Source organism: Streptomyces sp. NPDC048606 (assembly GCF_040650855.1).
GTDB lineage: Bacteria > Actinomycetota > Actinomycetes > Streptomycetales > Streptomycetaceae > Streptomyces.
The window spans coordinates 1-57,671 of record NZ_JBEZIB010000044.1 but is presented as its reverse complement, the minus strand read 5'-3'; the positions used below and the strand labels follow the sequence as shown (position 1 = coordinate 57,671).

At 74.7% G+C, this 57,671-nt stretch carries 44 protein-coding genes and 2 pseudogenes (1 of these 46 running past the window's edge); 10 read left to right on the top strand and 36 right to left on the bottom strand.

The features are described 5' to 3' along the window. The 12 genes from AB0D01_RS34360 to AB0D01_RS34305 all read right to left on the bottom strand — a co-directional run. On the bottom strand, positions 1–6,939 hold part of the coding region annotated (locus AB0D01_RS34360) for an amino acid adenylation domain-containing protein (RefSeq protein ID WP_363062308.1) (this coding region is incomplete at its 3' end). The annotated region extends 1,959 nt beyond the left edge of the window; 6,939 of 8,898 annotated nt are visible. A gap of 212 nt (positions 6,940–7,151) precedes the next feature. Beyond that, positions 7,152–8,549, bottom strand: coding sequence for an enterobactin transporter EntS (gene entS / locus AB0D01_RS34355; protein WP_363062306.1), 1,398 nt, complete (start codon positions 8,547–8,549; stop codon positions 7,152–7,154). A gap of 33 nt (positions 8,550–8,582) precedes the next feature. Beyond that, the gene (locus AB0D01_RS34350) at positions 8,583–8,858 is read right to left on the bottom strand and encodes a phosphopantetheine-binding protein (RefSeq protein ID WP_363062304.1); all 276 of its coding nucleotides are present in this window, start codon (positions 8,856–8,858) and stop codon (positions 8,583–8,585) included. Between the two features lie 199 nt (positions 8,859–9,057). Then, positions 9,058–9,270, bottom strand: a complete 213-nt coding sequence (locus tag AB0D01_RS34345) for an MbtH family protein (protein ID WP_363062302.1) — start codon at positions 9,268–9,270, stop codon at positions 9,058–9,060. 98 nt (positions 9,271–9,368) lie between these two features. Further along, the gene (locus AB0D01_RS34340) at positions 9,369–12,224 is read right to left on the bottom strand and encodes a condensation domain-containing protein (RefSeq protein ID WP_363062300.1); all 2,856 of its coding nucleotides are present in this window, start codon (positions 12,222–12,224) and stop codon (positions 9,369–9,371) included. Positions 12,225–12,230: 6 nt separating this feature from the next. Further along, positions 12,231–13,631 carry a lysine N(6)-hydroxylase/L-ornithine N(5)-oxygenase family protein gene (locus tag AB0D01_RS34335; protein WP_363062298.1) on the bottom strand — a complete coding sequence of 467 codons (1,401 nt, stop codon included), beginning with the start codon at positions 13,629–13,631 and terminating at the stop codon, positions 12,231–12,233. 206 nt (positions 13,632–13,837) lie between these two features. Further along, positions 13,838–14,743, bottom strand: coding sequence for an acetylglutamate kinase (argB, locus tag AB0D01_RS34330; protein ID WP_363062296.1), 906 nt, complete (start codon positions 14,741–14,743; stop codon positions 13,838–13,840). Between the two features lie 25 nt (positions 14,744–14,768). After that, positions 14,769–15,401: an isochorismatase family protein gene (locus AB0D01_RS34325; protein WP_363062316.1), complete on the bottom strand. Its 633-nt coding sequence runs from the start codon at positions 15,399–15,401 to the stop codon at positions 14,769–14,771. A gap of 228 nt (positions 15,402–15,629) precedes the next feature. Further along, a complete protein-coding gene (locus tag AB0D01_RS34320; RefSeq protein WP_363062294.1) occupies positions 15,630–15,983 on the bottom strand; it encodes a UBP-type zinc finger domain-containing protein in 354 nt (117 codons plus the stop codon). Continuing rightward, on the bottom strand, positions 15,980–17,515 hold the full coding sequence (locus AB0D01_RS34315) for an ATP-binding protein (protein ID WP_363062292.1): 1,536 nt from the start codon (positions 17,513–17,515) through the stop codon (positions 15,980–15,982). The genes AB0D01_RS34320 and AB0D01_RS34315 overlap by 4 nt, the downstream gene beginning before the upstream one ends. Then, positions 17,512–19,188, bottom strand: coding sequence for an FAD-dependent oxidoreductase (locus tag AB0D01_RS34310; RefSeq protein WP_363062290.1), 1,677 nt, complete (start codon positions 19,186–19,188; stop codon positions 17,512–17,514). The genes AB0D01_RS34315 and AB0D01_RS34310 overlap by 4 nt, the downstream gene beginning before the upstream one ends. A gap of 197 nt (positions 19,189–19,385) precedes the next feature. Continuing rightward, complete coding sequence (locus AB0D01_RS34305) at positions 19,386–20,834, bottom strand: helix-turn-helix domain-containing protein (protein ID WP_363062289.1); 1,449 nt, start codon at positions 20,832–20,834, stop codon at positions 19,386–19,388. Positions 20,835–21,047: 213 nt separating this feature from the next. On the opposite strand from AB0D01_RS34305, the gene AB0D01_RS34300 reads away from it, so the two are divergent. Together AB0D01_RS34300 and AB0D01_RS34295 are read left to right on the top strand one after the other, a co-directional pair. Continuing rightward, positions 21,048–21,833, top strand: coding sequence for a DUF4232 domain-containing protein (locus tag AB0D01_RS34300; RefSeq protein ID WP_363062287.1), 786 nt, complete (start codon positions 21,048–21,050; stop codon positions 21,831–21,833). 100 nt (positions 21,834–21,933) lie between these two features. After that, positions 21,934–22,170: a hypothetical protein gene (locus AB0D01_RS34295; RefSeq protein ID WP_363062285.1), complete on the top strand. Its 237-nt coding sequence runs from the start codon at positions 21,934–21,936 to the stop codon at positions 22,168–22,170. Positions 22,171–22,225: 55 nt separating this feature from the next. On the opposite strand, the gene AB0D01_RS34290 is transcribed toward AB0D01_RS34295, so the two are convergent. Further along, positions 22,226–22,447, bottom strand: a complete 222-nt coding sequence (locus AB0D01_RS34290) for a hypothetical protein (RefSeq protein WP_363062283.1) — start codon at positions 22,445–22,447, stop codon at positions 22,226–22,228. Positions 22,448–22,603: 156 nt separating this feature from the next. On the opposite strand from AB0D01_RS34290, the pseudogene AB0D01_RS34285 reads away from it, so the two are divergent. After that, positions 22,604–22,732, top strand: a pseudogene (locus AB0D01_RS34285) (citrate/2-methylcitrate synthase); the annotation flags it as partial. Positions 22,733–22,773: 41 nt separating this feature from the next. Here AB0D01_RS34285 and AB0D01_RS34280 read toward each other — a convergent pair. The 5 genes from AB0D01_RS34280 to AB0D01_RS34260 all read right to left on the bottom strand — a co-directional run bounded on the left by AB0D01_RS34280 (position 22,774) and on the right by AB0D01_RS34260 (position 28,336). Continuing rightward, positions 22,774–23,529 (bottom strand): class I SAM-dependent methyltransferase, encoded by a 756-nt coding sequence (locus AB0D01_RS34280; RefSeq protein WP_363062314.1) that lies wholly within the window; start codon positions 23,527–23,529, stop codon positions 22,774–22,776. A 55-nt stretch (positions 23,530–23,584) separates the two neighbouring features. Beyond that, entirely contained in the window at positions 23,585–24,790 is a 1,206-nt protein-coding gene (locus AB0D01_RS34275; protein WP_363062312.1) for an aminotransferase class V-fold PLP-dependent enzyme, read from the bottom strand. 1 nt (position 24,791) lies between these two features. Beyond that, positions 24,792–26,108, bottom strand: coding sequence for a pyridoxal-phosphate dependent enzyme (locus AB0D01_RS34270; RefSeq protein ID WP_363062281.1), 1,317 nt, complete (start codon positions 26,106–26,108; stop codon positions 24,792–24,794). Then, positions 26,105–27,598 (bottom strand): Y4yA family PLP-dependent enzyme, encoded by a 1,494-nt coding sequence (locus tag AB0D01_RS34265; RefSeq protein WP_363062279.1) that lies wholly within the window; start codon positions 27,596–27,598, stop codon positions 26,105–26,107. The genes AB0D01_RS34270 and AB0D01_RS34265 overlap by 4 nt, the downstream gene beginning before the upstream one ends. Before the next feature lie 186 nt (positions 27,599–27,784). Then, entirely contained in the window at positions 27,785–28,336 is a 552-nt protein-coding gene (locus AB0D01_RS34260) for a GNAT family N-acetyltransferase (RefSeq protein WP_363062277.1), read from the bottom strand. Between the two features lie 278 nt (positions 28,337–28,614). On the opposite strand from AB0D01_RS34260, the gene AB0D01_RS34255 reads away from it, so the two are divergent. Further along, a complete protein-coding gene (locus AB0D01_RS34255; protein WP_363062275.1) occupies positions 28,615–29,352 on the top strand; it encodes a DJ-1/PfpI family protein in 738 nt (245 codons plus the stop codon). Between the two features lie 255 nt (positions 29,353–29,607). On the opposite strand, the gene lysA is transcribed toward AB0D01_RS34255, so the two are convergent. Further along, the gene (lysA, locus tag AB0D01_RS34250) at positions 29,608–30,942 is read right to left on the bottom strand and encodes a diaminopimelate decarboxylase (protein WP_363062273.1); all 1,335 of its coding nucleotides are present in this window, start codon (positions 30,940–30,942) and stop codon (positions 29,608–29,610) included. Positions 30,943–30,953: 11 nt separating this feature from the next. Beyond that, positions 30,954–31,292 (bottom strand): SAV_915 family protein, encoded by a 339-nt coding sequence (locus tag AB0D01_RS34245; RefSeq protein ID WP_363062271.1) that lies wholly within the window; start codon positions 31,290–31,292, stop codon positions 30,954–30,956. A 320-nt stretch (positions 31,293–31,612) separates the two neighbouring features. Here AB0D01_RS34245 and AB0D01_RS34240 point away from each other — a divergent pair, with 320 nt between their 5' ends. Continuing rightward, entirely contained in the window at positions 31,613–32,128 is a 516-nt protein-coding gene (locus tag AB0D01_RS34240) for a universal stress protein (protein ID WP_363062269.1), read from the top strand. Between the two features lie 34 nt (positions 32,129–32,162). On the opposite strand, the gene AB0D01_RS34235 is transcribed toward AB0D01_RS34240, so the two are convergent. From AB0D01_RS34235 to AB0D01_RS34200, 8 genes are all read right to left on the bottom strand, one after another. Beyond that, entirely contained in the window at positions 32,163–32,825 is a 663-nt protein-coding gene (locus tag AB0D01_RS34235; protein ID WP_363062267.1) for a spherulation-specific family 4 protein, read from the bottom strand. Continuing rightward, entirely contained in the window at positions 32,822–33,730 is a 909-nt protein-coding gene (locus tag AB0D01_RS34230) for an NAD-dependent epimerase/dehydratase (protein WP_363062265.1), read from the bottom strand. Before AB0D01_RS34230 ends, AB0D01_RS34235 begins: the two co-directional genes overlap by 4 nt. Before the next feature lie 7 nt (positions 33,731–33,737). Continuing rightward, the gene (locus tag AB0D01_RS34225; protein ID WP_363062263.1) at positions 33,738–34,451 is read right to left on the bottom strand and encodes a sugar phosphate nucleotidyltransferase; all 714 of its coding nucleotides are present in this window, start codon (positions 34,449–34,451) and stop codon (positions 33,738–33,740) included. A gap of 77 nt (positions 34,452–34,528) precedes the next feature. Further along, on the bottom strand, positions 34,529–35,530 hold the full coding sequence (locus AB0D01_RS34220; RefSeq protein WP_363062261.1) for a GDP-mannose 4,6-dehydratase: 1,002 nt from the start codon (positions 35,528–35,530) through the stop codon (positions 34,529–34,531). A 148-nt stretch (positions 35,531–35,678) separates the two neighbouring features. After that, a complete protein-coding gene (locus AB0D01_RS34215) occupies positions 35,679–37,088 on the bottom strand; it encodes a hypothetical protein (RefSeq protein ID WP_363062259.1) in 1,410 nt (469 codons plus the stop codon). Beyond that, positions 37,085–38,680 (bottom strand): GT4 family glycosyltransferase PelF, encoded by a 1,596-nt coding sequence (pelF, locus tag AB0D01_RS34210; protein WP_363062257.1) that lies wholly within the window; start codon positions 38,678–38,680, stop codon positions 37,085–37,087. Before pelF ends, AB0D01_RS34215 begins: the two co-directional genes overlap by 4 nt. An 86-nt stretch (positions 38,681–38,766) precedes the next feature. Next, complete coding sequence (locus AB0D01_RS34205) at positions 38,767–40,911, bottom strand: hypothetical protein (protein WP_363062255.1); 2,145 nt, start codon at positions 40,909–40,911, stop codon at positions 38,767–38,769. A gap of 401 nt (positions 40,912–41,312) precedes the next feature. After that, complete coding sequence (locus AB0D01_RS34200) at positions 41,313–41,837, bottom strand: hypothetical protein (protein ID WP_363062253.1); 525 nt, start codon at positions 41,835–41,837, stop codon at positions 41,313–41,315. Positions 41,838–42,360: 523 nt separating this feature from the next. On the opposite strand from AB0D01_RS34200, the gene AB0D01_RS34195 reads away from it, so the two are divergent. Next, on the top strand, positions 42,361–45,069 hold the full coding sequence (locus AB0D01_RS34195) for an AAA family ATPase (protein ID WP_363062251.1): 2,709 nt from the start codon (positions 42,361–42,363) through the stop codon (positions 45,067–45,069). Between the two features lie 127 nt (positions 45,070–45,196). After that, the gene (locus tag AB0D01_RS34190) at positions 45,197–46,201 is read left to right on the top strand and encodes a helix-turn-helix domain-containing protein (RefSeq protein ID WP_363062249.1); all 1,005 of its coding nucleotides are present in this window, start codon (positions 45,197–45,199) and stop codon (positions 46,199–46,201) included. A 33-nt stretch (positions 46,202–46,234) separates the two neighbouring features. Here AB0D01_RS34190 and AB0D01_RS34185 read toward each other — a convergent pair whose 3' ends face one another. From AB0D01_RS34185 to AB0D01_RS34150, 8 genes are all read right to left on the bottom strand, one after another. After that, complete coding sequence (locus AB0D01_RS34185) at positions 46,235–46,936, bottom strand: GPR1/FUN34/YaaH family transporter (protein ID WP_363062247.1); 702 nt, start codon at positions 46,934–46,936, stop codon at positions 46,235–46,237. A gap of 17 nt (positions 46,937–46,953) precedes the next feature. Further along, the gene (locus AB0D01_RS34180) at positions 46,954–48,828 is read right to left on the bottom strand and encodes an amidohydrolase (RefSeq protein ID WP_363062310.1); all 1,875 of its coding nucleotides are present in this window, start codon (positions 48,826–48,828) and stop codon (positions 46,954–46,956) included. A gap of 14 nt (positions 48,829–48,842) precedes the next feature. Then, a complete protein-coding gene (locus AB0D01_RS34175; RefSeq protein ID WP_363062245.1) occupies positions 48,843–49,832 on the bottom strand; it encodes an alpha/beta hydrolase in 990 nt (329 codons plus the stop codon). Positions 49,833–49,988: 156 nt separating this feature from the next. Beyond that, positions 49,989–50,819: an alpha/beta hydrolase gene (locus tag AB0D01_RS34170; RefSeq protein WP_363062244.1), complete on the bottom strand. Its 831-nt coding sequence runs from the start codon at positions 50,817–50,819 to the stop codon at positions 49,989–49,991. A 106-nt stretch (positions 50,820–50,925) separates the two neighbouring features. Next, positions 50,926–51,414 carry a DoxX family protein gene (locus tag AB0D01_RS34165; RefSeq protein ID WP_363062242.1) on the bottom strand — a complete coding sequence of 163 codons (489 nt, stop codon included), beginning with the start codon at positions 51,412–51,414 and terminating at the stop codon, positions 50,926–50,928. 5 nt (positions 51,415–51,419) lie between these two features. Beyond that, positions 51,420–52,082 carry a hydrolase gene (locus tag AB0D01_RS34160; protein ID WP_363062240.1) on the bottom strand — a complete coding sequence of 221 codons (663 nt, stop codon included), beginning with the start codon at positions 52,080–52,082 and terminating at the stop codon, positions 51,420–51,422. 175 nt (positions 52,083–52,257) lie between these two features. Next, positions 52,258–53,538, bottom strand: a complete 1,281-nt coding sequence (locus tag AB0D01_RS34155) for a cytochrome P450 (RefSeq protein ID WP_363062238.1) — start codon at positions 53,536–53,538, stop codon at positions 52,258–52,260. A 65-nt stretch (positions 53,539–53,603) separates the two neighbouring features. Further along, positions 53,604–54,014 carry a hypothetical protein gene (locus AB0D01_RS34150; RefSeq protein WP_363062236.1) on the bottom strand — a complete coding sequence of 137 codons (411 nt, stop codon included), beginning with the start codon at positions 54,012–54,014 and terminating at the stop codon, positions 53,604–53,606. A gap of 360 nt (positions 54,015–54,374) precedes the next feature. On the opposite strand from AB0D01_RS34150, the gene AB0D01_RS34145 reads away from it, so the two are divergent. The 3 genes and pseudogenes from AB0D01_RS34145 to AB0D01_RS34135 all read left to right on the top strand — a co-directional run. Next, a complete protein-coding gene (locus tag AB0D01_RS34145) occupies positions 54,375–55,787 on the top strand; it encodes a family 2B encapsulin nanocompartment shell protein (protein ID WP_363062234.1) in 1,413 nt (470 codons plus the stop codon). A gap of 116 nt (positions 55,788–55,903) precedes the next feature. Continuing rightward, positions 55,904–57,328, top strand: coding sequence for a family 2 encapsulin nanocompartment cargo protein terpene cyclase (locus AB0D01_RS34140; protein WP_363062232.1), 1,425 nt, complete (start codon positions 55,904–55,906; stop codon positions 57,326–57,328). 2 nt (positions 57,329–57,330) lie between these two features. Then, positions 57,331–57,671 (top strand): annotated as a pseudogene (locus AB0D01_RS34135) (SAM-dependent methyltransferase); the annotation flags it as partial.

Below are 57,671 nucleotides of genomic sequence, written 5' to 3'. Positions count from 1 at the left end.
CCCGGCCAGGGCCTCCCGCCAGTACCCGGACTGCCGGTGGGCGAGCGAGCCCTCCCGCCCCGGCTCGCCGAGCAGCTCGCGCTGCCACAGCGCGTAGTCGGCGTACTGCACCGGCAGCGGGGCGAAGTCCGGCGCACCGCCGGCCAGCCGGGCCGCGTAGGCCCGGCCCAGGTCGTCCAGCAGCGGGCCGGCCGACCACTCGTCGGTGGCGATGTGGTGCACCAGCAGGACCAGCGTCCAGCCCTGTGCGCCGGCGTCCAGCAGGGTCACCCGCAGTGGCGGCTCCGCCCCGAGGTCGAACGGCCGCCCCGCGGCCTCCTCCGTCCGCTCGGCCAGTTCCCCGGCCGGCACCCGGACCAGGTGGAAGGGCACCACGGCCGCCCCGGGCTCCAGCACCCGCTGGTACGGGCCGCTCGCGTCCTCGGCGAACGCGGTGCGCAGCGACTCGTGCCGGGCCACCACGTCCGCGACCGCCGCCCGCAGCGCGGCCGGGTCCACAGCGCCGCGCAGCCGCAGCACGTGCGGGATGTTGTAGGTCGCGTTGGGTCCCTCCAGGCGGTGCAGGAACCACAGTCGGGCCTGGGCGTACGACAGCGGCAGTCGCTCGGGCCGCGCGGCCGCCACCAGGGCCGGGCGCACGGTCGACCCGCGCCCGTCCACACGGGCCGCCAGGGCGGCGACCGTACGGGCCTCGAACACGTCCCGCACCGAGCAGTCGTCGCCGGCCGCGCGGAGGCGGGCCACCACCCGGGTGGCCAGCAGCGAGTGTCCGCCGAGCCGGAAGAAGTCGGCGTCGGCGCCGACGGACGCCAGCCCCAGGGCCTCCGCGAACACCGCGGCGACCCGTTCCTCGGCCGCACCGCGCGGCGCGCGGCCCACGAGCTCCTCGCCCGCCGCCGGGGCGGGCAGGGCCGCCCGGTCCAGCTTGCCGCTGATCGTCGTCGGCAGCTCCGCCAGGCCCACCACGGCCGCCGGGACCATGTGCTCCGGCAGCAGCGGCGCCAACCGCTCGCGGATCGCCGCCGGGTCGGCGGTGCCGGTCACGTAACCGACCAGCCGCGCGCCGCCGGCCACGTCCTCCCGTACCACCACCGCGGCCGCGGAGACCCCGGGCAGGGCGGACAACGCGGACTCCACCTCGCCGAGTTCCACGCGGAAGCCGCGGATCTTCACCTGGTCGTCGGAGCGGCCCAGGAACTCCAGCAGGCCGTCGGCCCGCCACCGGGCCAGGTCGCCCGTCCGGTACATGCGCTCGCCCGGCCCGCCGAACGGGTCGGCGACGAACCGCTCCGAGGTCAGCGCCGCGCGCCCCAGGTAGCCGCGGGCGTTCTGCGTTCCCGACAGGTACAGCTCACCGGGCACCCCGACGGGCAGCGGACGCAGCCGGGAGTCCAGGACGTGGGCCCGCGCGTTGTCCAGGGGCCGTCCCACGACCGGGGTGGGGCAGTCGCCCACCCGCGCGACGAGCGCGTCCACCGTGAACTCGGTCGGTCCGTAGTAGTTGACCACCTCGACGTCGGGCAGCTCCCGCAGTTCCGTCCACAGCGCGGCGGGCACCGCCTCGCCGCCCAGGAGGAACAGCGCCGGCCGCCACGGACCGGCCAGCAGACCGGCGTCGACCAGCCGGCGCCCGTACGAGGGCGTCACGTCCAGCGCGTCGATCTCCGCGGCGCGCACGTACGCCACGACCGCCTCGGCGTCGCGCCGTTCGAACTCGTCCAGCACGTGCAGCTCGTGGCCGGCGACCAGCCACAGCAACTGCTCCCAGGAGGAGTCGAAGGAGAAGGAGGCGGTGTGCAGGGCCCGCACCCGGCGGCCCGACCGCGCGGCGACGGGCAGGTACAGCTCCCGCTCGTGGTCGCGGAACAGGGCGGTCAGGCCGGCGTGCCGCAGCACCACGCCCTTCGGGCGTCCGGTGGAGCCCGAGGTGTAGATCACGTACGCGGCGTTCTCGGGGTCCACCGCCACGTCCGGCCCCGGCACGGCCGCGGCGAGCCGGGCCTCGGTCAGCGGATCGTCCAGGACCACCGCGGGGGTGCCCGGGACGAGGTCCGCCACCGCGCGGGTGGTCACCGCGCACACCGGGGAGGCGTCCTCCAGCATGAACGCCAGCCGCTCGGCGGGGTGGTCGAGGTCGAGCGGCAGGTAGGCGCCGCCCGCCTTGAGGACGGCGAGCACGGCCACCACGGCGTCGGCGGAACGCGGCACCGCGAGGGCCACCACGGAATCCGGACCGACGCCCTCGGCGACCAGTACGGCGGCCAGCCGGCCCGCCCGCTCCGCGAGCCCGGCGAAGGTCAGCCGGTCCTCGCCGGCCACGACGGCGACGGCGTCCGGGGTCAGGGCGGCCCGCTCCGCGAACACCTCGGCGACGTTCGCCGCCGGCACCGCGCGGTCCGTGGCGTTCCAACGGGCCATCATCGCCCGCTCGTCGGCGTCGCGCAGCTCCCAGGCCGATACCGGGCGCGAGGGATCGGCGACCGCCTCGGCCAGGGTCCGCAGCAGCCGGTCGGTGAAGGTCTCCACGGTCGCCCGGTCGAACAGGCCGGTGGAGTAGAAGACCTCCAGCTCCAGGTCCTCGCTGTGCGCCGCGTCGGCGAAGGTGATGTCCAGGTCGAACTTGGTCACCCCGGGGTCCACCCGGTCCACCCGCGTGGGCAGGCCGAAGAGGGTGCGGACGTCCTGGGTCACCGTGCTGTAGGAGACCATCGTCTGGAAGAGCGGGTGACGGGCGAGCGTGCGCTCCGGGTTGACGGCCTCCACCACCTGCTCGAAGGGGAGGTCGGCGTGGTCCAGGGCGGCCAGGTCGGCGCCGCGGACGCGCTCCAGCAGTTCACCGAAGGACGGGTCGCCGGACAGGTCGGTGCGCAGCACCAGCGTGTTGACGAAGAAGCCGACCAGATCGTCCAGGGCGCTGTCCGAACGACCGGCGACCGGGCTGCCGAGCACGATGTCCTCGCCGGCGCCGAGCCGGTGCAGCAGCGCGGCCACGGCGGCGTGCACCACCATGAACACACTGGTGCCGCTCTCCCGGGCCAGCCGCCGTACGCCGAGGGCCAGCTCGCGCGGGACCTCGCGGTACAGCAGGGCCCCGGCGTGCGCGGCCACCGCCGGACGCGGCCGGTCGGCGGTCAGTCCCGCCTCCTCGGGCAGCGCGGCGAGCGCCTCCCGCCAGTACGCGGCCTGCCGCGCGGCGAGGGAACCGGGCTCCTCCACGGCGCCCAGCAGGTCGCGCTGCCACAGCGCGAAGTCGGCGTACTGGACCGGGAGGGGGGCGAAGAGCGGTTCCTCGCCCGCGCACCGGGCCTCGTACGCCCGCTCCAGGTCGCGCAGGAACGGGCCCATGGACCACTCGTCGCTCGCGATGTGGTGCAGCAGGACCACGAGCGCGTCGCCACCGCCCTCGTGGTCGCGCAGCAGGGTGACGCGCAGCGGCGCCTCGGCCTTCAGGTCGAAGAGGTGCGCGAGGGCCGCCGTCACCGCCTCGTCGAGACGCCCGTCGGCCACCTCGACGACCCGCAGCCGCACCCCGGCCTCCGCCGGGTCGACCACGCGCTGGTACGGGACGCCGTCGTGCTCCCCGTACACCGTCCGCAGGGCCTCGTGGCGGGTGGCGACGTCGGCGAGCGCCGCGTCCAGGGCGCCCGCGTCGAGCGTTCCGTCGAAGCGCACCGCGAAGGGGATGTTGTAGGTGGTCGCGGGTCCCTCGACCTGGTCGAGGAACCACAACCGGCGCTGCGCGTACGACAGCGGCAGCGGATCGGGCCGTACGCCGGCCACGGGCGCCGTGCGGCCGGCGGACGTGCGTCCGGCGAGCCGGGCGGCGAGACCGGCGACGGTGCGGGCCTCGAACACGTCGCGGATGCCGCACTCGGCGCCGAGGGCGGTCCGCAGCCGGGCGATCACCCGGGCGGCCAGCAGGGAGTGTCCGCCCAGGGAGAAGAAGTCGTCGTCGCCGCCGACCGAGGCCAGCCCCAGCACCTCCGCGAAGACCCCCGCGACGATCTCCTCGTGGGCGCCGCGCGCGGCACGCCCGCCGCCGGAGAGACCGGAGAGGTCGGGGGCGGGCAGCGCGCGCCGGTCGACCTTGCCGTTCGCGGTCAGCGGGAAGGCGTCGAGCGCCACCACCGCCGACGGGACCATGTACTCCGGCAGCACCTCGGCCGCGGCCGCGCGCAGGGCCGCCGGCTCGGGGGCGGGGCCGTCGGCGGAGGGGGTGACGTAGCCGACCAGGGCGGGGAAGCCCGGCAGGTCCTCGCGGACCAGCACCACGGCCCGGCCCACGCCCGGCGCGGCCATGAGGGCCGCCTCGATCTCGCCGAGTTCGATGCGGAAGCCGCGCAGCTTGACCTGGTCGTCGACCCGGCCGAGGAACTCGATGCGGCCGTCCGCGCCGCGCCGGGCCAGGTCGCCCGTCCGGTACATGCGCTCGCCGGGCTCCCCGTGGGGGTCGGCGACGAACCGTTCGGAGGTCAGCGCCGGACGGCCCAGGTAGCCGCGGGCCAACTGGGACCCGCTCAGGTACAGCTCGCCGGGGCGGCCGGGGGCCACCGGGCGCAGGGCGGAGTCCAGGACGTAGGCGCGGGTGTTCCAGAACGGCAGGCCGATGTCCGGGACTCCCGTGTGCGCCGGGTCGAGGTCGGCGGAGGTGGCCCAGACGGTGACCTCGGTGGGGCCGTAGACGTTGGTGACGGACAGGGCGGTACGGGCCAGGCGCTCGGCGAGCGCGGCGGGCAGCGCCTCGCCGCCGACCAGGACGCGCGTGCCGTCCAGGGAGGTGGGGCGCCCGTCCTCCAGCAGCGCGTGCCACAGGGAAGGGGTGGCCTGCATGACGGCCGGCCGGTGCGCGTCGACGAGGGCGGCCAGCGCGGCCGGGTCGCGGACGGTGTCGCGGTCGGCGAGGACCACCGTCGCCCCGCACAGCAGCGGGGTGTGGATCTCCAGCGCGGCGATGTCGAAGGCGATGGTGGTGACGGCGACGAGCCGGTCGCCGGGCACGAGTTCGAGGACGTCGGCCTGCATGTGCAGGAAGTTGGCGAGCGCCGCGTGGCCGATCACCACGCCCTTGGGACGGCCGGTCGAGCCGGAGGTGTAGATCACGTAGGCCGGCTGGTCCGCGGCGGGCGGCGCGGGCGCCGGGGCGGCGGTGTCCACGTCGGCCAGCGCGGCCAGGGTGTCGGGGGCGTCCAGCACCACGACCTCCACGCCCGGTACGTCGGGGGCGAGCGCGGCCTGCTCCAGGGTGGTCAACACGCAGACGGGACGGGCGTCCTCGACCATGTACGCGAGTCGCTCGGCCGGGTAGTCCAGGTCCAGGGGGAGGTAGGCGCCGCCGGCCCGCCAGACCGCGAGCAGGGCCACCACCAGGTCGGCCGTACGGGGCAGGGCCAGTCCGACGATGCCCTCGGGGCCCACGCCGCGGTCGGCCAGCACCCGGGCGAGCCGGGCCGCCCGGTCGTCGAGGCCCGCGTAGTCGAGGGTGACCCCTCCGGCGACGACGGCGGGCAGCTCCGGGTGGCGGCGGGCCTGCGCGGCGAACGCCTCGACGACCGTGCCCGCGGGCAGGGCGTGCGCGGTCGCGTTCCCCGTGCGCAGGGCGCGCTCCAGGGCCTCGGGCTCCAGCAGGTCGTGCAGGCCGACGGGGGCCTGCGGTCCCGCCGCGGCGGCGGCGCGCAGGAAGCGGGCGAACTCGTGGCAGCGCGCGCCGAGCGAGTCGGCGTCGTAGGCCAGGGGGTTGCCGTCGAACTCGAACCGGATCCGTCCCTCGGCGGCGTCGTGGTAGACGCCCAGGGTGAGGTCCTCGACGGGGCCGGCGGCGACGTTGTGCACGGTGCCCGGGGAGCCGGCGAAGTCGAGGTCGTTGTCGAAGGCCTTGACGTTCACCATGGGGCCGAGCAGCCCCTGCGCCCGGCCGGACAGGCCCAGTTCGCGGCGGATGTCCTCGGCGCGGTAGCGCTGGTGGCGGCGCAGGTCCCGGATCCCGGCGGCGACCTCGCCGACCAGTTCCGCCAGTTCCGCCCCCGGGTGGACCGCCACGCGCAGCGGCAGCACGTTGACGACCATCGCCGGCACCTTGAGCGCGGCCGAACCGAGCCGGGCCATGGCCGGCAGCGAGAGGAGCACGTCCCGGGTGCCGGTGGCCCGGTGCAGGAAGGCCGCGAAGGCGGCCGTCATCACGTCGGCCCAACTGGCGCGCGCGGCGCGGGCGATGTCGAGCAGTCCGGTGGTCTCCTCCACGGAGAGGGTGGCCCCGTCGCGCAGGAAGGCGTGGGCGGCGGGGAGCGAGGCGCCGCTCAGCGGCTCCGGCTCCGGGCAGTCCGCCAGCCGCTCCAGCCAGTAGGCGCGGTCCGCCTCGAACCGCTCGGAGGAGCGGTACTCCCGCTCCTCGTCGGTCACCACGCTCAGCCCGCCGAAGGGGTTCGGCGCGGGCTGCTCGCCGGCGACCAGCGCGCTGTACACCTCGGCCGTACGGCGGGAGAGCAGGGAGAAGCCGAAGGCGTCGAGGGCGATGTGGTGGGCGCGCTGGTACCAGAGCGTGCGGTCCGGGCCGACCCGGTGCAGGGAGAAGACGTACAGCGGATCGCGCAGCGGGTCCACGGGGGTCGCCATGTCCCGGTGCATGAGGGAGAGCGCCACGCCGACCGGGTCCTCCTGGCCCGTGTGGTCGAGGGTCGCCACGATCGGGCCGGCGGCCGGGCCCGGCCACACCGTCTGGTACGGGACGCCGTCCGCGTCCTCGCCGAACCGGGTGGTCAGCGCCTCGGTCTCGGCGACGGTCCACCGCAGGGCGGTGACGAACAGGTCCGGGTCCAGCGCGCCGTTGATCTCGACGTACTGGCCCACGTTGTAGACCGGGGACTCGGGGTCGAGCCGCTGTCCGTACCAGACACCGGTCTGGGCCCCGGTGAGGGGCAGGCGCTGGGAGGGTCGGTCGCTCATGGGGATCGTGCTCCAGGGTTCGGCGACGGCAGGGCGTGTCGGCCTCGGGGCGGAAGGCCGGCGGGGCGGGCGGCCCGGAGGGCGGGCAGGCCGGGGGCCCGAGGGGCGGGATGCCTCGGGACGGGGGCGAGAGGGTGGTGCTCGGTGCTCGGTGCTCGGTGCTCGGTGCTCGGTGCTCGGTGCTCGGTGCTCGGGCCCCGAGCAGGCGGGGGTCAGCGCTCGGCGGGGCGGGGCGCGGGGTCCTCGGCGGGGTCGGAGGCGGTGCGGGGTGCGCCGGGGTGCTCGGCGTCGCGTTCGGCGGCCCCCGCGTCCCGGGTCCCGTCGCGGTCCCCGTCCCCGTCTCCCTGCCCGTCCTCGTCTTCGAGGGGCAGCGTGGCCCGGCGGAGGCCGGGTACGGCCACGGCCACGGCGACGGCCGCGACGGCGCAGACGGCGCCGTTCAACACGGCCGCTCCGGCCGGGCTGAACCAGCGTGCGACGGCGGCCACCTCGGCGTCCCCGACGACGCCGCCCGTGGTGCCCTGGGCGGTGATGACGCTGACGATGCGGCCGCGCAGCCGGTCCGGCGTGCTGTGCTGGACGAGGGCGTACTCCAGGATCTCGTACACCGTGCCGGCGGCTCCGCCGACGGCCAGCATCACGAAGGCGACGGCGACGTTGCCGCTGAGGCCGAAGCCGATGGTGGCGAGGCCCCCGGTGAAGGCGGCGGCGAGCAGCATCCGCCCGGGGCGGGCGGTGCGCGACAGCCACCCGCTGGTGGCCGACACCAGGACGGCGCCGACGGCCGGGGCGGTGTACAGCAGGCCCAGCATGACCTCGTCGCCGTGGAACTGACGGTCGACCATCTCGGGGAAGAGCACGACGGGGACGTTGAACACGGCGACGACGCCGCCGAGGAGCACGAGCCCGCCGACCACACGGTTGCGCAGCGCGTACTTGAACGCCACCAGCGGCGATCCGCTGTCCTTCCCGTAGTCCTCGTCCTCGTCGTCGTCCGCGCCGATGCCGGGGGGCAGCGGGCGGATGCGGGAGATGAGGAGGGTGGTGACGGCCGTGGTGACGGCTGCGAAGGAGTAGACGGGGCCGGGGCCCCAGGCGGCGAGCAGCAGGCCGCCGAGGAACGGGGCGCTGATGGAGCCGATCTCGCCGGTGAGGGAGATCAGGGCGCCGGCCGCGGGGAGTTGGTCGGGGCGGACCAGGGTCGGCGCGACGGCCATCAGCGCGGTCACGCTGACGCCCGTGGCGAGGCCGTCCCAGGCGACGCACACGTAGATCGCCCACAGGGAGGGATCGGGCAGCATGGCGTTCACGGCGAGGCCGGCGAAGGCCAGGGCGGCCGCGCCGCGCGCGCAGACGATGAGCCGCTTGCGGTCGGTGCGGTCGGCCATCACGCCGCCCCACAGCGATCCGAGGAGCACCGTCACGCTCATGATCATGCTGGTGACGGCCACATCGAACGTCGACCGGGTCATCGCGTAGACCTGTGCGGACAGCGCCACGGTGGCCATGCCGAGGCCGAAGAGGGAGACCACCCGCGCGGTGAAGATGGCCCGGAAGTCGGGGCTCGTGCGCAGGGGGTCGATGTCGATGAGGAGGTCACGCAGGGGCACGGGGGGCTCCGTTGACGGCAGGTGGGTCGCGGGTCAGGCGGTGGGGGACAGGAGCGCGGCCCATTCGCGCAGGGTCGGGCGCTCGGCGAGGTCGACGAAGCTGATCCGTGCGCCTTCGGCGCGCCATCTCTCCACGAGGGTCATCAGCCGTATGGAGTCGAGCCCCTGGTCGATGAGGTCTTCGTCCGGGGAGATGTCGGAGGGCTCCACGTAGAGGACCTCGGCCACGTCGTGGACGAGCCGGTCGAGGTCGAGGGACCCGGGGGTGAGCGGGAGGGCGGAGGGGCCTGAGGCGGCGGTGTCGGGCATGGGTGCTTCCTTCGTCCGGAAAGGCGTGGCGAGGATACTTAGGTAAGCCTAACCTAAGTTATTGATCACGGAAGCCGCCGGCGCCCCCGATTCCTCGTCGGGGAGGTCCCCGACGAGGCGGGAGCGGTGCGGGAGTTGCCGGGGCCGGTGACGATGCGCCGGCCCCGGTGTCGCGCGGGGCGCGCCGGCGGGCGCCGGATCAGCCCTGGGTGGCGATCAGGCTCGCGGGGCGCATGTCGGTCCAGTGGGCGTCGGTGTACGCGGCGCACCCGGCGCGGGTGTCCTCGCCGTGCGCGACGGTCCAGCCGGCCGGGACGGCGGCGAACGCGGGCCACAGGGAGTGCTGGTTCTCGGTGTTCACCAGCACGAAGTAGCGCGCGTCGTCGTCCTCGAAGGGGTTGGTGGTGGACATGGCTGATCTCCTTGGTGACGGGGTGGAACGGTGGTGGGGGATCGGTGGTTCGGTGAAGGCGCCCTCGGCGAGGACGCCTTCGGTGTGACGGGGGTGGTTCAGGAGCCGGCGTCGCCGGAGCGCGCGTCGCCTTCGGGCTCGGACGGGCGGGCCGACAGCGCGCGGACGGTGGCGGTGGCCTCCTCGGCCAGTTCCCGGGCCTCGGCGGCCCCGAAGAGCCGGTCCGACCAGCGCCAGCGCAGCGTGAGCGCGGTGCTCCCGTCCGGCATCGCCTCCGCGTACGCGGTGACCTCCAGCGGCCCCGTCAGGGGGAGCGGCGTGTCCGTGGGCTCCAGGGCCCGCCACTCGGAGGCGGGGGCGGGGCCCCAGCCCCCGGAGCCCGGGGCGGCCCGCAGCACGTTCCGGCGCCGGTAGCGGATCCCGCAGCGCGGCAGGTCCGCGAGGCGGCCCGCGGTCTGGGGGTTGAGGTGACGCAACTGGTCGAGCCCCCGGCCCCGGTCGGGGACCGCGGCCAGCTCGCGCACGACGCGCCCGTACGTCTCCCCGGGGCCGGTCGGCGCGGACGGGCCGCAGGCGTCGAGCGCGAGGCGCAGCAGGTGCGCGGAGGTGAGCCTGCCCGCCGTGCGCGGGGCCGCCTCCGGGCGGGGCAGCTCCAGGTCGACGAGCAGTCCGGTGCCGTCGTGCAGCCGGGGCCTGCCGTTCGCGAGCCGGGCCAGCGCCGTAAGGAGCAGGGCGTCGACGGCGTGTCCGTCGCCGGGTTCCGGACGGGATCCGGGCCCGGAGGGGGCCGGCGGCAGCGTCAGCAGGGTGGTCACGAGGTGGCCGCCCTCGGTGGCCGCCCAGGCCCTGCCGGCCGGAGCGGCGGCGAGCGTCCGCCAGTGCGGCAGCTCCCGTGCCCGGTCCGTGGACTGGGCCTCGGCGCTCAGTCGCGCCGCCCAGTCGACGAGGCCTCCGGCCGGGGCCATCCGGGCGTCGGCGGCGGCTTCCCCGTAGGCGAACTCCTCGTACAGCGGGACCAGTTCGTCGGTCAGGGCCTGCCAGGTGACATCGTCCACGGACAGCTCGTGCCCCAGCAACAGCAGGCGGCCCTCCTCGCGCGGACCGGCGTCGAACCAGACCGCGCGCAGCACGGTGGCCGTACGGGGATCCAGCGCCTCGGCGGCGGTCCGCGCCGCGGCCGCGACCAGGCGGTCGCGTTCCTCCCGCGGGCGCCCGGCGACGCCGATCCGGCGCAGGGTGGCGGGATCGGTGACCGCCGGGGCCGAGACGGCCGGTCGGATCTCCTGGGTCCACACCCCCTCGGTGCGGTGCAGCGCGAGCCGCAGCGCCGGATGCCGCCGGGCCAGGGCCGCGAGGGCCTGGCGCAGCGGAGCCGCCCGCAGCCCGGCGGGGACCCTCAGCAGCACCGACTCGTGCAGGCGCTCCACGGCGCAGCGCGCCTCGCGCAGCCGGTGCGCGGAGGGCAGCAGGGGCAGGGTGCCCGTCTCGGTGTCGTGTCCCGGTCCGCCGGGTCGGGTGCCCGTCGGGGCGCCGACCGCGCGAGGCACGGCGGACGCGTCCGGCGCACGGTGCGCGGACGGCGCGGCGGCGGGCCGGCGCAGTACCTCGCCGAGGGGACGGCCGGGTTCCCGGGCCAGGGCCACCAGGGCTCCCGCGCAGGCGTCGGCGTGCCGGGCCAGCGCATCCGCGTCGTACAGCGCCGGGTTCGCGTCGAAGTCCAGGCGCAGCCGTCCGTCGGGAAGCCCGGCCGCCGAGACGGACAGGTCGTCCACGGGCCCGGAGGCCAGGGTGACCACGTGCCCGCGGGTCCCGGCGAAGTCCAGCTCGGTCTCGAAGGGCCGCAGGTTGATCAGGGGGCCGGGGACGCGGGTGCCCGGCAGCGCCGGCCACAGGGCCTTGGCCAGTTCCTCGCCCCGGACCCGCTGGTGGCCGCGCAGGAAGGTCAGTTCGGCCGCCGCGCGGCCCAGCAGGGTGCGGAAGGTGTCCTCGGGCCCGACCGGGATCCGTGCCGGCAGGACGTTGACGGCCATCCCGGGCACGCGAAGGGTGCCGGGGGCGGTGCGGGCCGTGGCGAAGAGGGCGAGGGTGGCCTCCTTGGCCCCCGTCCGTTCGGTCAGGTGGACGGCGGTCGCGGCGACCACCGCCTCGCCCCAGGTCACCCCGGCCGTACGGGCGGCGGCGGAGACGGCCGCGCCGTCGGCGCGGCCGAGCACGACGGTCCGCCGCAGGGCGGTGTCGCCGGCGGGGGCCGTGCGGCCCGAGGGCCAGACGGGGTCCGGCAGGTCGGCGTAACGTTCCTGCCAGGCCGCCAGCTCGGTGGCGTGCGCGGCCGACGCGGCGTAGGCGCTCTCGGCGTCCGCGAGGACCGACACCGGGGCGAACGGCGACGGGGTCACCGGCGTGCGGCCGACCAGGGCCGTGTAGCGCTCGGCGATGCGCCGGCTGAGCAGGGCCACGCCGTAGCCGTCGACGACGAGCTGGTGGAAGTACTGCACGAGCAGGTGGTGCCGGGGTCCGGCGGTGACCAGCACCGCGCCCGCGAGATCGGGCACCGCGTCCGGCCGCACCGGGTCGACCAGCAGCTCCAGCCGGGGCGGGCAGGCGAGTTGGCGTCGTACGAGGTCCACGGCGGCGGCCACCGGATCGGCGGCTCCCGAGGTGTCCAGGCGGGGCAGCCTGCGCACCCCGGTCCGGGCCGGCGCCGGCGCCTGACGGTAGCGACCGGCCTCGCTGGTCACGCTGAAGCGCAGCCAGGGGGCCTCGTCGAAGGTCCGGCTGACGGCCTCGTCCAGGGCCTCGACGTCGAGCGGGCCCACCAGTTCGATGTACTGGCCGACGTTGTGGCCGGCGTACGAGGGGGCCGCGGTCTGCGCGGCGAGCACGTGGGCCTGGGCCGCGGTCAGGTTGACGGCGGGCGGCGCGGCGGGGGCCAGGGGGGTCTGCGTGGGGGACACCGGGGCTCAGCCCCGGTTCGCGGGGACGGCGGGCGCGGTGCCCGGAGCGGCGTCCGTCGGTCCGGTCCGCAACTCGTGTTCGGTCGCGCGCAGGAGCAGGGAGTCGCAGATCTCGCCCGAGCGCACCGCCAGCGTGGACAGCAGCGAGGAGGTGATGCCGTGCGTGTGCTCGGTCGCCGCGCCCTGGACGTAGACCCCGGCCCGCAGTCGGTCCGTGGTCTCCACCCGGTGGTCGCGACCGATGCGCAGGCGCCCCTGTCCGTCGGTGAGGCATTCCCCGGCCAGGTCCCCCAGCAGCTCCAGCGGGTCGGCCGGTCGGTAGCCGGTGGCGAGGACGATCGCGTCGCAGTCGAGGGTGGAGGTCCCGCCGCCGGTCAGTGAGCGCACGGTGGCCCGTACGCCGTGCTCCACGGGGGTGACGGAGACGAACTCGCAGGCGCCCGTGATCCGCAGCCGCTCCGTGCCGGTGATCTTCTCCTGGTAGGCGGTGCGGTACAGCTGCTCGATCAGGTCCCCGTCGACCACCGAGTAGTTGGTGTTCGCGTGGTAGCCGAGGAGCTGCTCCTTGACCTCCTGCGGCGCCCCGTAGAAGGTGTCCACCGCGGCCGGGTCGAAGATCCGGTTGGCGAAGGGGCTGTCGTCGGCCGGGCTGTACCCGTAGCGCCGGAAGACCGCGTGGACCTCGGAGTCGGGGAAGGTCCGGTGCAGGTAGTCGGCGGTCTCCGCCGCCGACTGGCCGGCCCCGACGACCACGAACCGGCGGTGTCGACGGTCCGTCAACTTCGGCGCGCGGAACAGCAGATCGCGGTTGTGCCAGACGCGGGCACCCGTCTCGACGCCGCGCGGGAGGCGGGGGACGAGGCCGGTGCCGATGACGACGTTGCGGGTGCGCAGGGTGGTGCCGCCGCCGTCCGCGTCCCGGGAGCGTACCTCCAGTTCGTCCACGGTGTCCGCGGCGCCGAGGGTCGGGGGCGCGGTGACGGACTCGACCTCGGCCCCGTAACGGACCTGGTCCCGGAAGGCGCTCGCGCACCAGCGGAAGTAGTCGTGGAACTCGATGCGGGTCGGGAAGAAGGTCTTGTGGTTGACGAAGTCCGCCAGCCTGCCGTGGTCCTGGAGGTAGTGCACGAAGCTGTACGGGCTACCGGGGTTGCGCATCGTGACGAGGTCCTTCAGGAAGGACACCTGCATGGTGGCGCCTTCGAGGAGCATTCCCCGGTGCCAGCCGAAGTCCTCCTGCCGCTCGACGAAGGTGGCGTGCACCGCTCCACCGGACGTGCGCTGGAGGTTGTGCTCCTCGACGGCTATCGCCAGCGCCAGGTTGGCAGGGCCGAAGCCGATGCCCACCAGGTCGCGGGTGCCGGGGACTCGGCTCCCCGGAGTGGTCTGCGCGTGTGGTGCGGACATGCCCATCCTTCCTCGGTCTCACCCATTTAGTTAGGTAAGGCTGGCCTAACATCACCCATTCGCGGGGTGCTGTCAAGCTGGGGCGTGTCGCCCGGACGTGGCTCGAACGCATCGTCAGTTCGCCCCTGACGTGGGCGATTGGAGAGGGCGTGACAAAAACCCCGGGGCCGGACGGCCGGTCGGGGTTCCTGTCTTCGAGGTGTCTTTCAGACGTGTCGTGAGGGCGCTGTGACGGCCGGTGCGTCGGGTACCACGACGGTCCCCGTGTGTTCGTCCGCGAACACCTCCAGCAGCAGGGCGTGCGGCACCCGGCCGTCGAGGACGTGCGCCATGCGCACGCCCGCGCGGACCGCGCGCAGGCAGCCCTCCATCTTGGGCGTCATCCCGCCCGTCAGCCCCGGCAGCATGGACTCCAACCGGCCGGCCGTCAGCCTCGGGATGACGTCGGTGCTGCGGGGCCAGTCCGCGTACAGACCCGCCACGTCCGTGAGCATGATGAGCTTCTCGGCGTCCAGCGCCTCGGCGAGCGCGGCCGCCGCCAGGTCGGCGTTGATGTTGTAGACCGCGTCGTCCCGCTCCCCGCGGGCGATCGGCGAGACCACCGGAATCCGGCCACTCTCCAGCAACGCGCGCAGGGTGTCGGGGCGGACCCGGACGATGTCACCCACCAGGCCGATGTCCACCTCCCGCCCGTCCACCCTCGCGGGCCGCCGCACGGCGGTCAGCGTACGGGCGTCCTCGCCGGTCATCCCGACCGCGAACGGTCCGTGCGCGTTGATGAGGTTGACCAGGTCCCGCTGGACCTGGCCGGCCAACACCATGCGCACCACCTCCATCACCTCGGGGGTGGTGACCCGCAGTCCCGCCGCGAACTCGACCTCCAGGGCCAACTTCCGCAGCATGGCGCTGATCTGGGGGCCGCCGCCGTGCACGACGACCGGCCGCAGTCCCGCGTACCGCAGGGACACCACGTCCTGGGCGAAGGCGCGTTTGAGCTCCTCGTCGACCATGGCGTTCCCGCCGAACTTGACCACGACGGTGCGCCCCTGGAACCGCTCCAGCCACGGAAGGGCCTCGATGACGGTCCGGGCCCGTACTCCCGCCCCGCTCACCGCGCGTACGTTCTGCTGGGGCTGCTCATCGGGCGTCGAGCTCCTTGATCAAAGTGGTGGTGGTCCGGACGACGGCGCCGCGCGCGGCCGACCACCGCAGGGCGAGTTCGTGTTCCTCGGCGGACAGGTCGGCCACCGCGTCGGCGACCACGAACGGCTGGATGTCGTTCATGAAGGCGTCCGCCGCGGTCAACAGCACCCCGGAGTGGGCGAAGAGGCCGCAGACGATCAACTGGTCCCGGTCGGCGGTCCGCAGGATCCTTCCGAGGTGGCTGCCCAGGAAGGCGTTGTGGCGGGTGTTCGTGACGAGGTGGTCGCCGCGCGCGGGGGCCAGGTTCGCGACGATGTGGCCGTCGCTGTCCGCCCCCGCGCCCGCCTCGGCGCCCTCGCCCGCGCCGGCCCCGATCGGCAGCCGGTCCGCGAGTCCGCGCCGGTGCGATCCGGGCGTGGGCTCGGTGCTGAAGACGACCGGGATGCCCAGTCGGCCCGCGGCCTTGCGCAGGCGGGCGATGTTGCCGACCAGCTCGCCGCGTGGCGAACTCCCGGGCGAGAAGGCCCGGATGAGATGGTTCTGCATGTTGTGAATGAGTAACGCGGCCCGCCCCGGGTCGACCCTCCAGGGTGCGACGGAGTGCGGGAGCGCGTCCTCGGTGGGCATCGGATATGGCTCGGCCATCGGAAGTCTCACTGCCGGCGTCCCCTCGGCAAGAGGCGGCAACGACCCGCCTCACTCTCGTTAGCTTAGCCTAACCTAAGTATCGCGGTTCGCGCTCGTGTTCGGTCACCGGACGCCGAAGAGGGCGCCCGGTGACGGGGGGGCGGGGGAGCGGGAGAGGGACGGAAGGGCGGGGCGTACGGCGTCAGGGGCTGCACGGGGCCGGAGCCGTCAGCGATGGAGCTGCTTCGTCCAGTCCTGCGGAACCCGGTCGGCCGGTCCCGGGGCCGGCTGGTCCTCCGGGTGCCCGCTCGGCGCGGCCAGCTCGGGGCCGGACTCGTACAGGGCGTTCGTGTCGTAGTTCCAGAACCACTCCTCGCCCGGCTCGTAGCTGCGCACCACGGGGTGCCCGGTGGCCTTCCAGTGGGCGGTGGCGTGCTGCGCCGGCGAGGAGTCGCAACAGCCGATGTGCCCGCACAGGGCGCAGCGCCGCAGGTGGAACCACCAGCCGCCGGCCGCGTCGCACGCGGCGCAGCCGGGACCGGCGGGCGGGACGCTCGGGTCGATTCCGTTGATCTCGCTCATGCGCGCTCCTCGGCGGTGTCGGGGGACCCGGTCGTGGTCGGGGCCCCGGGGGAGTTCTCCGGTGCGTCCTCGGCGGACGATTCGGCCTCGGACGGCTCGCCCTCCGGGGCGGTCAGGGGCAGCAGCACCTGGAAACGCGTGTCACCCGGCGCGGATTCGACCTGGAGGCTGCCGTGGTGCTTGTTGACGACGATCCGCCACGAGATGTCGAGCCCGAGCCCGGTCCCCTCGCCGACGGGCTTCGTGGTGAAGAAGGGGTCGAAGATGCGGCCGCGGATGTCCGCCGGGATCCCCGGCCCGGTGTCGCGGAACTCCACCAGCAGCCGGTCGCCCTCCCGCGCCGTGCGGACCGTCAGCGTGCCCTCGCGGCCGCTGCTCCCGATGGCGAAGACGGCGTTGTCGACGAGGTTGGTCCACACCTGGTTGAGCTCCGCCGGGTAGGCCGGCACCGGCGGCACGGAACGGTCGTACTCCTTGACCACCCGCACCCCGGGGCCGATCTTGCCGGACAGCATCAGCAGGGTGCTGTCGAGCAGCTCGTGGACGTCGACGACCCGGTGCGGGGCCCGGTCCAGCTGCGAGTACTGCTTCGCCGCGTCCACCAGATGGGAGATCCGCGTGGTGGAGTCGTCGATCTCGTCCATCAACAGCTCGGTCTCGACCGTGTAGTTCAGCCAGCCGATCGCCGACGGAAGGATCTCCTCGGCCACCGTCGCCGCGACCTGGTCCAGCCAGTCCGTGTCCAGTCCGGCCTGCACGAAGGTCGGCGCGATCCGCCAGCCCTCCGCGATGCCGTGGTCGTCGAGCCAGTCCGCGAGCTCGTCCTCCCGGTCGGCGGCCTCCAGCGGGCCGATCGCCGGAGCCTTCGCGACGCGCTCGACGGTGCGCTCCTGGATCTCGATGAGATCGGCGATCACCTCGCGCGAGTACTGCCCCTGGGAGATGTGGGCCAGCTTGTGCCGCATCTTGCCGACCCGTTCCCGCAGCGTCGCGGTCGCCCGTACGGCCGCCGCGGCCGGGTTGTTCAGCTCGTGGGTGAGGCCGGCGGACAACGAACCGAGCGCCAACAGCCGCTCGCGCTGCCCGATGGCCCGCTGGGTGTTCTTCGAGCCGAAGAACAGCCCCTCCAGCAGATGGGCGGCCATCGGGAACCACTCGCGCATGATGTCCGAGAAGGACTGGGCGGGCAGGACGAAGAACCGCGTCGGCTCGGTCACCCGCATCGAGTTCGTGTACGTCTGCGGTACCTGCTCGCCCAGGTAGGCCTGCATGGCTCCGGCGTACACGCCGCGCTGCGAGGTCCGGCTCACCTCGACGTCGTCCCCGCCGACCCGGCGCGACAGGACCACGGTGCCCTCGATCATCACGTAGAAGCACGTGGCCGGATCCCCCTCGGTGTACACCGGACCCGGCTCGAAGCGCTCCACCCGCCCCTCGCCGCACAAGCGACCCAGCTGTTCCGGGGAGAGCTTCTCGAACAGGAACAACGAGGCGATCTCCGCCGGGGCGCACGGCATGACCTGTCCGCTCATGACTGCTCCAGGTAGCGGTGGACGAGCATCACGGCCATGGCTCCCTCTCCGACGGCGGACGCGACGCGCTTCGCGGACTGGGCGCGCGCGTCACCCGCCACGAACACCCCGGGGATGTTGGTCTCCAGGTGGTAGGGCGGCCGGTCCAGCTCCCACTCGGCCGGCGGCCGACCGTCCGGCGTCAGGTCCGGGCCGGTCAGGATGAAACCGTGCTCGTCGCGCAGCACCGTCCCGTCGAGCCAGTCGGTGAGCGGGGCCGCGCCGATGAAGACGAACATCCACTGGCAGTCGACGCGCTCGGTCTCCCCGCTGTCCACGTCCCGCAGCGTCAGCCGTTCCAGGTGCCCGTCCCCGTGCGCCGACTCCACGACCGTCCGGGTGCGCACCGTGATGTTCGACGCCTCCTCGATCTGCTGGATCAGGTAGTACGACATCGAGGCCCGCAGGGACTCCCCGCGCACCAGCAGCGTCACCGACTTCGCGCCCCGGGCCAGGTACATCGCCGCCTGCCCGGCGGAGTTGGCGCCGCCCACGATGTACACGTCGTGCCCCTGGCAGGAGGCCGCCTCCGTGAGCGAGGAGCCGTAGTACACCCCGCAGCCCGTCAGGTCCTCGCAGCCCGGCGCCCGCAACTGCCGGTACGAGACCCCCGTCGCCAGGATCACGCTGTGCGCGGCGACCGCCGAGCCGTCGGAGAAGCGCACGACGCGGGCCGCGCCGTTCACCTCCAGCCCCGTCACCTCGCGCGCCGTGAGGATCTCGGCGCCGAACCGGCCCGCCTGGCGCCGGGCGCGTTCGGTGAGCTGCGCCCCCGAGACCCCGTCCGGGAAGCCGAGGTAGTTCTCGATGCGGGAGCTCTGCCCGGCCTGCCCGCCCGTCGCCGACCGCTCGACCAGGACGGTGCGCAGCCCCTCGGAGGCCCCGTACACCGCCGAGCCGAGTCCGGCCGGGCCGCCGCCGATCACGACGAGGTCGTAGAAGTCCGAGGTCGGCGTCGTCGCGAGGCCCACGTGCGCGGCCAGCTCCGCCGCCTCGGGCGCGATCAGCGCGGTGCCGTCGGGGGTGACCACGAGCGGCAGCCGCTGCCCGTCGGCCCCTGCGGCCTCCAGCAGCCGTCGCCCCTCCGGCTCGTCCGAGGAGTACCAGCGGTAGGGCACCTGGTTGCGGGCCAGGAACTCCCGGACGTGCGAGGACGGCGCGGACCAGCGGTGACCGACCACCTTCGTGGCCGGGACCGGCCGGTACTCGCTGGAGCGCCAGGCCGTCAGCAGGTCGTCCAGGACCGGATACAGCTTCTCCTCCGGCGGGTCCCACGGCTTGAGCAGGTAGTGGTCGAGGTCGACCACGTTGATCGCGTCGATCGCCGCGTTCGTGTCGGCGTACGCCGTCAGCAGCACCCGCCGCGCGCCGGGATGGATGCCCAGCGCCTGCTCCAGGAACTCGATGCCGTTCATCTGCGGCATGCGGTAGTCGGCCAGGATCACCGCCACCGGATCGCCCCGCAGCTTCAGCTCCCGCAGCGCCTCCAGTGCCGATTCGCCGGATTCGGCGCGCACGATCCGGTACCCGGCGCCGTAGCGGCGCCGCAGGTCACGGGCGATGGCGCGGGAGACCCCCGGGTCGTCGTCCACCGTGAGGATGACGGTCCGCGCGGTTTCGGCGGCCTGTGCCATACGTCGTCTCCACCCCGAGTGCTCCGGGCGGGCGGCACGCAGCGCGGCCCGCGCCGCTTTGCGCCCATCGTATGTTCGATGCTCCGCCTCCGCCCCGGGACGACGCCGACCGTGCGCGCCCGGTCAGGTCCCGGTCGCTCCCGGTCAAGGGGGACGGCCCCGGGGTGGCCGCCGGGCGGTGTCCGGGGCCGGGCGCGTCAGGAGGTGGTGCCCGCCTTGACCCATCCGTCCCCGCCGAGCGGGAACTCGAAGGCGGGCCGACCGTTCAGGCCGCTGGTGCGGAAGGGCCTTCCGTTGTGGTCGATCTTGAGCGTGCCGTGGCGGGAACCGCTGGACCAGGCCAGCTCCAGGTACCAGCTCACGTCGTACGCGGAGGCGTCGGCCTTGATGTGGAACACCTCGGGATCGGACTCGCTCACCTTGAACGGGAAGTTCGGCTGTCCCGCCTCGGGGACGACCGCCGGACGCGCGGCGTCGAGGGCCACGGTGAACGACCGGGTCGGCACGCCGGCGCCGCAGCCGACGCCCGGGTAGCCCATGGCGTAGTCGTTCCAGGCCAGGGGGGATCGCTTGGCGGCGGTACGGACGGTCAGGCTGTCCAGCACCACCGTCTCCTTGCCGGAGCCCTGGAGGGTCAGGGTCACGTACTGCTCCCCCGAGGAGACGGCTCCCGAGGCCGCCACCCACGCGGGCGCGTCCCGTTCGGCGGGCGGCGGGCCCACCTCGGTCGGGGGCCGGTCGATCAGGTAGTGCTGCCCGCAGGGGCTCTCCCAGGTGTACGGCTGCGTGGTCACCGCCAGCGGCATCCCGGCCCCGGCCTCCCCGCCGGCGGCGGGCGTCGCGGCCGGACCGGCGCCGACGGCCGGCGGCCCCGGTGTGCCGGCGGCCCCCGAGGCCCCGCCGGTCGAGGCCCCGTCGGTCGGGCTCGCGCCGGTCGGGGTCGCGGAGCCGGAGGCGGCGCCGGCGTGCGTACCGGCGGGGGCCGGCTTGCCGTCCGCGGGTTCCGCTTCGCCGCCGTCGCCGGCGAGGGATGCGGCGCCGACGGGACGGTCGCGGACGTCGGTGCCCCGCTCCGCGAGGTGCGCGGTCAGCGCGATCGTCCCGGCGACGACGGCCACCGCGATCCCGGCGAGGACGGCCCGGTGGAAGCGGCGCCGCCGTTTCGGCCCGGGCCCCTCGGCGGGGCCCGGAAGCCCGGCCACGTCGGCCCCCGCGCCGGCTTGGACCTCCGCGCCGGCTTCGACGGCCTCGACGGCCGCGCCCGCGGGCCCGTCCCCGTCCCCGTCGCCGGCAGCCGGCGCCGTCGCTTCGGGGGCGGGAGCCGAAGGGGGCTCGGCGGACCGGCGTACGGCCGGCGCCGGAGTCCCCGCCGCCCCCGCGACGGCGCCCTTGCGCGGACGGTTCGCGTCCGCCAGCACCCAACTCCGGTGCAGGGCGAGGAGCTCCTCGGGCGAGGCCTTGCAGAGCCGCGCGAAGCGTTCGAGGGGCGCGTACTCCGTCGGAACGACGTCGCCGCTGCAGTAGCGGTGCAGCGTCGACGTACTCATGTGGAGCCGTTTGGCGAGCGTCCCGTAGCTGAGACCGGACCGGTCCTTCAACTCCCGCAACAGCCCGGCGAAATCGGATCCGGCCGTGTCTGACGACACCTTTCCTCCCACCCCCGTGGCCTGTCCCGCATCCCAGGGACGGGCCGTTCCCGCAGCTCAGAGCCTGCGCCGGCATCCCAGCGTCCCTGATGGCCCCTCGGATGTGGCAGCTGGGACGGATCACCGCCCAGGCTGGAGCCAATCCAAGCACACCGCTCCCGAACACCGGCTCCGACCGGCCGTCGGGGCACGCCACCTGAGAGGCGATCAGCCATGTCCGCGTTCCGCACCGCCCGCACCACCCCCACCACGGGCAGCGCCCGCACCTCCCGTGTCCGGTCCTCGCGCCGCCTCGCCGGCGCCGTCGCCGCGGCCCTCGCCGCGCTGGCCCTCACCGCCTGCCAGGACGGTACGGGCCTCAAGGACAACGGGGCCGCGCCCGTAACCGACGCCGCCGACTCGCCCGCCGCGAGCGCCACCCCCGGTGCCCCGACGGGCGGGCGGGGCGGGTCCGCCACCCCGGCCCCGGGCTCCGCCACCCCGACCGGCGGGGCGAAGACGGGCGGCGGCGCACAGGCCGGTTCCGGCGCGGCGGACGCGAAGGCGCCCTCGGACCAGGCCGCCGCGGGCGGCCGCGTCCTGTGCAACGGTTCCAACACCGCCGTCACCGTCCAGCCGGTCCCCCGACCGCTCAACCACATGCTGATCACGGTGAGGAACACCGGCTCGAAGACCTGCGACCTGACCTACCACCCCGTCCTCCGCTTCGACGAGATGCAGTGGGCGCCGACCGCGCGCAAGGACACCCAGCCCCAGGCCGTGGTCTCCCTGGCACCCGGCGAGTCGGGTTACGCGGGAGCCCGTCTGTCGGCGGCCGACGGCAGCGGGGAGGGCGGGACGACCGGGCGCCGGCTCACCGTCGCCTTCCAGGGGACGACCCCCCACAGCAGCGGCGGCGCCTCGGCCACCCCCGCCCTGCCGGCGGCGGGCCTCTACTACGACAGCTCCCTGGAGGTCACCTACTGGCAGCGGGACGTCGCGGACGCGATCGAACGCTGAGCGGCGGGCACGGCGCGGGCGGGCGCGCGGGCGCCGACGGGGCGCAGACTGGAGGGAACGCGGCGGGCGCGGTCCGCGTGCAGGCGGAGGAGGGCCAGGCATGACCGAAGGCGCGATTCCCTACGTCCCCCCGGCGCGGGTCACCGTACTCGGCGTACACCCCGAGGACCCGCCGTTTCGCATCGTGGAGATCGACGGCGAGGTGGTGGCCACCGCCCGGTCCATGACGGACGTGATCCTGACGGCCGCGGCCGCCGGGATCACCCTCCACGACCTCGACGACCCGGCCGAGGTCCGGTGGGTCGGCGGCGGGAAGTACCACTGGCACCCGCACTGACGGCCCGCCCGGCCCCGGCCGCGCCTGCCCGCCCCGAGGGCGCGGGCGGGCGGCGTCACCACTCGGGGTGGACGTCGTGGCTGTCGTGGCGGGTCCCGGCGGCGGTGGTCCAGGGCCGGAAGCGCCCCGGACCGGTGGAGTCGGGGTCGTAGGTGACCGGCTCGCGGGTGTCGTCGGTGACGATCACCGCCCCGGCCCGTTGGGCCGCCCGCAGGGCGTGCGTCCAGTGCCGGCCGCGGTGGCCGGTGCGGTAGTCGGGGATCTTGCACTGGGACATCGGGTCTCACCACCTCGCCGCGGCCACGGGTCGGCCCCGTCGCGCCCGCTTCCCCGGCACCTGCCCGGCCCGGCCGCACCCATGCGTCGCGGCCGGGCCCGCCCCGCCGCGCGGGGGCCGCGCCGCCCCCGCCGCGAGGGACACGGGTGGGGACCGTTCGTGATGAGCCGGGTCACCGGCTGGACCGCGCACGTCATTGAGCAACTGGAGCACAACGCCCTCATCCGCCCCCTCGGCTCCTACACGGGCCCCGCGCAGCGCCCCCTGCCGGCCCCCGGCCGCTGACCTCCCCACCACGACGGGCTCGGGCCCCGTCGGCGCTCCCCTCAGCGGACCGCGACGACCACGTGGCTGTTGCCGAACTGCCAGACCGTCCCCACGTGCTCGAACCCCGCCTCCCGCAGCAGCGCGAGGTGGGCCGTGAGGGTCAGGTCGTTGCCCTCGCACCGGGGGTGGGAGTGGCGGCCCCGCGCGGCGAGCAGCGGATCCAGTGCGGGATCGGCCCGGACGCCCGACCACCAGGACTCCCAGTCCTCGTGCGCGAGCGCCTGCCGCCGCTCCGCCCGCCGCCGGCCGATGTCGACGGCCAGTTCGTGCACCTTGGGGGAGTCCGGCTCCAGGTGGTCGCCGTTGACGAGGACCCCGCCCGGCCGGATCCGCTGCGCCAGCTCCCCGTACGTGCGCCGCAGGGCGGCCTCCCCGAGGTAGTGCAGGGCCGTCGTCGAGACGGCGGCGTCCACGGGGCGGTCCAGGGCGAGGGCGTCCAGCCAGCCCGGCTCCCCGATCGAGGCCTCGACGAACCGCAGGGCGCCGCCGTGGTGCGCCCGCCCCAGCTCCAGCAACAGCGGATCGGCGTCGACGCCCACCACCTCGGCGGCGGGCATGCGCCGTGCCAGGCGGGCCGCCAGCGACCCCGGCCCGCACCCCAGGTCGAGCAGGAGGGGGCCGGGGTGGCCCTCCGTCACGCGCTCGACCACGTCGGAGATGACGGTGAACCGTTCCTCGCGGTCGATCGCGTAGCGCTGCTGCTGTCGTTCCCAGCGCTCCACCCACCGGCCGGCCGCCACCGTGCCCACGTCCATGTTCCCGTCCGCCCGTGCTCCCGCCGCTCCCGCGGCCCCGAACTCCACATGAAAATCATTGCAGACTGGCGAGGGTGGCGAGCAGCTTCTCGATCTCCTCACGCGTGTTGTGGACGTGCAGGCTCACCCGCACCGACCCGTCCGACTCCTTCGCACCCGCCTGGCAGTGGCTGTCGGAGCGCACCATGAACCCGTGGCTGTGCAGGATGAACCCGAGATCGCCGGAGGAGATCTCCCGGTGCCGGAACGCCACGATGCTGCGACGCCGTTGGACCTCGGAACGGGCCGTCAGACTGGAGCGGCAGCCGAGCACCTCGTACGCGTCCAACCCGCTCAGCCCGTCCGTCAGCAGGGCCGCCAGGGCCACCGTCCACGCCTCGATCCGCTCCGTGCCGGCCGCGTCGAGCCAGTCGAGCGCCGCCGCCAGGCTCACGATGCCCACCGTGTTCGGGGTGCCCGCCCAACCCCCGGGGCGGAACGCCGGACCCCGCGCGCCCCGGGACCAGATCGCCCCGGACCCGGGCAACGCCAACGCCTTGTGCCCCGAGAACACCACGAAGTCCACGTCGAGTTCGGCGACGGACAGCGGCAGGTGGCCGACGCTCTGCGCGGCGTCGAGGCAGATCGGCACCCCCGGACCGACCACCTCGCGGATCCGGTGCACGTTCATGTCGGAGCCGTAGACGTGGTGCACGTGCGTGGCCGCCACGAAGCGGGTGCGCGGGCCGACCGCGGCCGCGAGCGCCACCGGATCGTAGTCCCCGGAACCCGCCTGGCGGGGCAGCTCCCGCACCCGGATCCCGACCCCGCGCCGGGCGAGCAGCTCCGCCACCTCCCGCCACGGCGCGAGGTTCGCCTCGTGATCGGCGAACGGGACGACGATCTCGTCCCCGTCGACCAGCAGCTCCGCCAACCAGTCCCGGGCCACGCTCCGCAGGCCTTCGGTCGCCCCGCTCGTGAAATGCGTCGACGACCGGTCCGGGCGGGGGTCGCCCAGGAACTCCTTGACCCGCTCGCGGGCCCGCTCCACCAGCGCCGTCGTGGCGTTGGCCCACGGATACGAGCCGCGCCCCACGTTGGCGTTGGAGCGCGTCAGGTACCCCTGTACGGCGTCCAGCACGGCCTGCGGCTTCTGCGAGGTGGCCGCGCTGTCCAGGTACGCCGACCCCGGGTCGGCCGCGATGATCGGGAACTGGGCGCGCAGCGCGAGCTGCCACGACCGCAGCGCCTCCAGGGTGTCCTGCGGACGGGCGGCGCCCACCTCAATCACGCACCAGCGGGGCGCCCGCGTCCCTCCAGGCGATGATCCCGCCCGCGAGGCTGCGCACGTCGGGATGACCCATCCGGGTCAGCAGGGCGGCGAAGCGCGCCGACTGCTCCCCGACCGGACAGGCCAGCAGGACCGGCTGCCGCCTGCCGAACGGCAGCCCGCCCCGGACGAGCTCCTCGAACAGCTCGTCGACGATGTTCACCGACCCCTCGATGTGCAGCGCCGCGTAGGCGAAGGGGCTGCGCAGGTCGATCACGAGCGGCCGCTCCGCCGCGATCCACTTGCGCGCCTCCGCCGGTTCGACGACCTGCGCGGCCCCCACCTCCTCGGCGGTCAGGGAGGCCGGCGAGTTCCGGGCGGGCGGGCGACCCAGCAGGTCGGGGCGGCGCTGCTTGACGTAGCCGAGGTAGCTCTCCACCCGGTCGCAGACGATGAACACCGCCGTCCGACGCTCCGTCAATCCATCGTCCAGTGGCCGCAGATGACGCACCGCGCCGTGGTACGCGGCGCCCCCCGTGGGCCCGGCGAGGATGCCGCAGCGCCGCACGAGGGTGAGCATGCCCTCGATGGCCTCGTCGGAGCCGACCGCCTCGATCGCGTCGTACGCCGCCGGGTCGAAGAGGCCGACCTCGTGGACCTCGTCGATGGTGCGGATCCCGGGGATGAAATCAGACTTCTCGCCCACCAGCCCGACGACGCGCACCCCAGGATCGTGCGCGCGCAGCGCCCGGGCCACCCCGCCGGACGAGCCCGCCGTGCCGACGCAGGCCAGGAACCAGTCGGGGGCCCGACCGTCGAGGTCCGCCACGATCTCCGGGCCCGTGCCCGTCGCGTGCGCCTCGGTGTTGAGCGCGTTGAAGTACTGGTCGGTGTGCAGGTGGGCGCCACCCCGGTTCAGCTCCCGGTGGAAGAGGGTCAGCGGGTCCTCGGTGTCCATCGGGTCCAGACACTCGCTGCGCCCCGGCAGCTCCTCGATCTCGGCGCCCAGCAGCAGGAGCAGGTCCTTGACCTCCGGGACGCGCATCCGGTTGGTGACGCTCTTGAAGGACAGCCCGTGCATGCCCGCGATCACGGCCAACGCCTTGGCCGTGTTGCCGCTGGACAGCTCGACGATCGTCTCGCCGCGCTCCCGCGCTCCCGGCAGGGCGGACCGGGCCATGTTCCACGCGGCGCGGTCCTTCACCGAGCCGAAGGGGTTGAGCATTTCGAGCTTCGCGTAGAGGTCGATGTGGCGCAGCCCGTGCACCTCGGGATCGATGCGGACCAGCGGGGTGTTGCCGATGGCCTCGGTGATGCTGTCGTACCTCATGCCCGTCCCCCCGGATCGTTGATCGGCCAGTACTCCTCGTCCAGACACCAGTGCCAGCCGCCGAGCGCCCCCTCGGCCCCGGCCCCGGCCTCGCCCTCCCGCCGGACGGCCACCTTCCGCGCCACCGGCTGCCCCTGGGCCCGGGTGGCACCGAAGTCCATGCAGTAGCCGGCCGTGTTGACGAAGGCGAGCAGGTCGCCCGGCCGCGCCGGCCGCGGCAGGAACACCGTCCGGCGGGTGATCAGGTCGGACTCCAGGCAGAGGTTGCCCATGAGGTGGACGCCGACCGGCTCCGACGGCCCCGCCGGCTCCGCCCCGCGCGGCAGGAGGATCGGGTCCACGAGGATCCCGTGCTCCTCCAGCGCGACGTCGTTCGCGTTCATCGCCAGGCGTACGAGCGCCGGCCCCGCGTCCGAGGCGCGTACCTCCAGGACCCGGGCCAGGGACAGGCCGCACTGGTCGGCCAGGGCCCTCCCCGGCTCCGTGTGCAGGTCGTAGAGGCTCTCCAGCAGCAGCGTGCCCAACGCGCGGCCCAGCGTGGGGGCCGGGCGCGACAGCAGCTCGTCGAGGTAGGCGGCGCCGGCGACCGGCCGGTGGGCCGGATACAGGCTCAGGGCGCCGCGCAGCGTACCGCCCTCGGCGTGCAGCCCGTAGCCGTGACCGCCCCAGGTCAGGGGCGGGCGCCGACCCATCACGGCGGCGGCCAGCTCGCTCGTGTAGCGGTCCCACTGGGCGCCGTGCGCGAGGTAGTCGACGCCGAAGCCGCCGCCGATGTCGACGGCGCGCGGCTGGAACCCCCGTAGGCGCAGGTCGTCCATGGCGCGCAGGCAGCCTTCGAGGGCGATGGCCTTCTCGTCCGCGCCCGTCGTGTCGAGGTGGTACGCGACGCCGACCGGTTCGAGGTGGTCGCGGTGGCGTTCGAGCAGGTCCAGCAGGGGCCCCAGGGCCTTCACGGAGGTACCGAAGCGGCTCCGCCGGGACAGCACCCGCGGACCCGAGGCCTCGAACTCCGCCAGGCGCGGCACGACCCGCAGGCGGGGCAGGTCGTGGCGGCGCACGAGCGCGGCCGCCGCCTCCAGCTCCTCGGGCCCGTCGGCGTTCAGGGTGACGCCCGTGCGCGCGGCCAACCACAGGAAGGCCGGGTCCTTGGGACCGGTCGCCATGACGCGGTCCGCGGTGAAACCGTCGCCGAGGGCGTGCCGCAGCTCGCCGAGGGAGGCCACGTCGAGCGCGGCGTCCGTGGTGGTGAGGCGCCGCACGAGGGAGCGGGAACGGTTGGCCTTGTGGGCGAAGTGGATCCGCCCGCCCAGGTGGTGGCGCCGGTAGACGGAGCGGAAGCCCTCGGCGTTCTCCGCGATCTGGTCGGGTACGAGGACGTTGAGGGGCGAGCCGAGGGCGTCCACGAGCATGTGCAGGAACGGAGCCGCGCCCAGCAGCGCCGCGAGCCGCGGGGCCAACCGGGGTTCCAGGTAAAGGGGGCCGGTGCTCATCCAGCTGTCCTCCCGGCGGGCTGATCGTACGACGATGTCCGGCGCGCTCCTGATCATGCCCGGCCGGCCCGGTCCGGACGCGTGCCGACGGGAGACGACCGAAACGCGACGGGCCCGCGCGGTGAGGGGGAGACCCACGGGACCGCGGGAGGCGAGGGGGACTGCGGAGGAGGCTCCGGGGGCGCCTCACAGGGCCAGGAACATCAGGATCTCGTCACGGTCGTCACCCGGCGCCACGCGCAGCGCGCCGGGCCACCGTCCGATCTCCCGCCACCCCAGACGCCCGTAGAACTCCTCCAGCCCCAGGCCCGCCCGGGCGGTGAGGTGCAGCTGCTCCAGCCCCATCCCGTCCCGGGCGAGCTCGCGGACCCGTCCCATCAGCGCCGTGCCGATGCCGCGCCCGCGGAAGTCAGGGTGGGTCTGCACGTGGTTGACCACGCCGTGGTGCGCGACGAGGGGGTGCGGATCGCGACTGACGGCCGCCCAGCCGACCGGCCTGCCGTCGAGGGTGGCGATCAGCAGGCGGTGCAGCCGCGGGTCGAGCCCGCCGATCAGCAGGTCGGCGACCGCCTCGCCCTGTGCCGTGCTGACCGGCGGCATCGGGAAGGCGCCGTGGACGACGGCGCCCCCGGAGTTGAGGACCCTGACCCAGCAGTCGACCAGGGCCTCGCGCAGCTGCGCCGTCATCTCCCGCGGCCGGCGGATCTCCAGGAAGGCGGGCGCGTGCTCGATGCTCACGCACCCACCCTGCCAGAGACGGGACGCGCGCGTCAGGACGCCGCCTCCGGGCCGCCTCCCGGCCGCGCGTCGGCTGGGCGCGGCCTGTGGCGCCGGCTGTGGCGCGGCCCACAACGCGCGCCGGGAACCACCCCGTCCACCGCCCCGACCACCCTCGTGGACCGCCTCGCCGGCCGCGCGCGCGGACCGGAGCGCCGCGACCGCCACCACCGCGGCCGACACCACCGGGACCACCGCCACCACCGCCACCACCAGGACCACCAGGACAGGACGAGCCGATGAACCGTAGGGACCTGCTGCGCGCCTCCACCGCCCTCGGCGCCGCCGCCGCGGTGACGGGGGCCGCCACCGCGCCGGCCGGGGCGGCGCCGCCCCGGGCCGACACCGCGAAAGGCGGTCCGCTGCGCGTGCACGTCGTCATGTTCGACGGAGTCGAGGAACTCGACTTCGCCGCCCCCTACGAGGTCTTCTCCGCCGCCCGGTTCTTCACCGACCGCGAGGTCGACGTCCGCTACGTGTCCTGCGCCGGTCCGGGCGCCGTACGGGCCGCGTACGGGACCCGGATCGAGGTCGAACACGGCTGGTCCCCGCGCTCGGCGGACGTCGTCGTGGTGCCCGGCGGCGGCTACGCGCGCCGCGACGCCCCCGGCGTGTGGGCCGAGATCGCAAAGGGCACGCTCCCCCGCGAGCTGGCCGCGGCACCCCGCCGCGGCCTCACCCTCGCCGGGCTCTGCACCGGCGTCATGCTGCTGTCCGCCGCCGGTCTGACCGGGAACCGCCCCTGCACCACCCACCACAAGGCGCGCCCCGACCTCGGGGCCCAGGGCGGCCTCGTGAAGAACGCCCGCGTGGTGGACGACGGCGACCTCGTGACCGCCGGGGGCATCACCTCCGGCCTGGAGCTCGCGCTGTGGCTCGTCCGCCGCGAACTGGGCGCGGACGCCGCGCTCGGGGTGGAGGCCATGCTGGAGTACGAGGCCCGCGGCACCGTGTGGACCCGCCCCGGGCGCGCGTAGGCCGGCCCCGGCGGATCGCGGCGCGGCCCACCGCCCCCACGAGAGCGGGGACGGCGGGCCGCCGACCGGCGGGGCGACCGGGCCTGTCGGCAAACTCCCGCCTGCCCCGCGACGCCCGGCACGCGCTCGCGCCGCACCGGGCGAAAGACCGAGTACGACCGGTACGCGGGCTTCCGCCCGGCACGCCGAGAGCACGCACCGGACGCCGCGGGGCCGCCCTCCGGGCGACGACGGGAGTTCTACGACAGGCCCTGGCTAGTCGCCGACGTCCCGGCTGCGGAAGTCCTGAAGGGTCTCGCGCCGCACCAGCAGCCGGGCCGTGCCGCCGTCCACCGCCACCACCGGGGGCCGGCCGACCATGTTGTAGCCCGAGGCCATCGACAGCTGGTACGCCCCCGACACCGGTACGGCCAGCAGGTCCCCGGGCCGGACGTCCTCGGGCAGCGACACGTCCGCGGCGAGGACGTCGCCCGCCTCGCAGTGCCGGCCCACCACCGTGGCCGCGCACGGCTCGGCGGCGGAGCGGCGGCCGACGAGCCGGGGCGCGTACCGCACCCCGTACAGGGCCGGCCGGGGGTTGTCGCTCATGCCCCCGTCCACGGCGACGAACGTCCGCGCGGCGCCGCGCTTCACCGCGAGCACCCGGTACAGGGCCACCCCCGCCGGCCCCACGACCGCCCGGCCCGGCTCGATCGCCAGCCTCGGCACGGCGAGACCCGCCGCCGCGCAGCTCGCCACCAGCTCGGCACGCAGCCGGCGGGCCAGGGCGGTCGGGTCCAGCGCCGCCTCGCCGGGACGGTAGGCGACGCCGTGGCCGCCGCCCATGTCCAGCTCGGACAGCACCGCCCCGTGCGCGTCGCGGACGCGGGCCATCAGCCCCACCATGCGGCGCACGGCGGCCACGTACGGTTTGACCTCGGTGATCTGCGAGCCGATGTGGCAGTGCAGGCCCGTCAGTTCGAGCCGCGGTTGGCTCAGGATCCGGGCGATGGCGTGCTGCGCGGACCCGTCCGTCAGGGACAGCCCGAACTTCTGGTCGTCGGTGCCCGTACGGATCTTCTCGTGCCCGCCGGCCATGATGCCCGGCACCACCCGCACCATCACCTTCTGCGGGCCGCCGGTCCCCACCGCCGCGGCGAGCCGGGCGATCTCGGACGGGCTGTCGATGACGATCCGGCCCACCCCGAGCCGCAGCGCCGCCTCCACGTCGTGCGGCGACTTCGCGTTGCCGTGCAGCAGCACGCGCTCCGCCGGGAATCCCGCCGTCACGGCGAGTTCGAGCTCGCCCGCCGAGCACACGTCCAGCCCGAGCCCCTCCTCGTCGATCCAGCGGACCATGGCCCGGGACAGGAAGGCCTTGGCGGCGTACAACACGTCGGCGTCCGGGAAGGCGTCCCGGTAGGTGCGGCAGCGGGCCCGCACCTCGCCCTCGTCCAGCACGTACACCGGGGTGTCGAACCGGTCGGCGATCTCGGCGAGGGACACCCCGCCGACGGCGAGACCGCCCTGCGGCAGCCGGCGCGCCGAGGCCGGCCAGACGGACAGGTCGTCGGCGTCCGCGCGCGTCTCCGGGGCTGCGGTCACGGTCATGACGGCCCCCCTCAGACGCTGTGGACGGTGAGCCGGTCCGACCGCACGGCCGTCGGAGCGGCCGCGGGAGCCGACAGCGTCGGATCGACGGTGATCAGCCGCGCACCGAGCGGCTCGCACAGCTCCCGCAGCAACGCCTCCGACAACCGCACGCAGCCCTGCCGCTCGCCGAGGGTGGCCGTGAGCCGCTCCCTGCGGGTGAACCCGACGGCCGTCCGCGCGCCCAGCGGCGTGCGGAACAGGCGGATCACCGCCCCGCTTCCGTCTCCCGGCCGGACGGGCACGTACAGCAGCCCGGCCGGGATCCGTTCTTCGGGCTCGGGGTCTTCTTCGTACCGGAACAGACACATGGGGCTCTCCCTGGGGAACCGCGGACGATGGTCGGCGCCCCGGTCGCGGGGAGGCGGTCGGAGCGCGTCACCGAAGCTATCCCCGCCCCCGCCTCCCGCGCGCCGCCCCCTGACGCGACCTTGACGCGGAGCGGCCGAGTCCATACACGTCGCTGACGGTCGGCGGGCCGCCGGCCGGCGCCCGCGTCAGGGAAGCGTACGGGTCCGGGCCCCCGGCGTCAGAGGACCGTCAAGGCGGCTGCCGGGCGCCCCTCCCGCGTCGTTCCATGGGCCGCGAAAGCCGAAGTGGGGCGGGCGGACGACAGGAGGGCGGGGCAGCCGTGCGAGGACGGGTGGTGGCGGGTACGTGCGGATCCCTCGGGAGCCTCACGGCCCTGCACCGGGCGGCCGAAGAGGCCCGAACGAGGGACGCCGAGCTGTGGGTCGTATTGGCCTGGCAGCCACCCCTCGGCGGTCCGGGCGCCCGGGGTGGCGGCGGGACCCCGCTGTTGACGGGCTGCCGCGAGGGGGCCGTCCGACGGCTGCGCGAGATCCTGCGCACCGCCTTCGGCGACGGCCCGCCGGGCGTGACCCTGGCCGGCCTCACGGTCCGGGGAACCCCGGGCGCGGCGCTCGTCGACACCGTCCGCGACCCCGGTGACCTGCTCGTCGTCGGGACGGGGTCCCGTACGCCGCTGCTGCGGGCCCTGTGCCCGTCGGTGTCGCGCTACTGCCTCGCCCACGCCCCGTGCCCGGTCCTCGCGGTGCCGCACAGCCCGCTCCAGGCCGACCTGGAGGCCGTGCACCGGCGGGGCGGCCGGCGTCGACCGCTGAACGTCGCGGACCTGACGGGGTGAGCGCCCCGCCCGCGCGGACCGCCCCGCGAGCCGGCTACCGGTCCGCCGCGTCCAGGGCCGGCGTCAACCGGTTCCAGGGATTGGGCAGTTCGCCGGTCACCGGCCCCGAGACCGCCGCGCCCCGCTCGCGCGCGGTGCGGACGGCCAGCGGCACCAGGGCCTCGGGCACCCCGTAGACGAGGTGGCAGAACCGCTCGGGCGGGAGCCGGCCCGTCCACGACGGCCGGGTGAACGCCGAGACGTACGTCGACCAGTGCCCCTCGAAGGTGACGGTGAGGTCGGCGAGCCGGACGTAGCCGGCCGTCGGGTGGACCCCCGGGTTCAACACCACGGTCGTCACCCCGAGCCGGCGCAACGACCGGACCAGCCGGCGACAGCCGGCCAGTCCCTCCCGCGTCGCCGTCACCCGGTCGAGGAAACAGCCGTCGGCCCCGTACCACTCCCGGTAGCGGCACATCTCCTGGATGATCTCGGCCTGCCCGCGGGACCCGTAGTCGGTGTCCACGTACGCCAACAGCCGGGCGCCCGCCGTACGCAACGCCGAGGCCGCCGCGGCGAACGCCGGATCGGGGCGCGCGCCCGGCCCGTCGGCCGGATTGAGCACCACCCCGTAGGTGGCGGCGGCGCCCGTGATCAGGCGGTGCCAGGCTCCGGGGTCCTCGGCGGGGTGCACGTACAGCGGAACGAGCAGGCTCATGGGCTCCCGGTTCCTCCCGCGGCGGTCGCCGCCCACAGCGTGGCGAGCGTGTCGTCGAGGCCGTGGGCCGGGCGCCAGCCGAGGGCCTCCTCGGCGGCGGTGATGTCGGAGCACTGCCACGACACCTGGGCCGAGCGGGCCGACCCGCCGTCGGCCTCCTCGATCCGGCCCCGGAAGCCCGCCCGCGCGGCCAGGACCCGCACCAGCTCGCGGACCGGCACAGCCCGACCGGCGCCGATGTTCAGTACGGGCGGCAGCGGCCCCGGCGCGGTCACCGCGAGCGCCACCGCCCGGGCGACGTCGCGCACGTCGACGAAGTCCCGGTGCGCGGACAGGTCGCCCAGCCGGAGCACCGCCTCCGGATCCGGGCCGGCCTCGCGCAGCAGGGCCGCGATCCGGCCCGGCAGTCCGGTCGGCGGGGCGCCGGGTCCCACCGGGTTGCCCACCCGCAGGACCACCCCGTCGAGCCCCGAGGAGGCCACCGCGACGGTGCCGGCGAGTTTCGTCGCCCCGTACGGGGTGACCGGGCGGGTGGCGGCCCACTCGGCCACCCGGGTGTCCGGTTCGCCGGGCCCGTACTCGGCGGCCGAACCCAGGTGGACCAGGCGCGCGGCGGGCGCCGCCTCGCGCAGCGCGGCGCACAGCGCGGCGGGACCGCGGGCGTTGACCTCGGCGAGCGTCACGGCGTCGCCGCCGGTCGCGCCCGCGCAGTTGACCACGGCGTCGGGCGCCGCCGCGGCCAGGGTGTCCGCCAGCCGCTCGGGACGGTCGGCGGCGAGGTCGAGGCCGAAGTCCGCGGCGGGTGAGCGACCGCCGTCGAACACCCGCGCGCCCGGGAGGGCGCGCAGGTGGTCGACGACGTGAGCGCCCAGGTAGCCGGTACGGCCCAGGACGAGAATGCGCATGACGTGCTCAGGCTCCCTTGAGCAGCAGGGACTTGCGGGTGGTGAACTCGGCGTTGGCCCGGTCGTAGTCGTCGGGGCGGCCTATGTCGAGCCAGTAGCCGTCGAACGCGTAGGAATGGGGCAGGTTCTGACTGCGCAGCAGGTCCAGGACGAGTTCGTCGAAGCCGAGCGGCAGGCCGGGGGTGTAGCCGTCCAGGGTGGCCCGGCTCAGACCGTACACGCCCATCGAGACGTGGTAGTCCATGCTCGGCTTCTCGGTGAAGCCGACCACGCGACTGGCGTCGGTGGTCAGCACGCCGAAGTCGATGTGCACCTTGCGGGGGTAGGTCGCGATGGTCAGGGGCGCCCCCGAGGCCTCGTGGCTGCGCAGGACGTCGGCGTAGTCGAGGTCGGTGAGGACGTCGCCGTTCATCACGAGGAAGTTCTCGGGGAGCCGGTCGCGCAGGTTCAGCAGCGGGCCGATGGTGCCGAGGGGGCTCTCCTCGGTGGCGTAGTCGATGCTCATGCCCCACTGCGAGCCGTCGCCGACGTAGGCCCGGATGATCTCCCCGAGGTGGCCGATGGCGATGGTGCAGCGGGTGAAGCCGGCCCGCGAGAGCTGGCGCAGCACGATCTCCAGGATGGCGTGCTGGTCGCCGATGGGCACGAGCGGCTTGGGCAGGGCCGTGGTGTAGGGCCGCAGCCGAACGCCCTTGCCGCCCGCCAGGATCACTGCGTACATGGGGTCTCCTCCTTGGTCAGGTGGGGGGACTTCGAGTGACGTGGGTCGTGGGTGAACGTCGGCGGAACGCGTGGGGGTCAGATGTTGTAGATGCCGGTCTTGTAGCGGCTCAGGTTGGCCGGGTCGCGGAAGAACTCGACGGTGTGCGCGAGGCCCTGCTCCAGCGTGTGCGCCGGCTGCCACCCGGTGGCCTCGACGAGCCGGCCCGCGTCGGCGACCAGGCGCATCACCTCGGAGGCCGGCGGGCGCAGGCGCGCGTCGTCCTCGCGGACCTCGATCGGGGCGTCCATGACCTTGCCGATCAGGCCGACCAGGTCCGCGACCGAGATCTCGCCGCCGGTACCGGAGTTGAACGTCCGCCCCACCACCCGTTCCGCGGGGGCGGTGCCGACGGCGAGGAAGGCCTGGGCGGTGTCCTTGACGTAGCTGAAGTCGCGGGTGGGACGCAGGTCGCCGAGGGTGATGACGCGTTCTCCGGCCGCCACCTGGCCGATCACGGTGGGGATCACCGCCCGCATGGACTGGCGCGGCCCGTAGGTGTTGAACGGGCGAAGCGTGACCACGGGGGTCTCGAAGCTCGCGTGGTAGCTGTCGGCCAGCCGGTCCCCGCCGGCCTTCGAGGCGGCGTACGGGGACTGGGTGTTGATGGGGTGGTCCTCGGTGATCGGGACGGTCTGCGCGGTCCCGTACGTCTCGCTGGTGGAGGTGTGCACCAGGCGGGGCGTGCCGAGGGAACGGACGGCCTCCAGCACGTTCAGGGTGCCGGTGACGTTGGTGTCGACGTAGCTGTGCGGCGCCCGGTACGAGTACGGGATGGCGATGAGCGCGGCCAGGTGGTAGGCGGCCTCGGCGCCTTCGAGCAGGCCGCGGACGGAGCCGGGGTCGCGGACGTCACCGAGGACGATCTCGACCTGGTCGAGGACGTCCGGCGCCAGGGTCTCCAACCATCCGTAGGAGGAGAAGGAGTTGTACTGGGCCATGGCCCGGACGCGGTAGCCGCGGGCGACCAGGGCCTCGGTGAGGTGGGAACCGATGAAGCCCTCGGCTCCCGTGACGGCGGCGAGCGGTGCGGAAGTCAACTGCCTTGCCCTTCTGGTGGATGTGGACCCGCGTCCGGGGACGAGGGGCGGAAACAACGACGAACGACGACGAACGACAAAGAACGAGAATGAACGGCGACGAGCGGGGACGGGAGCGGGGAGCGGGTGGGAGCCCCCCGGCCGGCCGTCAGGTGTGTCGGGCCGGCCGCCCGAGGATCCACAGCGCACAGCCCGCCAGCAGCAGCGCGGCCGGACCGAAGGCCAGTGGCAGGACCGTAGGGCCCGGCGCCAGGCCGAGCGCCGTGACCGCGCCCGCCCCGCCCGCCGCCGCCGTACAGATGACGGCCGGCGGCCAGGCCACCCCGAAGGCCTGGAGCAGCAGCGCGGTCCACAGGGTCGCCGCGAGCGCCGGCAGCGTGACCGGGGCGGCGCCCGTCAGCAGGGCCACGGGCAGCAGGAGCACCACGTACGCCGACAGGCACAGCGCGAGCACCCCGGCCGACCTCAGCAGGAACCCGACGGGTGTGGCCGCCGCCCCGAGCGCGGTGACGGACAGTCCCCGGAAGCGGTACAGCAGCCATTCGGCCGGCCCCATGCTCACGGTGAGGGCGATCACCGCGTACGGTTCCTGCCGCCCCTCCAGCAGCACCAGCACCGCCGCCGCCAGGCCGAACAGGCCGTACGGCAGGGAGCGCAGCAGCCGGGGCCGGGGGCCCGCGTCGGCCGCCGCCGGGGCGGAGTGGGCGGCGCGCAGCGACCGGGCGGCCGCCCCCAGCGTCGCGAGGAGCGCGAGGACGGGGAGCCCCGTACGGATCACCGGCCCCGGCTCCCACCAGGGCAGGACGGCCCCGCCGGCGATCAACGGGGTGAGCGCCGCCAGCAGCAGGCGCTCGCGGCCCAGCACCAGCAGCACGCCGGCCGCGGCGAGGTAGAGGGACTGCGCGGCCGCCGCCCAGATCACCGGCCCGCCCCCGGCGGGCACCGCCGCGGCGGCGGTGGCGCACAGGGCCCCGACCGGGGCTCCCACCAGCAGGGTGCGGCCCGCCTCCCGACGGCCGGTCACCATGCGCAGGTAGGCCCGGTGTCCGAGGGCCTGTCCCCAGGCCCAGGAGACGATGCCGGCGACGACCAGCGCGGTGGCGTGCCGGCCCGGGTTCCACAGCGGCGCCGTCAACAGGTACGCCAGACCGGGCAGGGCGAACAGCACCCCGCGCAGCAGGCACCGCACGTGGTCCGGCCGCCACGGGTCGGGCCCCTTGGAGGGTTCCACGAAGACCCGGGGCACCCGTTCGAACAGCGCGGCCGCCAGGGAGAAGATGTTCGGGTGCCCGTACCGTTCCCGGATCACGTCGGCCGAAAGGCCGTCCGCCTCCAGCAGCGCGGCCACCTCGTAGGGGTGGACGGCCGGGCCGACGCGGTCGGCCAGTTCGGCGGCGAGCCGGCTGACCTCCTCCTCGTTCGGTCCGAAGGAGGGCAGCCGCAGGGTGAGGGTGGCGTCGGTGCGCTGGTGGCGCGGTGCCCGCCGGGTGTCGGCCAGCCGCAGCGTCAGCGTGTCCTGGTTGGACCCGCCGGGTTCGAGTGACATCGGCCCGCTCATCCGGCCAGACTCCCCGCTCCGGCGCCGCCGCCGGTCCCGGTCCCCGTGAGGACCCCGCCGGCGGGCACCGGCCCGACCGACGCCGGTACGCCGCGCACGCCGAGGGTGCCGGCGGAGGCCGCCGGGACCCGCGCCAGGCGTGCCGCGCGGTCGAGTTCGGGCAGTTCCAGGTAGATGGAACGGAAGGTGTCGATGGTCTGGCGCAGGGTGAACTGCTCGATGACCCTCAGCCGCGCCGCCTCGCCCATCGAGGCCCGGCGCCGGGCGTCCCCGAGCAGTTCCAGGGCGGCGCCGGCCATGGCGGCCGGGTCGCGCGGCGGGACCACGAGGCCCGCCTCGCCGACCGCCTCCCGCACCCCTCCCACGTCGGTGGAGACGGTCGCCCGCCCGCAGGACATGGCTTCGATGAGGGTGAAGGGGAAGCCTTCGCTGATGCTCGACAGCATGACGACGTTGCCCGCGGCGTAGGCGTCCTTGATGTCGTCGACCCGGCCCTCGAAGGTGACGGAGTCCGCGTGCCCGAGGTCGCGGGCCAGCGCCTCGCAGCGCTCGCGGTACGCCTCCCCGCCGCGCGGGGTCCCGCCGAACAGGCGCAGCCGGGCTTCGGGTACGCGTTCGCGGACCAGGGCGAAGGCGCGGATCAGCGTTTCGAGGTCCTTGATCGGGTCGACCCGGCCGGCCCAGCTGAGCGTCGGCACGTCCGGTTCCGGCCCGGCGGGCGGGAAGGCTGCGGGGTCGACGCCGTTGTAGACCGTGCGGATGGACTGCGGGTCGGCGCCGCCCTGCTCCTCCCACAGCCGGTTGTAGCGGTTGCCGGGGGTGATCAGGGCGGCCCGGCGGTAGCTCTCCTCGGCCAGCAGTCGGAAGAAGCCGAGGACGACGGCCTTCACCGGCCAGCGGTACGGGGCGGTGCGGTAGCCCAGGTAGCGTTCGCGCAGGTAGACGCCGTGTTCGGTCAGGAGCAGGGGGACGTCGTGCCGTTCCAGGGCGGCCAGTCCGGGCAGGACGGCGACGCCGCCGCTGACGGCGTGCGCGACCCCGTGTTCCGGTGGGGGAGCGGCCAGCGGGCGCAGGGCGTGCTCCAGCAGGGAGGTCGCGGTGAGGGCGTCGTGCAGGGTCGGCCGGGCCTCGCGCACGGCGAGCCCGGGGCGGTTCCAGACGGCGGACAGGACGGCGATGGCGCGGTCGCCGCGCAGGAACGGGCCGAGGGCGCCGTCGGCCGCGGCGTGCGCCATCGTGTAGAGCGCGGGCGCGAAGCCGGCCTCGGCGCACGGGTCGAGCAGCGAGGTCACGAAGTGCTCGTAGGCGTCGGACAGGCGGCGGTGGGCGCGTCCGCGCGGGGCGCGGCCCTCGGGCGGGGTGCCCCACATCGGGACGGCCCGGACCCCCAGGACGTGCCCGGGCAGGTCCCAGACCACGGGTTCGCGGCCGGTTCCGGTGACCGCGATGACCTCGAAGTCGATGTCGGGCATGCCCTGGACGAGTTGGTCGCACCAGACGCTGACGCCGCCGTGACTGTGGGGATACGTGCCTTCGGTGAGCAGGGTGACGCGCGTCGCGCCGGGGCGTCGCGCGCCGTGGTGAACGTACATGCGGGTGCTCCACGGCAGGTGTGTGGGGGTGGGTCGGACCGGTCCCGGCCGCGTGGTGGCGGCGGTCGGGACCGGCGTACGCCGTCTCAGCGCCGGTCGGTTTCGGCGCCGGACTCCCGTACGGCCGCGGGGACGTGGGCGCCCGGGGCGGGGGCGACGGCCGGCGCGGACCGCGGCGCGGTCACGGCGGACGGGGCCGCGGGCGCCGACGCGGGCAGGGCCAGCATCAGCGGGGTGCCCGTCGAGGGGGTCCAGCCGGAGACCTGCCCGGCGTACGGGCTGCCGTACGCGGCGCCGGTGGGGCCGCCCTGCCGGGTGCCGGCGGGCAGGGTCGCGGTGACGTCGAGCCCGGCGGGGGCGGTGACGGTCACGGTGTCGCCGATGCGGTGGGCGCTGACCTGCCCGGCCTTGACGGCGGCCTTCCAGGCGCCGCGGCGCTGGAGTTCCAGGCCGGTGTCCTTCATCCGCTGGTTGACCAGGGGCGTGTTGTCGGCGAAGAGGGCCTGGTAGCCGTCGATGACGCCGTTCAGCACGGGGTAGGCGAGGCGCTCCTCGGCCAGGTTGGACTGGTGGATGAAGTGCGGCTTCGGGTCGTTGGACAGGACGTGCCCGAGCGCGGTCCGGGTCTCGATCGGCACGATGTGGCCGGCGTACGCCGTGGCCGGGTCGAGCGGGGCGGGCAGGCAGGTGGTGGTGTCCGCGTGGTCCTCGCAGATGCCGCTGCCGCCCTGGGCCCGGGAGGTGTAGATCCAGTTGTACTCGTCGACGGCCTCGGCGGCCTTGCCGACGTTGTAGTACACGTTCACCGGGTAGCGGGCGACGGTGGCGGCCGATCCGACCCGGCGCTGCTCGGGATCGCGGGAGTTGTCGGAGGCGAGCCACTTGATGCCGGTGCCGGTCAGGGAGAGGGCGAGGTTGGGGTTGTCCTGGGGCTGCTGCGGGAGGACCGCCATGCCCGAGTGCTCGCCGGTGACCAGTTCGTCGTTCTGCAGGGGCAGCCCGAAGCTCTGTCCCCAGACGCGGTTGAGGACGATCTCGTCGTCGATGGCGGTCCGGCTGACCCACCTGGTGCCGCCGCCCGGGTTCGTGGCGCACCGCCACGGGACCACGCTGGTGTCCTGTTCGCAGCCGAGGAAGGCGTGCGTGTAGGTGTGGTTGATCCAGCGGAACTCGGCGCGGTCCGCCTGGAGGCGGTCGGCCAGTTCGTCGACCCCGTTGTTGTCCTCGCGCTGGTCGAGGCTGCCGGCCCCGTTGTAGACCATGTCGAGGGTGAAGTCCTTGGAGTCCTGCCAGGACTTGGCGTACGAGGCGTCCGCGGCGGTCATCCGGATGGGGTTGGGCGTGCCGGTCCCGGCCGCGCAGTCGACGTCGCCGGGGGTGCAGTTGAGCACGGTGTCCCAGCGGTCGTCGGCGGCGAAGACGTCGTCGACGTGGACGGCGAAGTAGTTGCGGGAGGCGCCCAGGTGCACGCCGCCGGTCATCCACTCCACGATGCCGCGGGCCAGCAGTCGGTACTGCTGCTGGTAGCGGTTGTAGACGAAGGTGACGACGAGTTCGCGCCGCCCGTCGTGCCGGTACTCGCCGACCAGGGATCCGCGTCGGGCCGTGCCCGGGATGGGGGCGTCGACGTACGGGGTGAAGTCCGCGCCGGGGGCGGGCTGTGCGAGGTAGGCGTAACTCTCGCCCACGGTGGGGGAGTTGTCCTCGAAGGGCACCGCCCCTTCGAGGTAGCCGAAGGGTCCGGAGCGACCGGCGGCGGTGACCTGGGCCTGGACGCCGTCGACGCTGCCGGCGTAGCCGCCGGGGACGAAGTACTGGAGGCCGACCTGGGGGCGCGCGTACGTGTAGGCGTCGACCTGCGGGATCGCGTACGCCTGCTCGTAGGCCGCCAGGGCCGTCATCTCGGTGGAGCCCGCCCCGAACGGGTTGTCGTTCGGCAGCACCACCGCCTGGTACTTGGCGCGCGGCCGGCCGTCGACCGTGTCGGCGAGGAAGGCCGGGTCGATGGTGGGCCGGTCCGGGCGGGTGAGGTCGATCTGCGTGTACGGCGTCCCCGCCGATTCCAGCTCCGCCGTGATGGCCTGCACGGCCGGTCCGCCGTCCGTCACGACCAGCACCCGCAGGTCGACGCGGGGTGTCGTGGTGTCGGCCTGGGCCGTGCCCGCGGGCAGGCCGAGCGCGACGATGAGTGCGCCGACCGATAACGCGGCGGTGCGTATCCTTCGCTTCATGCGGTGAAGTCCCCTCCCCGGGCAGGGGTGAGCACGCTTCGCACGAAGCGGACGCTCCCCCATGGCGCGACGCCGATGTCCCCCTCAGAAACCGGTCGTCGACGCATCCGTCGCGTCACATGGTGGTGCCTGTGTGTAGCTTTCGTGGTGATGTCGCGAAAACCGACGAAAAAAAGTAGGTGCCCAAAGGGCGTCGATCCGGGGCCGGCCGGTCTTCACGGGGCCGCCGGCGGCCCTCAAGCGGAAGCCCGCGGCGGCTCGATGGCCGGTCCGGGCACGAACGAGGCACCGGCGGACCGAAACGGTCCGCCGGTGCGGCACTTCAGAGGTCCAGACCACTCGGGTGTCGGCGGGCGGCGCTTTCCGGCCACCTCCCCGTGGTGCGGGGTCGAGCCGAACCGTCAGGCGCAGAGCACGCGGGTCTCGGGCGTGTAGGCCGGACCGCCACTGGTGTTCGTGCTGTCGCTGAACTCGGCGTAGTAGTAGGAGTAGAAACCTATGTTGCCGTTGCAACCGGAGTCGGCGGCGACCTGGAGCGTCAGGGTGACGGTGCGGCTCTGGCCGGGCGGGATGGTGGCGCCGTAGTTGGCGCCGAGGTCGGACGGGCCGGTGCCGGAGCAGGACGTGGCGCCCGTGGGCGTCGCCAGGCTGCACCCGGTGAAGCTGTACTTCAGGTCGGGGCGCTGGGTGGTCAGCCAGGTCGGGCTGATCGTCTGGTAGACGAACCAGATGTCGTAGGTCTTGTTGTTGGTGAGCGTCATCGAGAGGTTCACCGTGCCGCCGGGGGTCACCGTGGCGGAGTTGGAGGTGAACGTGAGCGCGGCCGGCGCGGGGTCGGCGCTCGCGGCCGGGGCGAGGCCGAACAGGGCCAGGACGAAGGCGAGGACGGTGGCGAGGCCGAGGCGGCTCTTCAGAGGTGATCGCATGGCCCGGGAGGCTAGGGCTGCCTCGAACACGCCGTCTGCCCCTCGGAGGGCGGGGGTGCGGAGAACGGCCGGAAGTGCGCGCCCTGTGAAGGTCCCGCGACGAACCCGTGGCGAGCGGTCACGGAACGTGTAGCGGCAGTCCACGGGCAGTGTCGGGTGGTGTCCGACGGGACGCGCGGTGCCGGACGGACCCCTCGCGCCCCGAACGAGTGATTGGCGCGTACGTGTCACCGCCGTGGCCCGGAACGTCCTCCACCGGTTCGCGGCCCACCCTACCGGCCCCGCGCGCGGGTGCCCGCCGCCGCCCCGACGCACCCTCCCGAGGGGCCCGATCCGGCCGGACGGCCCGTCAACCGAACGATCTGCGGCCCGTATTCGTCTCGACCGGCGACCCTCCCGAATTCGCCACGGAACACACTGCGACTAAGCTCCGCCGGGTACCGCCCGCCCTCCTGTTCGAACGGATGGGGACCACGGGGCGACCACCCCCGCGCACCCCTGCGCGAAGAGCTCCGGGAGTTGCGTGTTGATCGGGCGCCGGCAAGAACGGGCCGTCCTCGCCGAGGCGTTGTCGCCCCGCACCGAGGCGGCGTCGATGCTGCTCCTCGGCGACCCCGGCGTCGGCAAGACGATGCTGCTGGACAGCGCTGTCGAGGAGGCCCTGCGCGCCGGCACCAGGGTCCTGCGGGTCCGGGGCAACGCCGCCGAGGCCGAACTCGCCTTCGCCGGTCTGCACCAGTTGCTGCTGCCCGTCCTCGACTCCGTCGACGGCCTGCCGGTCCGTCAGCGCACGGCGCTGGAAGCGGCGTTCGGCCTGGGGGACGACCCCACCCCGCCCGACCACATGATGATGAGCCTGGCCGTCCTCACCCTCACCTCACAGGTCGCCTCGACCGGACGCCTGCTGCTCGCCGTCGACGACGCCCAGTGGCTCGACCCCGGCAGCTGCCGGGTCCTGGGCTTCCTCGCCCGGCGCCTGGCCGGCGAGTCCATCGCCCTGCTCGTCGCCGCGAGGGGCTGCCGGCGCCCCGACTGGCTGGACCCGGCCGTCCCGCACCTCCTGCTGCCCGCCCTGTCGCCCGCCGAGGCCGAGGAACTCCTCGGCGCCCAACCGGAACCGCCCGTGGGCCCCAACCGCCGGCACGTCCTCGCCACCGCCGCCGGCAACCCCCTCGCCCTGATCGAACTGGCCCGCACGGCCGCCCGCGACGGCCGGCTCCCCGCCGTGGGACCCGTACCCGTCACCGACCTGCTGGAACGGGCCTTCACCAGCCAGGTCGACGAACTGCCCGAGGCCACCCGCGAGGCGCTGCTCGTCGCGGCCGCCGCCGAGGGCGCCGCCCTGTCCGACGTCCTCGCCGCCCTGCCCACCGACCCCGACCCGCGGGTGTGGCTCCCGGCGGAACGGGCCGGCCTCGTCCGGATCGAGGCCGACCGCATACAGTTCCGTCACCCCCTGATCCGTTCGGCCATCTACGGCGCCGCCCCCTTCGCCGACCGCCGGCGCGCCCACCTCGCGCTCGCGGCCGTCCTCGACACCGACCCCGACCGACGCGCCTGGCAGCTGTCGGCCGCCACGCTCGCCCCCGACGCGGAGGTGTCCACCGCCCTGGAGACCACGGCCATGCGGGCCTTCGCCCGGGGCGCCGTCGCCGAGGCCCTCGCCGGCCTGGAACGGGCCGCGCGGCTGAACCCGGACCCCACCGAGCGGACGCGCCTGCTGTCGACCGCGGCCTACGCGGCCGTCGTCGTCGGCGACGTCGACCGGGCCGGCGCCCTCGCCGCGAGCGCCTCGCCCCTCGACGGCGCCCCGGACGCCGTGCGGTGGATCTCCGCCCTGAGCGGCCTGGTGGAGATGCTCATGCTCCGCATGGAACGCGCCTTCGCCCTGGTCCTGCCCGACGAACTGCCCGGCTCGACGCAGATCGACGCCGGCGTCTCCACCATCGCGACCGGCATCGCCTACCACTGCGGGATCCCCGCCCAACGCGAACGGATCCGCCCGATGCTCGCGGCCCGCGGCAGCGAGGACGGCATGGCCGACCATCCCTTCCACCTCTGGGACATCGGCGCCACCGACCCCTTCGCACACGGGAACGCGGTGCGCGAGCGGCTGCCCGCGCTCACCTCCGCGCCCGGCCTGATCCCCACCGAGCACCACACCCTCGGCGTCCTGTGCATGCTGCTCGACGAGACCGAGACGGCGGTCGCCCTGCTCGGCGAGGTGGTCAACCCGCAGTGGGAGGACGCGGCCGACTTCCACGCCGGCACGGCCGCCGCGGACCTGGCCTGGGCCAACCTCGACAGCGGCCGGTGGGCCGACGCCCGGCTCGGCGTCGAGCGGCTCGCCGACCGCTTCCTCGCCGGCCGGCGCGGCCTCGGCTCCGCCCGCGCCCTGGCCGCCCTCGCGACCCTGTGCGCCCTGACCGGGGAACCCGAGACCGCCCTGCGCCACGCCACCGCCGTCCTCGCCGTCACCGAACCGGCCCGCGCCCTCGCCACCGTCGCCCGCGCCCGGCGCGCCGCCGGTCTCGCCGCCACCGCCCAGGGCGACCACGCCGCGGCCTTCCACCACCTGCGGGCGCTCTACGACGCCTCGGGAGCCCCCGTCCACTACCACCTGTCGTGCTACGCCGTCGCCGACCACGCGGCCGCCGCCGTGCTCACCGGCCACGCCGAGGAGGCCCGCGCCGCCCTGGAGGCCGTCACCGTCGAGGTCGGCGACGGGGCCTCGCCCCGACTGCGGCAGATCCTGCTCCGCGCCCGCGCCCTCCTCGCCGAACCGGCCGAGGCCGACGCGTACTTCCAGGCGGCGCTCCAGGACCCGGCCGGAGCGCGCTGGCCCTTCGAACGCGGCCAGGTCCGGCTGGAGTACGGCGAATGGCTGCGCCGACAGCGCCGCGTCGCCGACGCCCGCGCGGCCCTGGCCGAGGCCCGCGAGGTCTTCGAGGGCCTCGGCGCCCCGCACTGGGCCGCCCGGGCCGAGGCGGAGCTGCGGGCGGCGGGCGTCGTCATCGAGTCGCCCCGGACCAGCGCCCTGCGCTCCCTGACGCCGCAGCGGCAGCGCATCGTACGACTGGCCGCGCGGGGCCTGACCAACCGGGAGATCGGCGAACGCCTCTTCCTGTCCCCCCGGACCGTGGGCACCCACCTCTACCAGGCCTTCCCCGTCCTCGGGGTGAGCGCCCGCGCCCAACTGCGCGACGTCGTCGAGCGGGAACCGGGCGAGTGAACGGGCGGGTGAACGGGCGGGTGAGCGGACCCCCGGACACGAGGCAAGTCATGTGACGGATGGCCGCGGCGCCGCCCGGTCCGAGAGTGGGGGACAGGAACACCCCGCACCGCACTCGGAGTCACCCATGCCCCTCGCCCCGTCCGCCTCCTCCCCGCTGTCGCCCTCCGAACGGGCCGACCGCTGGCACCATCTGGTGTCCGGCACCTTCATCCCGCTCGACGTCGTCCTGCACGACCGCGAAGCCTCCGTCGGGACGATCACCAGCCGGCGGCTCGGGCCCCTCCAGGTCTCCGTGGTCGAGGCGGGCCCGCAGACGGTGTCGCGCAACGAACGCCGCATCGCGCAGGGCGGCGCCGAGTACCTCACCGTCACCCTCCAACACCGGGGCACCGCACGGCTCCTCCAGGACGGCCGCCGGGCCCTGGTGGGTCCCGGCACCTTCACCTGCTCCGACGCCGCACGCTCCTACCGGCGCGAACAGCCGGACGACTTCCGCTTCACCGCGTTCCGGGTGCCCAAGCAGGGCCTGGGACTCTCCGACGGCGACCTGCGCGCGGTCACCGGCACCCTGTTCAGCGCCGGCTCCGGAACCTCCGGACTGGTCGCCGGGTACCTGACCCGCCTCGCCGAACAGGCCGCCGCCCTCGACGCGTACACCGCCCACCAGCTCGCCCTGACCGCCACCGACCTGCTGGCGGTGCTGGTCCGCGAACGCCGCGGAACGCTGGACCCGACGGCCCCGGAGGCGGCCCGGGGCATGCTGGCCCGCGTCAAGGAACACGTCCTGCGCAACCTCGGCGATCCCGCGCTCTCGCCGGAGCGGATCGCGAGCGCCCACCACGTCTCCGTGCGCCACCTGCACAAACTGTTCCGGGCCGAGGGCATCAGCGTGGGCCGCTGGATCCACCGCGAACGGCTGGAGCGGTGCCGGCGGGAGCTGTCCCGCCCCTCCGTGACCGCCCCGACCGTCTCGGCGGTGGCCCAGCGCTGGGGCTTCGTCAGCCCCTCCCACTTCAGCAGGGCCTTCCGCGCCGCCTACGGGATGTCCCCCCGGGAATGGCAGGCGCACGCCCGGAGCACCCCCGGCCCCGGCCCCGCCCCGGACGCGGAGCGCCCGGGCACGGTCTGACCGCGCCCGGGACACCGCGCCGAGGACGGCCCCTCACAGGGTGCGGCGTACGCCCGCCTGCCGCTCCAGATCGCGCAACTGCACCGCCAGGTCCCCCTCGACCGCGTGGTGCGCCGGCCCGCTGCGCCCGATCGGGAGCACCGGCGCGCCCCGCATGTCCTCCAGCATCAGCGCGAACGCCGCGTAGCAGGCCGCGAGGGCCACCAGGAGACCCAGCGCCCCAGCCGCCTGCGCGACCCACGGCGATCCGGTCAGCCCCGCCAGGCCCCCCGCCGCCCAGCGTGGCAGCGAGACCACCAGGACCAGCCACAGCGCCCGCTTGGGCCGCGTCACCGCCGCCATCAGCGCCCCGAAGCACAGGAGCGCCAGGTTGAACACGCCGAGCACCCGCGGCCCCCCGGCCGCGTCGGTCCCCACGACCAGCGCGTACGCCAGCCAGCTCCCGGCGAAGGTGCCCATCAGCGTCGCCGCGATCACGTCCCGCGCCCCGAACGCGAGGACGGACACGAGGAGTTGGAGGACGAAGGCCGGCAGCACGCACAGGGCGACGGCCCGCCGCTCCGACGCCTGGAGGATCCCCAGTTGCAGACAGCCCGTCATCACGGACGCGATCGCCACCGTGAAGAACCCCAGCGGCATCGGCGAGGCGATGGGGCGCAGGGTGATCCGGGTCATGGACCGCAGGTCCGGCTCGAAACGACGACCGGGACCCTCCCCGTCGGTATCGGTACCCATCCGCGGACTCCCCTCGTTCAGTGCGCGAAGCACGGGTCTACGGGGCCCGGGGCGCCCGGCCCGGGTCCGGCGTCGGCGCGGGCGGCCCGCCACAGGCGGTGTTCCTCGGACTCGCCGACGGCCTCGACCACGGCGTCGGCCTGGCGGGCCCCGCCGGCCGCGTACCCGCCGAAGTGGGCGACGGGGCTCCACGCCGGGGCGATCGGCGGGACGGCCTCGTCGAGACCCGCGTACTCCTGCGCCCCGTGCACGACGCGCCCGCCGACGACCGTCAGCACCGACTCGATGTCGGGGATCGCCTCCTCGGGCACGCTGAAGTAGTCCCGCGACAGGACGGCGAGATCGGCGTAGTACCCCTCGCGCAGGACGCCCTTGACGTCCTCCTCGCCGGTGAGCCGGGCCCCGCCCCGCGTGTACAGGTCGAGCGCGGTCCGCCGGTCGAGCCGGTTCGCGGCCGGGTACAGGGCCGTACCGCCGACGGTGCGTCCGCTCACCAGCCAGTGCAGCGACACCCACGGGTTGTACGAGGACACGCGCGTGGCGTCCGTCCCGGCGGCGACCGTCAGACCGCGCTCCAGCATGGCCCGCAGGGGAGGGGTGCGGGCCGTGGCCCGCGCCCCGTACCGGTCGAGGAACGCGGCGCCCTGGAAGGACATCCGGTTCTGCACGGACAGGGCCCCGCCGAGGGAGGCGACGCGGTCCAGGCTGTGGTCCGAGACGGTCTCGGCGTGGTCGAACAGCCACCGGTTGCCGGCGGGGAAGAGCCCCTCGGCCGCGAGCCTCTCGAAGACGGCCAGGTGGCGGCGGATCGTCTCGTCGTAGGTGGCGTGCAGCCGAAAGCCCCAGCCGCTCTCCGCGAGCAGCCGCACCGCCCGCTCGAACTCGACCTCGTAGTCGGCGTCGAGCGCGGGCCGGGGCTCGGCGAAGTTCTCGAAGTCGGCGGCGGCCCAGGTGAGGTTCTCGCCGGCGCCCGCCAGGCGCAGCCACTCGTCGCCGTCGCCGGGCCTGACCGTCTGCGTCCAGCGCCGCAGGTCGGCGAGCTCCTGGCCGGCGGTCTGCGGGAACAGGTAGTAGGCGATGCGCAGCGTGAGTTCCCCCGAGCGGGCCAGGTCGACGACCGTCCCGTAGTCGTCGGGGAAGTTCTGGAAGCCGCCGGCGGCGTCGAGGGCGGAGGTGAGGCCGAAGCGGTTCAGCTCGCGCAGGAAGTGGATCGTGGAGGTGCGCCGGTCGGCCTCGCCCAGGGTCGGGGCCTTGGCCAGCGTCGAGTACAGGACGAGGGCGCCCGGCGCCGCCAGCAGCACCCCGGTCGGTTCCCCGTCCCGGTCCCGGACGATCTGCCCGCCGCGCGGGTCGGGGGTCTCCCGGGTGAACCCGGCGGCCCGTACGGCGGCCCGGTTCAGCAGGGCCGACCGGTACAGGTGCAGCACGAACACCGGGGTGTCCGGCGCGGCGGCGTTCAGCTCGGCGACCGTCGGCATCCGGCGTTCGGCGAACTGCTCGGCGGTCCAGCCCCCGACGACCCGGATCCACTGCCCCTTCGGGGTCCGACCCGCCTGCTCGCGGAGCATGGCGAGGGCCCGGCGAAGACTGCGCACCCCGTCCCAACGCAGCTCCAGCACGTAGTTCAGGCCGCCCCGGATGACGTGCAGGTGCGCGTCGTTGAGGCCGGGGACCACCCGACGGCCCAGGGCGTCCACGACCCGCGTGCCGGGCCCGACTAGCCCCGCGAGGTCGTGGTCGTCTCCGAGGGCCAGGACCCGCCCGTCGCGGACGGCGACGGCGCCGGCCTCGGGCCGGGCGGGATCCCCGGTGTACACCTTGGCGTTGCGGACGAGGAGGTCGGCCGCGGCCCCGTCGGGGGCGGCGACCGGACGTATGCCCCCCACGGGCATGCTCGTCGCGCCGCTCACGCCAGGGCCTCGCGCAGCGTGTCGACGGCGAGCCCGACGGCGAGCCGCGCGGCCCGGGTGTCGCGCAGCGCGTCCAGCATCACGAAGTCGTGGAGGGTGCCGAGGACGCGCAGGGCCGTGACGGGGACGCCGGCGGCCCGCAGCGCGGCGGCGTACGCCTCGCCCTCGTCGCGCAGCACGTCGGCCTCGGCGGTGATCACCAGGGCGGGCGGGAGACCCGCGAGCCGTTCCGCGCCGGCCCGCAGCGGGGAGGCGGTGGGCTCGGCGCGTTGCGCCGGGTCGGTCGTGTACTGGTCCCAGAACCAGCGCATGGCGTCCCGGCGCAGGAAGTACCCCTCGGCGAACCGCTCGTAGGACTCGGTGTCGAAGGAGGCGTCGGTCACCGGGTAGAACAGGACCTGCGCGGCGAGCCGGACGTCGCCGCGCTCCTTGGCCATCAGGGTGAGGGCGGCGCTCATGTTGCCGCCGACGGAGTCGCCGGCGACGGCGATCCGGGAGCCGTCGAGCCCGTACCGTCCGCCCTCCTCGCCGATCCAGCGGGCCACGGTGTGGTTCTGCTCGATGGCGACGGGGTAGCGGGCCTCGGGGGAGAGGTCGTACTCGGGGAAGACCACGGCCGCCCCCACGCCGACGGCCAGCTCGCGGACCAGCCGGTCGTGGGTGTGGGCGTTGCCGAAGACCCACCCCGCCCCGTGGATGTAGAGGATCACCGGCAGCGGGCCCGTGGCCCCGCGCGGGCGCAGGATCCGGGTGCGGACCCCGCCGGTGGGGCCGCCCGGCACGGTCACCCACTCCTCGTCGACGGGCGGCAGGACGACGCCCTCGCCGCTCTGTACGTCGTCCACGGCCTTGCGGCCCTCGGCGACGGGGATCTCGTAGAGGAACGGCGGTCGCGCGGTGGCGTCGGCGAAGGCCCGGGCGGCGGGCTCCAGGACGGGCGCGTGCGGGGTGCTCGGCGCGGAGGGCGTCGAGGGATCGTTCGACAAGGCGGTGCTCCTTCGGGAGGCGGTGGGAAACCGGGAAGGGTAAGGGAGGAGAGGGCGGGCGGGGGAGGGACGGCCGTGGCGTACGAGGCCCAGGATCGGCCCGGTGGCCGCCCCCGGGTGGGAGACGGCCACCGGCGCGCCGGACGGGGGGCCCGCTCAGCCGAGGAAGGCGAGCAGCGCCTCGTTGACCTCGTCGGCGTGCGTCCACAGCAGGCCGTGCGGGCCGCCCGCGACGATCTTCAGCTCGGCGCCGGGGATCCGCCGCGCCAGCGGGATCGCCGTCGAGTCGATGGGCAGCGTGCGGTCGGCGTCGCCGTGGACGATCAGCACGGGGACGTCGATCCGGGGCAGGTCCTCGCGGAAGTCGGTCAGCCAGGCCCGGACGCAGTCGACGGTGGCCTTGGCCGAGGCGCCGGCCGCCACGTTCCAACTCGCCCGGACCGCCTGCTCGCTGATCCGCTCGCCGCCCAGCACGTCGACGTTGTAGAAGTCGGCCAGGAAGTCGTCCAGGAACGCGAACCGGTCGGCGCGCAGCGCCGCCTCGATCCCCTCGAAGACCCCGCCGTCCACACCGGCCGGGTTGTCCTCGGTCTTCAGCAGGAACGGCGGGACGACCCCGATCATGACGGCCCCGGCGATCCGCCCGGACCCGTGGTTGCCGAGGTAGCGGGCGACCTCGCCCGAGCCCATCGAGAAGCCGACGAGGGTGACCTCGCGCAGGTCGAGGGCGGTCAGCACCGCGTGCAGGTCGGCGGCGAACGTGTCGTAGTCGTAGCCCTCGGCCGGCCGGTCGGAGCGCCCGAAGCCGCGCCGGTCGTAGGTGACGACCCGGTGTCCGGCGGCCAGCAGCGCGGCGGTCTGCCTCTCCCAGGAGGCCCCGTCGAGCGGCCAACCGTGGATCAGCACGACGGGACGGCCCGAGCCGTGGTCCTCGTAGTGGAGCTCGACGGGCGCGGAGGTGCCCTCGGCGACCTTGATGTACGGCATGTGGATGTGCTCCTGTGCGTTGTCGTTCGGTTCTCGTCCCGGGCGTGGCCCGGAGGGGGCCCGGCCGTCCGCTCGAAGGGGGTGTACGCGGACGGCCGGGCCGGTCTCATGCGGGGGCGCGGTGCAGTGCGAGCCGGGTGAGCAGACCGCCGCCCACGCCGGCCGCGAGGACGGGGGCGGCCCACCACAGCGGGTACGGCGTCAGGCCGAGCGCCCGGTCCAGGGACCAGGCCCCGGGACCGCAGGCGGCCAGGGCGGCGGCCACGCCGATCAGGACCAAGGGGTACTCGTAGCCGTCGTCCTGCACCCAGAGGCCGTTCGGCCACTTCACGGTGAGGGCGACGGTCATGACGCCGACGGCCCCGGCGGAGGCGAGCGGGGTGAGCAGCCCGGCCGCGAGCAGCAGCCCGGAGCCGATCTGGCCGCCGCCCGCCGCGAGGGCGGTCGCCTTCCCGCCGCGGAAGCCGTCGGCGCGGAACTCGCGGGACCCGCCGTCGAGTCCCTTCCCGCCGAGGCGCGTACTGATCTTCTGCACCCCGTGGCCGGCGATGAGCAGGCCCACCAGCAGCCGCAGGACCAGCAGGCCGGTGTCCAAGGGGGTCAGCCGGCCGCGTGCGCGCCGATGACCGTCTGCGCGTAGACGACGCCGAGACCGTAGGCCCCCGCGTGCTCCTTGACGATCTCCATGACGGCGCCGTACGTCTCCTCGCGCGCCCAGTCGCGCTGGAGCTCCAGCAGCACCTGCACCCAGGTCACGGGGACCGCGCCGGCGGCGAGCATCCGCTGGAGGGCGTGCTCGTGGGCGGCCGGGGTCACGCCGCCGGAGGCGTCGGTGACGACGTAGACCTCGTAGCCCTGCTCCAGCGCGGACAGCGCCGGCAGTACGAGGCAGACCTCGGTCCACAGCCCCGACAGGACGATCTTCCTGCGGCCGGTGGCGCGGACCGCCTCGACCAGGGCCCCGTCCTCCCAGGCGTTCATGCTGGTGCGGTCGATCGGCTTCGCGTCGGGGAACACGGCGGCGAGCCGCGGCAGCAGCGGCCCGGAGAAGGACTCGGCGGCGACCGTGGTCAGCACGGCGGGGACGTCGAAGGCGCGCGCCGCCTTCGCGAGGCCCACCGTGCTGTTGATGATCGCGGTGCGGTCGCCGCTGCCGGTGCCGAAGAACATCTGCGGCTGGTGGTCGACGAAGAGCATGACGCAGTTGTCGGGGGTGAGGAGGTCGGCGCTCGGGGCGGCGTGCACCTGACTGACGTCGAACATGGGGCTGTCCTCTCGGGACGCGACAAGCGGAGCGGGAAAAGGTCGGAAGTGACCGCCGCCGCGTTCCCGCGACCGGCCACGCACCGAACGTAGGCCCGCCCGGCTCGACGCGGTTGCCCCAGCGCGCCCGCCCCCTTGCCCCCGCGCGCACCGCTCGCGACGGGGGGAAAACGGCTCAGGTCCGCGCGTGGGAGGCCAGGCCCGGGCGGCTGCCCGACCCCGGGGCGACGTCGATCACGAAGCCGCTGCGCGGGCGCGTCGGGACGCGGTTGATCGGGATGGACAGGTCCTGGGCCGGTACGGCGAAGTCCAGGTCCGCCAGGGCGGCCGAGAGGGTCGCGAGGACGGTGACGGTGATGTCCTCGCCGGGGCAGCGGTGGCCGGTCCGCGCGTCCCCGCCGCCCTGCGGGATCAGCTCGGAGGGGTCGGGCTCGCGGCCGAGGAAGCGTACGGGTTCGAAGTGGTAGGGCGCGTGCCACAGCGCCGGGTCGTGGTGGTGCCCGTAGACGTCGAGGAGCAGCAGCGTCCCCGCCGGGATCCGGGCGCCCGCGAAGGCGATGTCCGCCGCGGCCCGGGCCGCGATGAAGGGCACGAAGGGGTAGAAGCGGCGGACCTCGTGCGCGAAGGCCCGCGCGTGGGCCCTTCCGCCGGAACGCAGCTCGTCCCCGCGCCCGGGGTGGCGGTGCACGGCGTGGGCGGCGAAGACCACGAACCACGCCAGGGCGACGGTCGGCCGGATGACGTTCAGGAGCTCGACGGCGGCCGTGTGCGGGTCGAGGAGGGCGCCGTCGGGCCCGCGGTGCAGGGCGATCGCCTCCAGCGGGGACCCGGCCGGCGCCGCCGACCGACCCGCCCCGGGGGAGCGTACGTCGACCACGGCGCGGGCCAGCGCCCCCTCCTGCCGGTTCCGGGCGTGACGGGCGTGCCGGTGCCGGGGGCCCGGGGTCGCGAAGCCGTCGACCATGGCGACGCAGTCCTCGGCGATCTGCCGGGCGGCGTCCCGCGGTACCGGCAGTCCCGTCCAGTCGCAGACGGCCTCGGCGAGCAGGGCGGCGACCTCGTCGAAGAGGACCACCCGACGGCCCTCCCAGCCGGGCGCGGCCTCCTGCCAGCCGCGCTCGACGCGCCGGGTCAGGGCGGCGACGGAGGCGGGATCCATCAGGACCGAGGTGAACAGGCCCTTGCGCGCCAGGTGCGCGGGACCGTCCAGGGTGTGCACCGCCCCGCGGCCGAAGAGGGTGTCCAGCACGGGACCGGGAACCGCTCCGTGGCGCAGGACGCGCTCGGCGTCGTAGAGGAGGGCGACGGCCTCGGGGCCGTGCAGCAGGGCCGTCGCGTGGCCCAGGAGGCGGGTGCGGATCAGGGGGGCGTCGTCGTGGGCCCGGCGCAGGGTGGGGGCCCAGGCGTAACCGTGGGTCAGCAGTGACAGCGTGCTGTCGGTCAGTGGTACTGCCATGTGCGGCCCCTACCCGGTCGGGCCCCACCCATGCCGGCGGGGCCCGACCGGCGCCGGAGGGGGCCTCAGGGGCCCTCGTCGTAGGATCCGGCCTCGATCTCCAGGGCGAGCTCCTGGAGCACCTCCATCGAGGTGACGTCCGTACGCCCCGCGTCGTGGGCCATCGCCAGGCTGGTGAAGGCCAGGCTGAACCCGGAGACCATCGTGTGCAGGGCCGGCCCGAGCGCCTCGGCGACGAGGGCGGCCACCTCCCGGGGGGTCGCGTCGGCGGGCACCCGGATCGACGGCAGCATCTCGTTCAGCAGGTGCGTGGCGACGCCGGCCGTGCCGCCCTCGTCGCCCGGGCCCCGGCCGGAGGCCCCGGAATCCCCGGAAGCCTCAGAAACCTCCGGCTCGCCCGCCTGGGCCGCCAGGCGGATGTCCTGGGCCTCGGTGAGGATGCCGATCACTCGTTTGAGTACCTCAGCGCGTTCCATCCGAGGAGCGTAGCCCGACCGGACGACCCCCGTACGTGCTTCGCCGGGCGGCGGACCGATCTCCCTCGCGGACCGCCGGGGGAGGGGTACGGGAGGGGGACCGGACGGCTTCCGGCCGGCCCGCGGGATGAACCGGCGGCATATGGCTCGAACCCGTCGGAGGCCCTCGCAAACACCCTTCCTCGCAAGATCACTGCATCGAGGTAATACCCCTGGCTTGACCGGGCGGACCGGCCGATGCGGCCGTTAGTGTTCCCACGGATCTGGACGGATTCCCCGATATTCGCCCCCATTTTTCCTCTTTACCCGGTGACGCGCGTGTACGCCGATCACCGCCCTTGCGAAGGAGATCCCCGCGCGATGACCGTCGACACCAGCCCGGAAGCGCAGCCGGCACCGCCTCAGCAGTCCAGCCTGAGCACGGCTGCCGCCCGCAACCTTGCCACCACCACCAAGTCCGCCCCCCAGATGCAGGAGATCACCTCCCGCTGGCTGCTGCGGACGCTTCCCTGGGTGGAGACCAAGGGCGGCGCCTACCGGGTCAACCGGCGTCTCAACTACACCGTCGGCGACGGGCGGATCGAGTTCGTCCAGGACGGTGCCGACGTTCGCGTGATCCCCCGCGAACTGGGCGAACTGGCCCTGCTGCGCGGCTTCGAGGACGTGGAGGTGCTGACCGCCCTCGCCGGCCGGTGCGTCCAGCGGGACTTCCGCGCCGGCGAGGTCCTGGTGCAGCGCGGCAACCCGGCCGAGCAGATCCACCTGATCGCCCACGGCCGCATCGCCCAGACCTCCGTCGGCAAGTACGGGGACGAGGTGCGCGTCGCCGTACTCGCCGACGGAGACCGGTTCGGCGACGACGCCCTCGTGGAGGAGGAAGCCCGCTGGCAGTTCACCGCCACCGCCGAGACCGCCGGTACGCTGCTCACCCTCTCCCGCGCCGACTTCGCCTCCGTCCTGGCCGCCGCGCCGGCCCTGCGCGACCACGTCGAGCAGGTCGGCTCGCTGCCGCAGCAGCGGCAGAACCGTCACGGCGAGGCCGAGATCGCCATGTCCGCCGGCCACACCGGTGAGGCGGACCTCCCGGGCGCCTTCGTCGACTACGAACTCAAGCCGCGCGAGTACGAACTCTCCATCGCCCAGACCGTCCTGCGGGTCCACACGAGGGTCGCCGACCTCTACAACGGGCCGATGAACCAGACGGAGGAGCAACTCCGGCTGACCATCGAGGCGTTGCGCGAGCGCCAGGAGCACGAACTCGTCAACAACCGGGAGTTCGGCCTGCTGCACAACGCCGACTTCAAGCAGCGGATCCAGACCCACTCCGGCCCGCCCACCCCGGACGACCTCGACGAGCTGCTCTGCCGCCGGCGCGGCACCAAGCTCTTCCTGGCCCACCCCAAGACGATCGCCGCGATCGGCCGCGAGTTCAACGCCCGCGGTCTGTACCCCGACCACGTGGACGTCGGCGGCCAGTCGGTCCCGGCCTGGCGCGGCGTACCGATCCTGCCCTGCAACAAGATCCCCATCAGCCCGGAGAACACCAGCTCCATCCTCGCCATGCGCACCGGCGAGGAGAACCAGGGCGTCATCGGCCTGCACCAGACCGGCCTGCCGGAGGAGTACGAACCGGGCCTGTCGGTGCGGTTCATGGGCATCAGCGAGCAGGCGATCATCTCCTACCTGGTCACCACCTACTACTCCGCCGCCGTCCTGGTCCCCGACGCGCTCGGCGTCCTGGAGAACGTCCAGATCGCCCGCAGGCGCGACTAGTCCGCCCGGGCGGCGACACGCAGCGACCGGCCGCACCGGCCCGGGCGTTCCGGGCCGGCCGCGCCCGGGACTCCCGGGATCCGGGCCGGCCCACCCACCTCACCAAGGAGTAACGGATGCCCGCTCCCGGGCTCTCCCCCCTGCAATCGGGCCTGCCGGCCGCCGCGGCCGGTCTCGGGGCGCACGTCCTCGCCCGGGCGCTGTCCGCCGGCGTGGAGGCCGCGGCCGACGCCCCTCCGGGCACCGTGCCGGACACCGCGCCGGGCGTCGTGCCGGAGGCCGTGCCCGCTCCGCCCGTACGGGCCGGCCTCCCGTCGGCCCCCGTCCACCCCTTCAAAGCCCCGCAGGCCGCCCCCGCGGCGGTCCCGGCGGAGGTTCCCGCACCGGAGCTTCCCGCGTCCGAGGCGCCCGTACCCGAGGTCGCCGCCGCGCCGGCGGCGGTCGCGCCCCTGGAGCGGATCCTGCGCGGCCCCAGCGGCCTGGGCACGGCGGGCCTGTCCCTGGCCCGGCGCGAGGAGGCACCCGCGCCGTCCCCGTCCGCCGGAGGCGGAGCGCCGGCGGTGGGCAGCCCGATCCCCGGCCTGTACCACCACCCGATCCCGGAGCCCGATCCGGTGCGGGTTGAGGAGGTCAGCCGCAGGATCAAGGCCTGGGCGGAGGACGAGGTGGACCTCTACCCCGACGACTGGGAGGACGAGTTCGACGGGTTCGTCGTCGGCCGCTACATGGTGGGCTGCCACCCCGACGCCCCGACCGTCGACCACCTGATGGTCGCCACGCGGTTGATGGTCGCCGAGAACGCCGTCGACGACGTGTACTGCGAGGACCACGGCGGATCCCCCGTCGGCCTCGGCGGGCGCCTGCTGTTGGCGCACACCGCGCTGGACCCGCTCCACACGACGAAGGAGTACCGGCCCGCCTGGGCCGAGTCCCTGTACGCGGACGCCCCCCGGCGCTCCTACCGCTCGGCGATGGAGTACTTCCTCCGGCTGGCGACGCCCTCCCAGGCGGATCGATTCCGCCACGACATGGCCCGCCTCCACCTGGGGTACCTCGCCGAGGCCTCCTGGGCGGAGACGGACCACGTACCGGAGGTGTGGGAGTACCTGTCGATGCGGCAGTTCAACAACTTCCGCCCCTGCCCCACCATCACCGACACCGTCGGCGGCTACGAACTGCCGGCGGACCTGCACGCGCAGCCGGCCATGCAACGCGTCATCGCGCTCGCCGGCAACGCCACCACCATCGTCAACGACCTCTACTCCTACACCAAGGAGCTCGCGAGCCCCGGCCTGCACCTGAACCTGCCGGTGGTGATCGCCCGACGCGAGGACCTCCCCATCAAGGAGGCCTACCTGAAGGCGGTCGAGGTCCACAACGAGCTCATGCACGAGTTCGAATCGGAGGCGGCCGCCCTGGCCGCCGCCTGCCCCGTCCCGAGCGTGTCGCGCTTCCTGCGCGGAGTGGCCGCCTGGGTCGACGGCAACCACCACTGGCACCAGACCAACACCTATCGCTACAGCCTGCCCGATTTCTGGTAAGGATGGATTTATCTGTGACCAGCACCGAATTCACCACCGTCGACACGACCACCGCCGCACCCTCGGTGATCATCCCCTCGCCGGCGACCCCCTACCAGGGTGACATCGCCCGCTACTGGGACCACGAGGCCCGGCCCGTGAACCTCCGCCTCGGCGACGTCGACGGCCTCTACCACCACCACTACGGCATCGGCGACGTCGACCACGCCGCCCTCGGCGACGCCTCGGACGGCGATTACGAGAAGCGGCTCATCGCCGAACTCCACCGCCTGGAGTCGGCGCAGGCCGAAGTGCTCCTGGACCACCTCGGCCCCATCAAGCGCGACGACACGCTCGTGGACGC

Bases quoted from the DNA above. Each gene is read 5' to 3' on its own strand.
- AB0D01_RS34350 (WP_363062304.1), bottom strand. From the start codon at position 8,858: ATGCCCGACACCGCCGCCTCAGGCCCCTCCGCCCTCCCGCTCACCCCC.
- AB0D01_RS34345 (WP_363062302.1), bottom strand. From the start codon at position 9,270: ATGTCCACCACCAACCCCTTCGAGGACGACGACGCGCGCTACTTCGTG.
- AB0D01_RS34335 (WP_363062298.1), bottom strand. From the start codon at position 13,631: ATGTCCGCACCACACGCGCAGACCACTCCGGGGAGCCGAGTCCCCGGC.
- AB0D01_RS34325 (WP_363062316.1), bottom strand. From the start codon at position 15,401: ATGCCCACCGAGGACGCGCTCCCGCACTCCGTCGCACCCTGGAGGGTC.
- AB0D01_RS34320 (WP_363062294.1), bottom strand. From the start codon at position 15,983: ATGAGCGAGATCAACGGAATCGACCCGAGCGTCCCGCCCGCCGGTCCC.
- AB0D01_RS34315 (WP_363062292.1), bottom strand. From the start codon at position 17,515: ATGAGCGGACAGGTCATGCCGTGCGCCCCGGCGGAGATCGCCTCGTTG.
- AB0D01_RS34310 (WP_363062290.1), bottom strand. From the start codon at position 19,188: ATGGCACAGGCCGCCGAAACCGCGCGGACCGTCATCCTCACGGTGGAC.
- AB0D01_RS34300 (WP_363062287.1), top strand. From the start codon at position 21,048: ATGTCCGCGTTCCGCACCGCCCGCACCACCCCCACCACGGGCAGCGCC.
- AB0D01_RS34295 (WP_363062285.1), top strand. From the start codon at position 21,934: ATGACCGAAGGCGCGATTCCCTACGTCCCCCCGGCGCGGGTCACCGTA.
- AB0D01_RS34290 (WP_363062283.1), bottom strand. From the start codon at position 22,447: ATGTCCCAGTGCAAGATCCCCGACTACCGCACCGGCCACCGCGGCCGG.
- AB0D01_RS34280 (WP_363062314.1), bottom strand. From the start codon at position 23,529: ATGGACGTGGGCACGGTGGCGGCCGGCCGGTGGGTGGAGCGCTGGGAA.
- AB0D01_RS34270 (WP_363062281.1), bottom strand. From the start codon at position 26,108: ATGAGGTACGACAGCATCACCGAGGCCATCGGCAACACCCCGCTGGTC.
- AB0D01_RS34265 (WP_363062279.1), bottom strand. From the start codon at position 27,598: ATGAGCACCGGCCCCCTTTACCTGGAACCCCGGTTGGCCCCGCGGCTC.
- AB0D01_RS34255 (WP_363062275.1), top strand. From the start codon at position 28,615: ATGAACCGTAGGGACCTGCTGCGCGCCTCCACCGCCCTCGGCGCCGCC.
- lysA (WP_363062273.1), bottom strand. From the start codon at position 30,942: ATGACCGTGACCGCAGCCCCGGAGACGCGCGCGGACGCCGACGACCTG.
- AB0D01_RS34245 (WP_363062271.1), bottom strand. From the start codon at position 31,292: ATGTGTCTGTTCCGGTACGAAGAAGACCCCGAGCCCGAAGAACGGATC.
- AB0D01_RS34235 (WP_363062267.1), bottom strand. From the start codon at position 32,825: ATGAGCCTGCTCGTTCCGCTGTACGTGCACCCCGCCGAGGACCCCGGA.
- AB0D01_RS34230 (WP_363062265.1), bottom strand. From the start codon at position 33,730: ATGCGCATTCTCGTCCTGGGCCGTACCGGCTACCTGGGCGCTCACGTC.
- AB0D01_RS34225 (WP_363062263.1), bottom strand. From the start codon at position 34,451: ATGTACGCAGTGATCCTGGCGGGCGGCAAGGGCGTTCGGCTGCGGCCC.
- AB0D01_RS34215 (WP_363062259.1), bottom strand. From the start codon at position 37,088: ATGAGCGGGCCGATGTCACTCGAACCCGGCGGGTCCAACCAGGACACG.
- pelF (WP_363062257.1), bottom strand. From the start codon at position 38,680: ATGTACGTTCACCACGGCGCGCGACGCCCCGGCGCGACGCGCGTCACC.
- AB0D01_RS34205 (WP_363062255.1), bottom strand. From the start codon at position 40,911: ATGAAGCGAAGGATACGCACCGCCGCGTTATCGGTCGGCGCACTCATC.
- AB0D01_RS34200 (WP_363062253.1), bottom strand. From the start codon at position 41,837: ATGCGATCACCTCTGAAGAGCCGCCTCGGCCTCGCCACCGTCCTCGCC.
- AB0D01_RS34190 (WP_363062249.1), top strand. From the start codon at position 45,197: ATGCCCCTCGCCCCGTCCGCCTCCTCCCCGCTGTCGCCCTCCGAACGG.
- AB0D01_RS34185 (WP_363062247.1), bottom strand. From the start codon at position 46,936: ATGGGTACCGATACCGACGGGGAGGGTCCCGGTCGTCGTTTCGAGCCG.
- AB0D01_RS34180 (WP_363062310.1), bottom strand. From the start codon at position 48,828: ATGCCCGTGGGGGGCATACGTCCGGTCGCCGCCCCCGACGGGGCCGCG.
- AB0D01_RS34170 (WP_363062244.1), bottom strand. From the start codon at position 50,819: ATGCCGTACATCAAGGTCGCCGAGGGCACCTCCGCGCCCGTCGAGCTC.
- AB0D01_RS34160 (WP_363062240.1), bottom strand. From the start codon at position 52,082: ATGTTCGACGTCAGTCAGGTGCACGCCGCCCCGAGCGCCGACCTCCTC.
- AB0D01_RS34155 (WP_363062238.1), bottom strand. From the start codon at position 53,538: ATGGCAGTACCACTGACCGACAGCACGCTGTCACTGCTGACCCACGGT.
- AB0D01_RS34150 (WP_363062236.1), bottom strand. From the start codon at position 54,014: ATGGAACGCGCTGAGGTACTCAAACGAGTGATCGGCATCCTCACCGAG.
- AB0D01_RS34145 (WP_363062234.1), top strand. From the start codon at position 54,375: ATGACCGTCGACACCAGCCCGGAAGCGCAGCCGGCACCGCCTCAGCAG.
- AB0D01_RS34140 (WP_363062232.1), top strand. From the start codon at position 55,904: ATGCCCGCTCCCGGGCTCTCCCCCCTGCAATCGGGCCTGCCGGCCGCC.